This is a genomic window from Paenibacillus sp. JT22N1 (assembly GCF_059692155.1).
In genome coordinates this window covers 461371-519041 of the sequence record NZ_JCAUAW010000001.1, presented here as the reverse complement: position 1 = coordinate 519041, position 57671 = coordinate 461371, and the positions used below count along the sequence as shown (strand labels likewise).

The 57671-nt window shown below is 44.9% G+C and carries 56 protein-coding genes and 1 tRNA gene (2 of these 57 only partly in view); 20 read left to right on the top strand and 37 right to left on the bottom strand.

The features are described 5' to 3' along the window. From AC58UU_RS02425 to AC58UU_RS02415, 3 genes are all read left to right on the top strand, one after another. Positions 1-831 carry the 3' end of a DEAD/DEAH box helicase gene (locus AC58UU_RS02425; protein ID WP_171691787.1) on the top strand. Its footprint begins 960 nt before the window's first position, so only the last 831 of its 1791 coding nucleotides appear in the window; its start codon lies beyond the left edge, outside the window; it ends in the stop codon at positions 829-831. After that, positions 828-1832 (top strand): YqhG family protein, encoded by a 1005-nt coding sequence (locus AC58UU_RS02420; protein ID WP_497312619.1) that lies wholly within the window; start codon positions 828-830, stop codon positions 1830-1832. The genes AC58UU_RS02425 and AC58UU_RS02420 overlap by 4 nt, the downstream gene beginning before the upstream one ends. A gap of 124 nt (positions 1833-1956) precedes the next feature. Then, positions 1957-2907: a hypothetical protein gene (locus tag AC58UU_RS02415; RefSeq protein ID WP_497312617.1), complete on the top strand. Its 951-nt coding sequence runs from the start codon at positions 1957-1959 to the stop codon at positions 2905-2907. 44 nt (positions 2908-2951) lie between these two features. On the opposite strand, the gene AC58UU_RS02410 is transcribed toward AC58UU_RS02415, so the two are convergent. The 3 genes from AC58UU_RS02410 to AC58UU_RS02400 form a co-directional block, all read right to left on the bottom strand. Beyond that, entirely contained in the window at positions 2952-3602 is a 651-nt protein-coding gene (locus AC58UU_RS02410) for an SGNH/GDSL hydrolase family protein (RefSeq protein WP_497312615.1), read from the bottom strand. Between the two features lie 130 nt (positions 3603-3732). Then, positions 3733-3930: a YqzE family protein gene (locus AC58UU_RS02405; RefSeq protein WP_497312613.1), complete on the bottom strand. Its 198-nt coding sequence runs from the start codon at positions 3928-3930 to the stop codon at positions 3733-3735. Between the two features lie 78 nt (positions 3931-4008). Beyond that, a complete protein-coding gene (locus AC58UU_RS02400) occupies positions 4009-4290 on the bottom strand; it encodes a hypothetical protein (RefSeq protein WP_497312611.1) in 282 nt (93 codons plus the stop codon). A gap of 166 nt (positions 4291-4456) precedes the next feature. Between AC58UU_RS02400 and AC58UU_RS02395 the strand changes: the two genes are divergently transcribed. Then, positions 4457-4681 (top strand): hypothetical protein, encoded by a 225-nt coding sequence (locus tag AC58UU_RS02395; protein ID WP_497312609.1) that lies wholly within the window; start codon positions 4457-4459, stop codon positions 4679-4681. Positions 4682-4777: 96 nt separating this feature from the next. Here the strand turns inward: AC58UU_RS02395 and AC58UU_RS02390 are convergent, their stop codons facing one another. Then, complete coding sequence (locus AC58UU_RS02390; RefSeq protein ID WP_171691792.1) at positions 4778-5431, bottom strand: Bax inhibitor-1/YccA family protein; 654 nt, start codon at positions 5429-5431, stop codon at positions 4778-4780. A 195-nt stretch (positions 5432-5626) separates the two neighbouring features. After that, positions 5627-5710: transfer RNA gene (locus AC58UU_RS02385), tRNA-Leu, on the bottom strand. A 149-nt stretch (positions 5711-5859) separates the two neighbouring features. Between AC58UU_RS02385 and AC58UU_RS02380 the strand changes: the two genes are divergently transcribed. Continuing rightward, positions 5860-6039 (top strand): hypothetical protein, encoded by a 180-nt coding sequence (locus tag AC58UU_RS02380; RefSeq protein ID WP_497312607.1) that lies wholly within the window; start codon positions 5860-5862, stop codon positions 6037-6039. A gap of 28 nt (positions 6040-6067) precedes the next feature. Here the strand turns inward: AC58UU_RS02380 and AC58UU_RS02375 are convergent, their stop codons facing one another. Then, complete coding sequence (locus AC58UU_RS02375; protein WP_497312605.1) at positions 6068-6838, bottom strand: adenosylcobinamide amidohydrolase; 771 nt, start codon at positions 6836-6838, stop codon at positions 6068-6070. Beyond that, positions 6828-7088: a hypothetical protein gene (locus AC58UU_RS02370; RefSeq protein WP_497313140.1), complete on the bottom strand. Its 261-nt coding sequence runs from the start codon at positions 7086-7088 to the stop codon at positions 6828-6830. Before AC58UU_RS02370 ends, AC58UU_RS02375 begins: the two co-directional genes overlap by 11 nt. A gap of 156 nt (positions 7089-7244) precedes the next feature. Here AC58UU_RS02370 and AC58UU_RS02365 point away from each other — a divergent pair, with 156 nt between their 5' ends. Further along, complete coding sequence (locus AC58UU_RS02365) at positions 7245-7562, top strand: hypothetical protein (protein ID WP_497312603.1); 318 nt, start codon at positions 7245-7247, stop codon at positions 7560-7562. 518 nt (positions 7563-8080) lie between these two features. Here the strand turns inward: AC58UU_RS02365 and AC58UU_RS02360 are convergent. Both AC58UU_RS02360 and AC58UU_RS02355 read right to left on the bottom strand, forming a co-directional pair. Next, positions 8081-8407, bottom strand: coding sequence for a hypothetical protein (locus tag AC58UU_RS02360; RefSeq protein ID WP_057306882.1), 327 nt, complete (start codon positions 8405-8407; stop codon positions 8081-8083). Between the two features lie 80 nt (positions 8408-8487). After that, complete coding sequence (locus tag AC58UU_RS02355; protein WP_497312601.1) at positions 8488-9057, bottom strand: xanthine phosphoribosyltransferase; 570 nt, start codon at positions 9055-9057, stop codon at positions 8488-8490. A 269-nt stretch (positions 9058-9326) separates the two neighbouring features. On the opposite strand from AC58UU_RS02355, the gene AC58UU_RS02350 reads away from it, so the two are divergent. Then, on the top strand, positions 9327-10043 hold the full coding sequence (locus AC58UU_RS02350) for a hypothetical protein (protein ID WP_497312599.1): 717 nt from the start codon (positions 9327-9329) through the stop codon (positions 10041-10043). Positions 10044-10124: 81 nt separating this feature from the next. Here AC58UU_RS02350 and AC58UU_RS02345 read toward each other — a convergent pair whose 3' ends face one another. Next, entirely contained in the window at positions 10125-10730 is a 606-nt protein-coding gene (locus AC58UU_RS02345) for a DedA family protein (protein ID WP_497312597.1), read from the bottom strand. Between the two features lie 141 nt (positions 10731-10871). On the opposite strand from AC58UU_RS02345, the gene AC58UU_RS02340 reads away from it, so the two are divergent. After that, on the top strand, positions 10872-11912 hold the full coding sequence (locus AC58UU_RS02340; RefSeq protein WP_497312595.1) for a YkvI family membrane protein: 1041 nt from the start codon (positions 10872-10874) through the stop codon (positions 11910-11912). Here AC58UU_RS02340 and AC58UU_RS02335 read toward each other — a convergent pair. The 5 genes from AC58UU_RS02335 to AC58UU_RS02315 are packed head-to-tail and all read right to left on the bottom strand — an operon-like array spanning position 11844 to position 18320. Further along, positions 11844-12281, bottom strand: a complete 438-nt coding sequence (locus AC58UU_RS02335) for a hypothetical protein (RefSeq protein ID WP_497312593.1) — start codon at positions 12279-12281, stop codon at positions 11844-11846. The genes AC58UU_RS02340 and AC58UU_RS02335 overlap by 69 nt on opposite strands. A 37-nt stretch (positions 12282-12318) precedes the next feature. After that, a complete protein-coding gene (locus tag AC58UU_RS02330) occupies positions 12319-12597 on the bottom strand; it encodes a hypothetical protein (protein WP_497312591.1) in 279 nt (92 codons plus the stop codon). A gap of 26 nt (positions 12598-12623) precedes the next feature. Beyond that, positions 12624-15857 carry an AAA family ATPase gene (locus AC58UU_RS02325; RefSeq protein ID WP_497312589.1) on the bottom strand — a complete coding sequence of 1078 codons (3234 nt, stop codon included), beginning with the start codon at positions 15855-15857 and terminating at the stop codon, positions 12624-12626. Beyond that, positions 15854-17131, bottom strand: a complete 1278-nt coding sequence (locus tag AC58UU_RS02320; protein ID WP_497312587.1) for a metallophosphoesterase family protein — start codon at positions 17129-17131, stop codon at positions 15854-15856. Before AC58UU_RS02320 ends, AC58UU_RS02325 begins: the two co-directional genes overlap by 4 nt. A gap of 19 nt (positions 17132-17150) precedes the next feature. After that, positions 17151-18320 (bottom strand): glycosyltransferase family 4 protein, encoded by a 1170-nt coding sequence (locus AC58UU_RS02315; protein WP_497312585.1) that lies wholly within the window; start codon positions 18318-18320, stop codon positions 17151-17153. Between the two features lie 173 nt (positions 18321-18493). Here AC58UU_RS02315 and AC58UU_RS02310 point away from each other — a divergent pair, with 173 nt between their 5' ends. Continuing rightward, complete coding sequence (locus tag AC58UU_RS02310; RefSeq protein ID WP_497312583.1) at positions 18494-19630, top strand: GGDEF domain-containing protein; 1137 nt, start codon at positions 18494-18496, stop codon at positions 19628-19630. Positions 19631-19749: 119 nt separating this feature from the next. Here the strand turns inward: AC58UU_RS02310 and AC58UU_RS02305 are convergent, their stop codons facing one another. Continuing rightward, entirely contained in the window at positions 19750-20103 is a 354-nt protein-coding gene (locus AC58UU_RS02305) for a DUF1304 domain-containing protein (RefSeq protein WP_497312581.1), read from the bottom strand. A gap of 228 nt (positions 20104-20331) precedes the next feature. Between AC58UU_RS02305 and AC58UU_RS02300 the strand changes: the two genes are divergently transcribed. Further along, positions 20332-21273, top strand: a complete 942-nt coding sequence (locus tag AC58UU_RS02300; protein WP_497312579.1) for an aldo/keto reductase family protein — start codon at positions 20332-20334, stop codon at positions 21271-21273. Positions 21274-21521: 248 nt separating this feature from the next. Here the strand turns inward: AC58UU_RS02300 and AC58UU_RS02295 are convergent, their stop codons facing one another. The 6 genes from AC58UU_RS02295 to AC58UU_RS02270 all read right to left on the bottom strand — a co-directional run bounded on the left by AC58UU_RS02295 (position 21522) and on the right by AC58UU_RS02270 (position 30940). Further along, positions 21522-21818, bottom strand: coding sequence for a DUF6509 family protein (locus AC58UU_RS02295; protein WP_307440635.1), 297 nt, complete (start codon positions 21816-21818; stop codon positions 21522-21524). 82 nt (positions 21819-21900) lie between these two features. Then, on the bottom strand, positions 21901-22152 hold the full coding sequence (locus tag AC58UU_RS02290) for a transporter suffix domain-containing protein (protein ID WP_497312577.1): 252 nt from the start codon (positions 22150-22152) through the stop codon (positions 21901-21903). Between the two features lie 1314 nt (positions 22153-23466). Continuing rightward, positions 23467-25755, bottom strand: a complete 2289-nt coding sequence (locus AC58UU_RS02285) for a chondroitinase-B domain-containing protein (protein WP_497312575.1) — start codon at positions 25753-25755, stop codon at positions 23467-23469. Between the two features lie 261 nt (positions 25756-26016). Further along, positions 26017-27138, bottom strand: a complete 1122-nt coding sequence (locus AC58UU_RS02280; protein WP_497312573.1) for an alginate lyase family protein — start codon at positions 27136-27138, stop codon at positions 26017-26019. 111 nt (positions 27139-27249) lie between these two features. Then, the gene (locus AC58UU_RS02275; RefSeq protein WP_497313138.1) at positions 27250-28359 is read right to left on the bottom strand and encodes a glycoside hydrolase family 88 protein; all 1110 of its coding nucleotides are present in this window, start codon (positions 28357-28359) and stop codon (positions 27250-27252) included. 70 nt (positions 28360-28429) lie between these two features. After that, on the bottom strand, positions 28430-30940 hold the full coding sequence (locus tag AC58UU_RS02270; protein WP_497312571.1) for a glycoside hydrolase family 2 TIM barrel-domain containing protein: 2511 nt from the start codon (positions 30938-30940) through the stop codon (positions 28430-28432). Between the two features lie 131 nt (positions 30941-31071). Between AC58UU_RS02270 and AC58UU_RS02265 the strand changes: the two genes are divergently transcribed. Then, positions 31072-31950 (top strand): helix-turn-helix domain-containing protein, encoded by an 879-nt coding sequence (locus tag AC58UU_RS02265; protein WP_497312569.1) that lies wholly within the window; start codon positions 31072-31074, stop codon positions 31948-31950. 52 nt (positions 31951-32002) lie between these two features. On the opposite strand, the gene cdaS is transcribed toward AC58UU_RS02265, so the two are convergent. Both cdaS and AC58UU_RS02255 read right to left on the bottom strand, forming a co-directional pair. Next, entirely contained in the window at positions 32003-32626 is a 624-nt protein-coding gene (cdaS, locus tag AC58UU_RS02260) for a sporulation-specific diadenylate cyclase CdaS (RefSeq protein ID WP_497312567.1), read from the bottom strand. A gap of 153 nt (positions 32627-32779) precedes the next feature. Continuing rightward, on the bottom strand, positions 32780-35008 hold the full coding sequence (locus AC58UU_RS02255; RefSeq protein ID WP_497312565.1) for a helix-turn-helix domain-containing protein: 2229 nt from the start codon (positions 35006-35008) through the stop codon (positions 32780-32782). A gap of 251 nt (positions 35009-35259) precedes the next feature. Here AC58UU_RS02255 and AC58UU_RS02250 point away from each other — a divergent pair, with 251 nt between their 5' ends. From AC58UU_RS02250 to AC58UU_RS02240, 3 genes are read left to right on the top strand one after another with little or no spacing between them, the layout of a single operon-like run. Beyond that, entirely contained in the window at positions 35260-36225 is a 966-nt protein-coding gene (locus AC58UU_RS02250) for an ABC transporter permease (protein ID WP_497312563.1), read from the top strand. 12 nt (positions 36226-36237) lie between these two features. Beyond that, complete coding sequence (locus tag AC58UU_RS02245) at positions 36238-37119, top strand: carbohydrate ABC transporter permease (protein WP_497312561.1); 882 nt, start codon at positions 36238-36240, stop codon at positions 37117-37119. Positions 37120-37143: 24 nt separating this feature from the next. Then, positions 37144-38778, top strand: coding sequence for a type 2 periplasmic-binding domain-containing protein (locus AC58UU_RS02240; RefSeq protein WP_497312560.1), 1635 nt, complete (start codon positions 37144-37146; stop codon positions 38776-38778). 789 nt (positions 38779-39567) lie between these two features. On the opposite strand, the gene AC58UU_RS02235 is transcribed toward AC58UU_RS02240, so the two are convergent. Then, entirely contained in the window at positions 39568-39783 is a 216-nt protein-coding gene (locus AC58UU_RS02235) for a helix-turn-helix domain-containing protein (RefSeq protein ID WP_216625547.1), read from the bottom strand. Between the two features lie 232 nt (positions 39784-40015). On the opposite strand from AC58UU_RS02235, the gene AC58UU_RS02230 reads away from it, so the two are divergent. Beyond that, on the top strand, positions 40016-40378 hold the full coding sequence (locus tag AC58UU_RS02230) for a helix-turn-helix domain-containing protein (protein ID WP_497312558.1): 363 nt from the start codon (positions 40016-40018) through the stop codon (positions 40376-40378). A 7-nt stretch (positions 40379-40385) separates the two neighbouring features. Here the strand turns inward: AC58UU_RS02230 and AC58UU_RS02225 are convergent, their stop codons facing one another. The 5 genes from AC58UU_RS02225 to AC58UU_RS02205 all read right to left on the bottom strand — a co-directional run bounded on the left by AC58UU_RS02225 (position 40386) and on the right by AC58UU_RS02205 (position 44292). After that, the gene (locus AC58UU_RS02225) at positions 40386-41108 is read right to left on the bottom strand and encodes a metallophosphoesterase family protein (protein ID WP_497312556.1); all 723 of its coding nucleotides are present in this window, start codon (positions 41106-41108) and stop codon (positions 40386-40388) included. 23 nt (positions 41109-41131) lie between these two features. Further along, on the bottom strand, positions 41132-41440 hold the full coding sequence (locus AC58UU_RS02220) for a Dabb family protein (protein WP_497312554.1): 309 nt from the start codon (positions 41438-41440) through the stop codon (positions 41132-41134). 28 nt (positions 41441-41468) lie between these two features. After that, the gene (locus AC58UU_RS02215; RefSeq protein ID WP_497312552.1) at positions 41469-42158 is read right to left on the bottom strand and encodes a metal-dependent hydrolase; all 690 of its coding nucleotides are present in this window, start codon (positions 42156-42158) and stop codon (positions 41469-41471) included. Positions 42159-42250: 92 nt separating this feature from the next. Beyond that, positions 42251-43132, bottom strand: a complete 882-nt coding sequence (locus AC58UU_RS02210; protein WP_497312550.1) for an ATP-dependent DNA ligase — start codon at positions 43130-43132, stop codon at positions 42251-42253. A gap of 68 nt (positions 43133-43200) precedes the next feature. After that, positions 43201-44292 (bottom strand): threonine aldolase family protein, encoded by a 1092-nt coding sequence (locus AC58UU_RS02205; protein WP_497312548.1) that lies wholly within the window; start codon positions 44290-44292, stop codon positions 43201-43203. A gap of 90 nt (positions 44293-44382) precedes the next feature. Here AC58UU_RS02205 and AC58UU_RS02200 point away from each other — a divergent pair, with 90 nt between their 5' ends. Together AC58UU_RS02200 and AC58UU_RS02195 are read left to right on the top strand one after the other, a co-directional pair. Then, a complete protein-coding gene (locus AC58UU_RS02200) occupies positions 44383-44676 on the top strand; it encodes a Rieske (2Fe-2S) protein (RefSeq protein WP_497312546.1) in 294 nt (97 codons plus the stop codon). Between the two features lie 76 nt (positions 44677-44752). Continuing rightward, complete coding sequence (locus AC58UU_RS02195; RefSeq protein ID WP_497312544.1) at positions 44753-46150, top strand: amino acid permease; 1398 nt, start codon at positions 44753-44755, stop codon at positions 46148-46150. Between the two features lie 2 nt (positions 46151-46152). Here AC58UU_RS02195 and AC58UU_RS02190 read toward each other — a convergent pair whose 3' ends face one another. Then, the gene (locus AC58UU_RS02190) at positions 46153-46812 is read right to left on the bottom strand and encodes a LysE family transporter (protein WP_497312542.1); all 660 of its coding nucleotides are present in this window, start codon (positions 46810-46812) and stop codon (positions 46153-46155) included. Between the two features lie 127 nt (positions 46813-46939). Here AC58UU_RS02190 and AC58UU_RS02185 point away from each other — a divergent pair, with 127 nt between their 5' ends. Then, on the top strand, positions 46940-47704 hold the full coding sequence (locus AC58UU_RS02185) for a MerR family transcriptional regulator (protein ID WP_497312540.1): 765 nt from the start codon (positions 46940-46942) through the stop codon (positions 47702-47704). A gap of 179 nt (positions 47705-47883) precedes the next feature. Here the strand turns inward: AC58UU_RS02185 and AC58UU_RS02180 are convergent, their stop codons facing one another. Beyond that, the gene (locus tag AC58UU_RS02180) at positions 47884-49251 is read right to left on the bottom strand and encodes an MATE family efflux transporter (RefSeq protein WP_497312538.1); all 1368 of its coding nucleotides are present in this window, start codon (positions 49249-49251) and stop codon (positions 47884-47886) included. Between the two features lie 194 nt (positions 49252-49445). On the opposite strand from AC58UU_RS02180, the gene AC58UU_RS02175 reads away from it, so the two are divergent. After that, complete coding sequence (locus tag AC58UU_RS02175; protein WP_307440598.1) at positions 49446-49568, top strand: hypothetical protein; 123 nt, start codon at positions 49446-49448, stop codon at positions 49566-49568. A 60-nt stretch (positions 49569-49628) separates the two neighbouring features. Here AC58UU_RS02175 and AC58UU_RS02170 read toward each other — a convergent pair whose 3' ends face one another. Beyond that, on the bottom strand, positions 49629-50648 hold the full coding sequence (locus tag AC58UU_RS02170) for a Gfo/Idh/MocA family protein (protein ID WP_497312535.1): 1020 nt from the start codon (positions 50646-50648) through the stop codon (positions 49629-49631). A 5-nt stretch (positions 50649-50653) separates the two neighbouring features. Then, entirely contained in the window at positions 50654-51496 is an 843-nt protein-coding gene (locus tag AC58UU_RS02165; protein ID WP_497312533.1) for a sugar phosphate isomerase/epimerase family protein, read from the bottom strand. Positions 51497-51655: 159 nt separating this feature from the next. Here AC58UU_RS02165 and AC58UU_RS02160 point away from each other — a divergent pair, with 159 nt between their 5' ends. Further along, positions 51656-52555, top strand: a complete 900-nt coding sequence (locus AC58UU_RS02160) for an AraC family transcriptional regulator (protein WP_497312531.1) — start codon at positions 51656-51658, stop codon at positions 52553-52555. A gap of 59 nt (positions 52556-52614) precedes the next feature. Here AC58UU_RS02160 and AC58UU_RS02155 read toward each other — a convergent pair whose 3' ends face one another. The 3 genes in view from AC58UU_RS02155 to AC58UU_RS02145 are tightly spaced (at most 36 nt apart) and all read right to left on the bottom strand, a layout consistent with a single transcriptional unit that may run on beyond the window. Beyond that, on the bottom strand, positions 52615-54327 hold the full coding sequence (locus tag AC58UU_RS02155) for a hypothetical protein (RefSeq protein ID WP_497312529.1): 1713 nt from the start codon (positions 54325-54327) through the stop codon (positions 52615-52617). Positions 54328-54363: 36 nt separating this feature from the next. Then, positions 54364-55662 carry an efflux RND transporter periplasmic adaptor subunit gene (locus tag AC58UU_RS02150; RefSeq protein ID WP_497312527.1) on the bottom strand — a complete coding sequence of 433 codons (1299 nt, stop codon included), beginning with the start codon at positions 55660-55662 and terminating at the stop codon, positions 54364-54366. Between the two features lie 12 nt (positions 55663-55674). Then, on the bottom strand, positions 55675-57671 hold the 3' portion of the coding sequence (locus AC58UU_RS02145) for an efflux RND transporter permease subunit (RefSeq protein WP_497312525.1). Its footprint extends 1108 nt past the window's final position; the window shows 1997 of its 3105 coding nt (coding positions 1109-3105); its start codon lies beyond the right edge, outside the window; it ends in the stop codon at positions 55675-55677.

Below are 57671 nucleotides of genomic sequence, written 5' to 3'. Positions count from 1 at the left end.
CTCAGCAGTATGCTCTCGCTTATCACTCTGCAGCGCGAAGTCTGCAGTTCTCGGGACGCTGTATTCATTACGCTCGTCAATTTGTTCAAGAAAACAGCTGAGGACTCGCCGCAGCGCGCCAAAATATGGGAGCTTGTTGAGCTGATTCGCAGTATTAAAGCGAACACCAAAGCAGAGACCACGATGAAGCTCGTACAAGATATTAATGATAAAGTCATCATTTTCACCGAATACCGCGCCTCCCAAGAGTATCTTCTCAATTATTTGAAGGAACATAAAATAACAGCTGTTCCTTATCGAGGCGGTATGAATCGCGGTAAAAAAGATTGGATGATGGATTTATTCCGTAATCGCGTACAAGTCCTTGTCGCAACAGAGGCCGGCGGCGAGGGGATTAATCTACAATTTTGCCATAACATGATTAATTTCGATCTGCCTTGGAATCCCATGCGTGTTGAACAGCGAATTGGCCGTGTACATCGACTCGGACAAACGCATGATGTCAACATCTATAACCTTTCCACGAGAAATACGATTGAAGAGCATATTCTTTCTTTGCTGCACGAGAAAATCAATATGTTTGAGCTGGTTATCGGTCAACTCGATACGATCCTCGAGAAAATCGAGAAGAAAGGCTCACTCGAAACATCGTTGTTCCGCATGGTCATGGAGGCAGGCTCAAGTGAAGATATACGTAGAAAGATCGATGAGCTAGGTCATTCGTTTACCGAGGTCAAATCGGAAATTGAACAAAATCCGGTATACGGGGCGGCCTTCCAAGGCATTCTTGATGCTGTTGGCGGCACGCAAAACATTGAGGTAAGGCCATGAATAAACGCAACATTCACACGTTCGTCATGCGTTTTCTTGAAGCTTATAACTGCACGATTTTAGAGAAATCACCAGCTTACGTCACCGCAAAGCTTTCTCCTGAAGCAGACAGAGAGATGACAGGCCGCCCTTATTATTGGAGCTTCGTAGAACGAACAGGTGCTGCAGCCGAAACGATGACCTATAAGTTCATCTTCGATCCGGAACAGATGAAGCTAGAGACTAAAGCGAAGACCACCGCAACAGCTGTCAAAAGCCCACCTAGTGTGGGGGCGCCCAGTCAGGGTCAGGGCCAGAGTCAAGCTCCCCAACCACCTGACGGAAACTCAGACAGCATTCTCGGCCGCTATTTCGGCTTCGTACCTACGACAGTCATCTCCCAGCGGCTCCCGCAGGACGAAGTGACCTTCGGCAGTAGGCGTCTGGAACAAATGTTCACTATTGTCCGTGAACGCGGACGATTCGTTCATTTGTTCGAGGAACCATTCCCGATGAGTGCTACCTATCACGCCCCACTTGTCTATGACACCTGGTTCTGCGTGAATTACAAAGTGGAGCTTGCTTGCGACCGCAAACGAAGCGAGATTCATTCTCTCGCTATTCATCTGAATAGCGGTGAAGTTCGGGAACATTTTCATAAACATATGCTTACCAAGAGCCTCTCTCCTAAGCTTCCTGCGAATAGTCACATTTTACCTGACACGATTTCACTGCCCAAAGCCATTAATGCCCTTGAAATGATGCTCGAACGTAAGATCAGTGCATATGATCATTCTTGGGCCGATGAAGCTAACGAGCAGCACCGCAGCGAAATCGATCGTGTGGAAGCTTATTACAACGGTCTCCTTCTGAGCGCTGAGCCTGACAAAAGAAACGAAATCGAAACCCAATGCCGCAACCGTCTGCAAGAAATCGACTGGCAGCATAAGCCTCGTATTGTCGTATCTGTCATCAATTGCGGATTGTTTCATTTGAACGCTGGGCGAATACCCAGGAACTGACTTCAGTCGCTAAAACATCGCAAAATTAACACTACAGGTTCTAACAATCTTTTTAAGGCATAAGAATTACAATAGATTAATAGGTTCATACCACTAGAGGTTAACGATAGGTAGGTGAACAAGGATGAAGCTGTGGACAACATGGAAGGCGGCCTGCATCATTAGTGTGGGCAGTTTATTATTCATACCGCTCCAAACCTCTGCAGGCGACCCCATAGAACGGACAAGCTATACGCAAACGGCAAGGGAAACGATAGCTAGTAACACAGAGACGAAGCCAATACCAGATTTGCGGAGCGAATCCTCTTTGACCGCTACGATCAACACTTGGCGAACAACTCTCGCTCGGGAATCGGGTTTTGAAAGCTGGCAGACGGCAGTATGGAACAGTTATCCACTCGGGCCAGGCACACATGGCTGGGTGGTTATCCTTACCGATCATGGACAGGATGTTGGCTACATGATCATACATGCCACTGACAACGGCTCTTTCCGATTAACCGAATACGGAACTGGTAACAATCCGCTATTCAGCTTGACTACGCTGTATCGTTCTTTGGTACAGCAGGAACTCATTCCAACTACTACTTCTTACTCTGATTTTGTTCAAAATGAAACGATTATATTAGACCGACTTTACATGGACCAGCTAACCGCTGTGTGGAAAATAATTCTCCAAGACCAAACGTATTATTTGGATGCCAAATCCGGAGAGCTGCTCCCGCTCAAAGAGGACCCTATGCCGAGGATAAAAGAGGATCAACCAGAAGCAACCAATCTGTCGAGCAAAGCTCAAACGGCGTTATATCCCACCTTTGATCCTTATGATCGACTCCCATGGGTCCAAGGAAAACCGCTTCCAGTGACCAAACTAAGTGAACTCCAAAAGGCTTTAAACCCTCAAGCAAAGTTAACTTATGTCACAGAGCTCTATGATGGTCAAGTCACGCTGCCGCTGGCCATTCTGGGTTATCAACAATGGGTAGCTGGGGATACCTACCTGACTTTAGATCATGTTGGACCCCGCTACGTGCTGCTGGAGAATGCTTTAAAGCTAGGACATATTTTTCCATGAAAAAAGCCTTAGACCGCTATATCCAGAGGTCTAAGGCTTTCGCGTTACTTCCAAGTAAAATCAATAGCTTTAAGAAAGGCTTTAGCTAAAATGGTATGCCCTACGTTGCTCGGATGTACACGATCCCAAGCGATATATGCAGGGTAGTAAGCCTGAAGAACAGGATTAAAAGCAGCTTGCGTATCCACGAAAATGGAACCCGTTTCTTCAGCTATCTGTTTCACAACTGCCCCGTATTGATCCATTTTGGAACGCATGGCATCTTGCGGATTCGGCTCTATGTAAAAAGGTGTCATCAATACAAGCCCTTTGACAAGAGGACGTGTCTGTTCGACTAGCTCTCTTAACGTCTTTTCATAAGCCTCAATGCCCACATGCCTTTCCTTTTGATGCGGTACGTCAAAGTGCCTCCATACGTCATTAATACCGATCATGATCGATAACCAGTCCGGCTTCAAATCGATGACATCCGTTTGCCATCTGGCTTGGAGATCAAGTACTGTATTGCCGCTGGTACCCACATTAACGGTACGAATTTGAAGCTCTGGATACGTTGCATTGATCAGCCCGTCCACGATAGAAACATAGCCTTTACCTAAAGCACCGAATAATCCTTCGCCAATCGGTCTTGATCGTTCACAATCCGTAACGGAATCACCAATCATGACAAGCTTATTGTTTTTTTCAAGTTTCATTATGACTTCTTCCCCCAATTTTTGGTAGTACGTTCGCTCCCCTGACTATATTCGATATGTAAACTAAAAAACCTCTCGCACCAATCATCAGGATGAAGTAAATCTCCCGATTATAGGTGAAGAGGCCTTGTCATTTTACCTTTTTGGGTTTTGCCTGATCAATTAGCATCCGTGTGGCCAGCGGCAGCATACCGAACCAGCGTGTTTGCCAGCTTTCACGCTGTTCCTTGCTCATGGCTTTAACCTGCTGACGAACTTCCCTTGGTGTTTCTATATACGTGACGACTTGCTGCGTTATGTACTTAACCAGATCATCGCTTTTTGCCATATGTCCACCTGCCTTCTATCCCTATTTTAACCACAGAGACAGTAGCTTAAACTTGCTAAAGACAGGTGGATATAGGGATTAACCGACTTTGCCGCCACTCTCCACAATGATTTTATCTGCAAAAGATTTAATCGTGCTGCAGCCGAGCAGCATCGGTTTATTATCACACTGCAATAACAAAGTATGAGCGCTTGTATCCCACGCATATTGGAATCCGACATTCATGCCAACCACCGTAATCATGAACTTGCCTTGTGCTGCATTAGGAATCGTAAAGCCCTGCTTTCTGCCGACTTGTTGTAAGGCTTTGAATACCGAAGACGAAATCCCTTTATACGTCCATGTGCTGCAAGCCGCCATAGGTTACATCTCCTCTCTCCCTTTATAGGATCATTAAATTGTATGAACAGAGAATACAAATCGTGCTTGTTTCATTAAAATCCATTGACCATAGCTTAGTCTTACACTTCTATTCATGTAATCCAAGCATACACTAGAGCAAGTAGAGAGAGAGGTGTTGGCTTGGATGTGGAAACAGATGCTGCTTACGGAGCAGCTAGAGATTCAAATGGATGAATCCAATCATCTACTCGAGGTCAAATTGAGCAGAACCGAGCAGGAGGAAACAGCTAGCGTTCGATTGAACCATGCTGAACTCATCCAAATCATGCATACCCTGCTCGAAATTAATCGAAGCTTCCGTGGAGATATCTCCTATTTTCATTCCGTTCAAGTTCAGGTCAAGCCTTAGCTCGATCTCCTAAGATAGCTTTCAAGCAAAAAAGCACCTTCGATTCCCACCCTACGGTGAGATACGAAAGTGCTTTTCGATGTTCTGACGATCTGTTTAATCCCTGTTTAACCCAACAATTGATGCTAGGAACTTCAGGATATACAAGAAGAGATTAATGAAATCGAGATAAATATTTAATGCTGCGAGTGGAACCTCTTCTGCGGATACACCGTTTCGGTATTGAGCCACATCGTAGAGAACCCAACCACTGAATATCAAGATGCCGATCATCGACCATACTAGATTCATCGCGGAACCAAAGTTAACGAACATACCGACCACACTCATGAGCACAAGCCCAATCGTTCCTGCAAACAAGAAGCCGCCTAGGAAGCTGAAGTCACGCTGCGAACGATGAGCATAGAAGGCAAGTCCGCCGAAAATTGCTGCAGTAGCGAAGAACGCACCAGATACAACGTTTGCCCCCAGCATACCGCCATACGCCATAATGACTGGGTACAGGGTAACCCCTGAAATCGCAGTAAATGCATAAAGAAAGCCGTACCCGATATGTTTGCCGCGAACACGAATGATGATTGCTGCCACCAGCATGACTACCTCAGCAATGATGAAAAGCATAATCATCGACGGTGGAACGACAATTGCACCGATCAATGTCCCTAGGAAGGAAACCAGCAAGGAAATTGCAAACGTTTGAAGCACATGAGCAAAACTACCAGAATGTGTAACCGTAATCGTTCTATCCATGAAACATCAGCCCCTTTGTAATGATGTACAATCTATACTATGTATTATACCTAGTTTTCATGAAAGCCGCTATACACCTATGCGTTTAAAACATTAGGCTCAATACACATCCCAAATTTATGGAAAAAGGCGAACATGGTTTAATAAAAACAAAACAACCCCTTCAGACGTATCTGAAGGGGTTGTTACTTGGTATGCGATCAAGAGGACTCGAACCTCCACGGGGGTAAGCCCACACGGACCTGAACCGTGCGCGTCTGCCAATTCCGCCATGATCGCGTATACGGCTGCTCTATGAACAAAGTCATACTAGCTGCGACAAAACTTAATATAACATGGGAAATGAGAGCTAGTCAACGGTACTTTTTACAATTCGTGAATAATTCCTCCCTTCACTCCTAACCCTATTCGCAAAGGAGGAATGACCTATGAATGAGGAAGAAATCAACGCCTTGGAACCGAAATATACAGGCAATCAAAGGGATCTCACAGAAGGTGAAGCTGAAGCCATTGTGCATGATCCTAATTTCAAAAGTGAAGATGAGGATGAATCTGGACTAGGCGCGATTGCAACCGCTGCTGCCTACGGAGTTTTCCGTAGAACTTAACTAAAATTGCCCTACTTATCCACACGGATTAGTAGGGCGTTTGTTCATACAATTGACCGGAATGCATGATGGCTTCGTATACCGTTCTTCCGATCAAGTAACCTAAAGCAGTCGCTGTACCCGCGTAACGATAGGTCTGGCCTCGGCAAGTTGCAGCAATAAGTACAGCATCGGTTGTCGTTCCTGTCGCAGGCTGATCCTCAACGAGGACACCTAATGCTTGAAGAGCCGCAGCTTTGGCCTCAGTTGCCGTAATAACAGCATTAACCATAGCCGCATCGGTTAAGCAACCGTTGATAACGACAATCGTGTTAATCGTTCCAGGGTAAAGGGAAGCGGCAGGGAGTTCAGCTCCTGCTCTTGCTTTATTCCCCAGCCCCACCGTAACCCAAGAACAAACATGAAGGGCCTCATGCTCTGGCTTCATCGCAAGTTTCTGACCGAATTCGCTGATATCACCGTCTTCGCCCGTTTCCCAGGTAAAGCTGCTGTAGCCAACGTCCTTTACCTTCGCCGCGGTCAGCATACCCGCTGTTTCTTGGGGATTCAAACCCTCACGCTGGATGAATTCGTCCATCTCACGAAGCGGATCAGCCTCATTATACAGCTTGTCCACTTGCCGATTCATCATCACCTTATGCGTGCCGAATCCACCGCCCCACGGTGAAGAGTTCAGCGTTCGCAGCGGATTTTCGCTGCAAATTCGCATGTACGTACCTTGGTGAGAACTAACCAAGTCCATTCGAATACCAGAGATAGGAACCTTCATGGATCCCATCCATGCATCCTTATTCGTCATCAGAAACGCCATCTGGTTCGATGGGATCCTGTGGAAGCATGAATTCAGGAGGTCTTTCGTTCTCGTATGGTTGATAGATATAATTGCGTGCGAGCTTGACTACCTTGCGGTTTTTTTTGCGAATTAACACGCTTTCATCATCCCAAGCAACTACGATTCCACGCACATCATTGGTTGGGCTAACGTCACGAATAACACGCAATAATGTGCTATCAACTCTATATTGATCAAGCTGTTCTTCAGATATCATCATCTTACCTCCAACAATTCATATGTACTTCTTTAGCATACACCAATTCGCATTTAGATCAAACTTTACATAAAACCGCTTTACTGAGGTTAACTTAACTAATGACGAATCAAAGCTAACACAAAAAAGCAAATTTACTCCATGGGAGGTTCTATAGTGGATAAAAAAACGTACTACATTAACGTAGGCACGGGGGAAGTTTTGGAAGACAAAGGAGCACTTAATTTCGAATTCGAGATCTCGGCAACCGAAGAAGAAATTGATAAGCTTCAAGAGCTTTTCGAGGAAACCGATAACTCCTCACAAGGCAGCTACGCAACTTCATGGCTTCCTTGGAAAGTTTATTACTCCAATGAGGTCAACCAGGAATACGATTATTATTTAACTGAAGTATATCGAACCCTGCACAAGCTCGGTTCTGAACAAACGAAAAAGCATATAGAAAGCATGAACGTTCTAGAGAATGGCGTCTAAGACGGAGTTTGGGTTTGGGTTTGGGTTTGGGTCTGGGTTTGGGGCTGGGTTTGGGGTCTGGGTCTGGGTCTGAGTTTGAGTTTGAGTTTGAGTTTGAGTCTGGGTCTGGGTCTGAGTTTGAGTTTGAGTTTGAGTTTGAGTTTGAGTTTGAGTTTGAGTCTGGGTCTGAGTCTGAATCTGAGTCTGTGCCCAGTTCTCAAATCCAAAGAGCGCTGCCTCCGTTCCTTGAGGGAACGTAGATACGCTATTTGTGCGAAATACACCCGAATTCACGTTTAGGCGGAACGACGATTCGTTATTTCACTGTTTTGGTCCCTTAATCGTTCAATTTTCATCAAATAACGTCTTCTCGTTCCGCTAATCCAATTTTTAGCTCATATTTCCAAAAATAGCGAATCGTAGTTCCTCAACTCAATAAAACTAAGCATAAACCAAGAAACCAACACCATTTTAAATCATAGAAAAAGGCCAACGAATCCTCTTCGGATCCATTGGCCTCTTCCTTATATGGGCATTAATTAACTAACATGTTCCTTTGAATCATTCGTTTCGTACCAGAAATCAAGGACTTTGCTAGACATTACGCGCTTCTGAATATACTCCACTTGTGCGGCGGAGAAATGTTGTTCCCATTCGATTGTCAGTTCTGTGCAGAGCTTTACGATCGTTAACAACTCGGACCATGCTACATATCGTTTGTACCAGAAAAATTGAGGGTGTTCGATCATATACGGATACAGATCATCAAACTCTGTATGCTTACAATCAAGCGCACGTTCAAAATGTGTTTTGGCTTCCCCAAGCTTTGTCATAAAATATTCAATGGAACCATTTTCGATACCCATAGATGTCAGCCTCCTCTCATACCATGTAATCATTATAAAGGATAAATCGGTTTGAGGGAAGACATGAACAAATTGTAAAATCAGTTAAAAGTGATTTGGCCATTCGCCAGTGAGGAAATACGAGCTAAAGATTCCACACGAATTCCACGCTCTCTGATCGAGCTTCCACCGGCTTGGAATGACTTTTCTACCGCAATTCCTACACCAACAAGCTCAGCTTCCGCTTTTTCAATGATACGAATTAATCCGCGTGCTGCGTCTCCATTAGCGATAAAATCATCGATCAGCAGAACTCGCTCGCCTTTGTGAAGCAAATGAGAGGATACCATAATGTCCGTAACAATCCCTTTGGTAAAGGAAGGCACACGTTCACTATATGTATCTTGATCCATGGTCAACGTCTTCTTCCGACGTGCAAATATCATGGGAACCTCAAGATGTAAAGCTGTCGTATAGGCAAGCGGAATACCGGACGATTCTACGGTAAGCACCTTATCAGGCTTCGTTTCTCTAAACAATCTTGCAAATTCTTTCCCCATCTCCATGATGAGCACGGGATCAACCTGATGATTCAGTATGGCATCCAGCTTTAGCACTTGATCCGATACGACTACACCGACCTCTAGGATCCGCTGTTTTAACAATTCCATGATTCTAGCCCCCTAAACCTGTCTATTATGAGTAAGTTACCATATTGATGAAGTAGGTTTCAAGTCCCAATTTATGATTATCCCTCTTTTGAAGTGAAACTTTTACTCTGTATAAGGTGTCTATATGTATATAGGCTTCAGCATTTTGAAATTTGTCTACAATTGCTCACATTTGGGTAACTTGATGCATTGAAATAGAACCAGAAAACAGTATGATTAGTAATGTTGCATTTTTCACACCAATTATTCGGCAGAAAGGATAGATGACGATGAACAACCTGCTTAGACCTATCATGCTTGGCATTGTGCCTGTAGCATTGGCTTCATTACTGTTAGCTGGATGCCAAGAGTCATCTGCTCCTTCCGGACAGCCTACTATAAATCCAACTAACCATGTACAAAATAGCTTGAGTCCAGTTAGCACACCCCCTGCGATCATAGTATCAACTGCGACGGCAGCACCTTCACCAACACCGGAAGACACGGCCAAGCACGAGGCACAAGTCGCTGGCACGTCCAAAACGGATTTAACCGACATCCCGCAATTATCTGCGAGTGCGAAGCCAACGGCTAAGCCGAAGATTAAAGCAGAGGATGCGTATCAACAGGAGAAACCCACGTTGATGGGCTTGAAGCTCGGAACGAGTAAGGACGTTGTGCTCGAACGTTTTGGGAAGGCGAAGAAACAATTCGTTATGGATGCAGATGAAGACGCCATTCAAGTCTATGACTTCACGGATTTCTCCGTAGGCTTTAATAAGAAGGATGTTCTTGAGTTCGTTGACGTACATTCCACGGAGATTGATCCTGGTCTTCGCGGATTGCGCCTCGGTCAGAAAGTGCAAGATGCAATTGCAATTTTAGGCAAACCGGACACTAACTCAACCTATGTTCTCTCCTACAAGTCGCAAGGAACACTGCTCAAGCTCGATATTGATCCGAATGAGAGCACCATCCAATCGATTAAGCTTTTCGCTAACCATTAATTCACAAAGGATACAAAAATAAGACCATGAATGCTCCTCTTATAGGATGACACTCATGGTCTTATTTCATGTGTCTGGGAATCAGACCACTCTCCGCTTCCGGAATCGGAAGTAAAGGGCTGTTCCAATAATGGCTATAACCGCTATTGTCACTAAGCTTATTCCCATGTATTTATGTATTAATTGGAATAAACCCTCCAAGTTACTGCCAATAAAATGCCCTAATGTTAAAAAGGTTGTACACCACAGCAGTGCTCCTGTACCCGCAAAAAACAAATACTTATAAAACTTGACCCCGCTTACGCCTGACAAATAACAGGTGAAATGACGAACCCCCGGCACGAAATACCCAAAGAAAACAGTCCAGAGCCCATACTTCTTAAACCAGCCTTCAGCCCGCTCAATCCGGTTCGGTGTTAGTTTGAACCATTTGCCATACCGGTAAAGAAAGGGTTTTCCCACACGATGACCGATTAAATAACTAACAACCATCCCTGTCATCGTGCCTGCGTAAATCACCATTAACGTTGTTCCAAAATCAAAGGGACCTCCAAGTGCCGTTAACGAACCCACAAAAGCCATTAGGGTTTCATCTGGTACGGGTACCCCAACGATTCCGGCAGATAGCAAAATATATAAAGCAATATATCCATAATGACTTATAAAATCATATAGAAATTCCTTCACAAAAAACTCACTCCCGCATTGTACTTCGTCTTATTCATTCCCATTTTACCAGAAACGATAGCTTGCCCCAAGTTCCAGTCATGTGCATGGGATCACGAACATACCTTGTACTATATCAAACGAAAGAAAGCGGGGCAATCTATGCGAACAGGTTCACAGATCGTCCGTGTTGCCTTTACCTACATTGGAACGGTTGTTGGAGCAGGGTTCGCTTCTGGACAGGAGATCCTGCAATTTTTCACACGTTACGGCTGGCTCGCCACGTTGACGATTGCTTTATCCAGCATCCTTTTCATATGGATTGGTATTAAACTCATGCTGATGGCTCATGATCTGAAAGCCGCATCTTATGAGGATTTGAATCGGGCCATTTTTGGCAAAAGAATCGGTAACGCCATTAGCTTGTTTATGATGATCGTTCTATTTGGGATTACAACCGTCATGCTCGCCGGAGGCGGAACGGTATTTGAAGAACAGCTGCACCTCTCTTACCAAACAGGACTCTTCGTGACATTGGTGCTCGCTTATTTCGTATTGTCCCGCGGAATTGGCGCCATTATGACCGTGAATTCAATCGTCGTTCCCATCATGCTGCTCTTCAGCCTCGTCATCGTCGTTTATACTTGGCATTCGCCTTCTTCAGGAAACTGGCTGCGCATTACAAGCGATGATCCATTAGAAAAAATATGGTTCGCACCTTTCCTCTATACCGCCTTTAACTTAGCGATGGCCCAAGCCGTGCTCGTTCCAATGGGAGCGTCGATTCGCAATCGATCCGTTCTTTACTGGGGCGGACTGCTTGGCGGTGCAGGCATTGGTCTGCTTCTATTATCAGCACATTACGCACTCTCTGCGCAAATGCCAGGTATCGCACAATTCGAAATCCCAATGGGAAATATTATTACCCGACTAGGGTCCGTACCGCAAGTTGCTTATTTGCTAGTTATATACGGTGAAATTTTCACAACCTTTATTGCTGACGCCTACGGCTTGTCCCAACAGCTTCAGCAGCGCATGAAACTAAACCCTAAGGTTATCCTGATCAGTATCCTGGGGCTAAGCTACGTGATAAGTCAAATTGGTTTCAAAATACTGCTTTCCGCTTTGTATCCCTTATTCGGCTTTATCAGTGTTATCTGGCTCGTTCTGATGATCTGGCGCAACCGTAACCGTGCGATGTAAGGCACCTGACTGAATAAAACCAAGAACAACAACCAATCGCACAAACAACAGAAGCATGCCCATAGCAGAAATAATGATTCCTGTGAGCAGGTAGGAGAAATGGAAATTGGCAATAACCGTTTGATCTCGCCAAACAGCAAATAACTCGGCTACCAATAGTAAAAGACCGATGATAAATAATAAGATGACCGCGTAATCAATGACCGTCCATTTTGAAAAGTATTTTACGGCAATTTCCACCTGACCTGCTGGTTTTGGTGCTGCTGCCTGCTGCTTCCAAAGCTGATGAACCATCCAAGCTGTATATATGGCAACCCCTGTTACAAAGAGGCCCAGCAGGCCACCTATTATGGCTAATAGCATGTTCATAAAGCTGATCCCCCCTTCATTCAATCCTTACTTGCTGCTAGCCATGACGCAACCCATAAATGAGAACAAGCGTTAATAGAAAACAGAAGAGAGGAAGCGAATAAAGTAAGGGGAGAAGCAGCCAACTTGGAAGACTCATGGCTGGAAGCCAAAACAGCTGGAGACGCTTTTCTCCAACATGCCCCTCATCTTCCATAGATGATTTGACCGCTAAAGCTTCCGATGCCCCTTCATTCCATTCGATCTTCCCCTTCTTCCATCCGACCTGATAAGTAATTTCCCGATGGTCTTTCTTCTTATCGTTTCCTGATTCCACTTCCGATTCCTCCATTGTTAACGCTTCTACAAACGAATTAAGCGATTTCCAGGAATAACTCTCGCTGCAGCATCTCGCACGTGGCCGTGACAGGTAAAGAGCAGAACTTGATGCCTGCTGCTTAAGTCTGCAAGAACACGCAAACAGCTCTCCATCCGTTCCTCATCGAAATTGACGAGAATATCGTCCATCACCAGCGGTAAAATAGCCTTGCCAGCATACTCCTCGACGAGTGCAAAGCGCATGGATAAGTAGAGCTGCTCTGCCGTTCCCCGACTAAGCTGACTCGTATCAAGCGACTCCCCATTCGCTCTTATTGCTACTAAACGCTGCTCTCCGAATGGCGCTTTGACATGGGTGAAGGCACCGTTCGTCATCTTCGCAAAGTAATCCGATGCTCGCAGAAGCACGCCTGGCTGCCGTTCATGCTCGTAAACATCGCGGGCTTTCTTCATCAGCAGTGAAGCGAAGGAAGCTACAGCGTAATGATCAACTTGCTGTCGAATGGTCGCTCGATAAGCTTCAGCTTGAAGAAGATGATCGGCATGTTCTGAGCCTGTCTCCAGCTTCTCAATTTGTCCCGTCAGTTTGCCAACAACCTCTCGAAGTTCATTCGTTTCATTTGCGGTATCGGTTAATTCACCTTGGAGGGATCTCATTTGAAGTGCGATATCCTCTTCCCCATGGGTTTCCAAAAGCTCGGTGTAGCTGGCAAGTAAGGAGCGGCTAAGTAACGTTTCGAGCGAGGATTCCAGCAATGTTTGTTCTTCTGTCAGTTTTCTGCGATCTTCCTGCTCTCTCTGATGAATACGCAATTCTTCACCGTCACATGCAGACGCTTCCTGTAAAAGCTGGTCCAGCCGGCCTTGTGTACGCTGCTCGTTGGTCTGTAGAAGCTGCAGCTCTTGCTCAGTTTCCGAATGCAGCTGCTCCCCATGCTTCTTCTCCCCAAGCAGCTTCACCTGTTCTTGCTCCTGTTCTTTCCAGCGTTTGAGCGCGAATACGGGCTCTTGACGTACCGCTGGTGAAAGCCTAAGGAGTAAACCGACTGTTTTTTCGTAGTGATCAATGCTCGATACTAATGTCTCAAGTTTGGACTCCAGCTTATGAAGCTGACGAAGACTTTCCTGCCCTTGCTCAATCGTCTGGATGGTTTCTAGCAGGGCGTCTGCTGATAACTGTGTACTTAGTCCCAGCGATTGCAGCAAATGACTCCAATCCAACTGGAGTTGATCTGACTCCAACACAAGCTGCTCGAAATATCTATTGCGCTGATCTTCTTGCTGCCGAAGAGATTGCAGCATCTCCTTCGTATCCTGCAGCTTCTCTAGCTTACGAAGCAGCTCGCTGCGTTGTTGTTTATTTTGCTCAGCTTCACGCATCCATGCATCCAGTTGAGGCTGGAGCACCTCAAGAGAAATTGAAGCGGAACGGCCCGGCTTCAAAGAATCGATAGCAGATGCTGCTGCAGCTTGACCATAACCCAGTTGCTGCTGGGCAAAAGGTTGGATTTGTTCTTGCAGGCGGCGCTCCAGTAAGTGAAGTTCATCGCTTAGACTTTCATCCCTGATCGAGGATGAAGTCATCGCTCGGGAGGAGCGATTCTCTGTCGCTACACGATCAGAAACAAGCATATAGAGTGCAGCACCAGCAAATAAAAGAAAGGCACAGAGAGCTACCACCCAGCTGCCCTGCCATAACAGCAATAATGGAGCCAAGACGGCCAAAAGGCTGGTTATGACAATGATGCGTTGACGTAGTCTCCGCGAGGCTGTTTTGCCAGCTTTCGCTGCTTCTTCGAGACTAAGCTGGAACTGGTTTTCCACAGCATCGCGTTCTTTTTGATGTGCAAGCTCTTTCACAAGCAGCTGCCACCCGGCATAATCTCTCGCTATTTGGTGCAAGGTGGAAGATGGGTCTGTTCCCCCCCAACCGGGAGAGGTAGAACCATCAGTACTTACCCCGCTTTTATGTAAATCGGATTCCAAGCTCCTTACCGTGTCTTGAACTCGAATGACCTGCTGCTGCAGACTCTCCAGCTCTGTTCTGACGCGCAGCTCACTCTCCTTGGACTTATGAAACCGATCTTTGTAAGCTCGTACTTGTTCACGCAGGGAAATCGTTACCGAGAAAGAGGCTAAATCTGTCTCCTCCCAGTGAACATCTATCTGTTTAAGCAGCCTGTCTACCTGCGCGCGTTGGTGCTCCTGCTCCACGCGCATTTGATCCACGCTGCGTTTATTCTCTTCATATGTGGCTGCTTGCTCCAGCCAATGATTCAGCTCGATCTGATACTCGAGCAGATCAGGCACAAGCACTATGGTGCGCAGCTGGCTCGTCAGGCTCTCCTGCCGCAGCAAGAGCCGAGCACGCTCCGCATTGATGCGCTCCAGCTCTGCCTCGAGCGCGTCAAGCCTCGCCGAAGCATGCTCGGGGAAGCCCGCCAGCGCAGGCAGCTCCGCAAGCTTCTGGCCGATCTGCCGCAAGCGGATCCATCCGCTGCGCGCCTTGCCGGCCAGGCCAAGCTTGTGCAGCTCCGCGCGCAGCGACTCCTGCTGCCCCTCCAGGGCAGCAATGCGCTCCTCCGCGGAGCGGCGCTCCGCCAGCAGCCGATCGTAGTCGGCTGCTGGGTCCCGGCTGCGGCGCAGCGACTGCTCCAGACCCTCAAGCTCCTTCAGGAGACGGTTCATCTCCTGATTGCGCCCGCGGGGTCTGTACAGGCCGTCGGCCTGCGCCGTCAGCTTGCGCTCGGCCTCCATGATGGCCGAGCCGCTCACACCAAGCCCAGCGCTATACAGATAGCCGCTGAGCTCGTCCGTCTGCAGGGTGCGCAGCTCCTGCAGCTCGGTTAAACCGAAAGCGAACAAGCTGCGGAAGAGGTCGGCCGATAGGCCGCCCAGCAGCGTGTTCAGCAGGTCTTCACCCCCGGTGGTGCCATCACCGAGGGTAACCTTGACGAGCCCCGCAGAGGCTCGTTTGCCGCCGGCGGCGGGTGCGTCGTAGCGCTCGACGCTAATGAGCTGACCCTGCTCATTGAGCAGGGTTAGCGCTCCTCCATGGGCGCCGCCGCCCAGCGGCTCGTATCGTTCCAACCGGCTCTGACGAGTCGGAAAGCCGAACAGCACCGCGCGGACGAAGCCCATGAGCGTGCTCTTGCCCGCTTCGTTGGCGCCGTAGAACAGCACCAGCGGGCTATCGGTATCAAGCTGCCGCTCGCGCAGGCTGCCGAAGCCTTGAACCTGCATGGATACGATTCTCATCCATGTCCCCCCCCATCCGCGGACAGCAGGTCCGCGGCTAATTCTTGTGCGACGCGCAGCCACTCGCGCAGCCGTTCAGGCTCCGCCGCAGCCGGATTGCCGGCTGCTTGCGGCAAGCTTTGCAGCGCGGCCAATGCCTCGCTTGCAAACAAAGCGAGCGCTTCGTCGTCGACTTGCAGCGCAGCCGAATACCGCAGGAGGTCGCCAAGGAAGCTCTTCTCCTGCTGCAAGGCCTCGAGGTCGAGCTCACTTGCCGTTCGGTCCTCGATCAATTCCAACCAGACGAAGCGGCTCCGCTCATCTTCGTCCTCACGCAGTTCGGCGGTCAGCTCCTGCAGTGCCCGCCCTTTGCGCAGCAAGCCATGCACCGCGCTGCGCCCTTCCAGAACAAGACGGACGACGGCATCTCTGTTGTCCACCTCTGTCCGAATCCGCTCAAGCTGCTCACCGAGCCGGTCTTTCAATTCCTGCTCGGTCTGTATGCCTGCCACAGACAGCCGCTCTAGGAACCAACGAACCTGATCCAACGCATGAAAGGTTAGCTCAGCTCGTCCATCCTCAGACATATCGACGATGTAACACCCACGTGGTCCTGTTTCCCGAATACTTCGGCCCTGTAGGTTCCCTGGGTAAACAATCGCTGGCTGCTGATGAAGTACATTCCTCGTATGTACATGGCCTAACGCCCAGTAATTCATACCCGCTTCAAGCAAATCCTGCTTGCTGCAAGGGGCATAATTGTCATGACCGGGATCACCGTCGACATTCGTATGTAATAGGCCGATCTGACAGACGTTTTCTCGGCCTACTCTAAATTTAACAGCTAAATTATCCGTTACCGCCGAGCTTCGATACGAAATGCCATGAATCTGGGCAATGACGCCGCGATTCGGCTTTTCCACGCTAATCGTCTCCACTTGATCGCACGCAAAAAAATGGACTGCTGCCGGCCAATCCAGTTTCGCGGCACGTCCATCCTCCGGGTCATGATTTCCATGAATAATGTAAGTTGGAATTCCCTGCTCAGCTAATTGCTCCAGTGCTTTCTGGAAGCGAATTTGAGCACGCAAGGAACGATCGGATAAATCATAAACATCCCCACTAATGAGTACAAAATCTACCTGCTCCTGTATCGCTAAAGCCACGAGTTCCTTGAGCGCTTCAAACGTCGATTCTCGTATTCGCTCACGAACCCGTTCAGGCAGCGCCGACATGCCTTTGAACGGACTGTCCAGATGCAGGTCGGCGGCATGCATAAACCGCAGTCGTTTCATCGCTCTAACGCCTTCCTATTCAGCTTTTTTCACTATCCGCACTATCATCGTCATTTGGTTGTACAGCAATTTGATAACTTTCATACACACTTTTCAGCTGCCGCAGCACACGGTTCAATGAGTAGGTTTTCTTCGCCTTTTCCCAAGCAGTTCGTGCCAAATTGTAGCGGAAAGTCGGATCAATGACAACTTTTTCCAAAGCATGGCTAAGCGCCATCGCATCACCAACCGGCACAAGCAAGCCGTTATGTCCATGTTCGATTTGCTCAGCAATTCCTCCGACGTCGGTTCCGATTAGCGCTAACCAGCATAGTGCTGCCTCAGCAAATACAGACCCGAACGCCTCTGCGCGCGATGGCAGAACGAATACATCAAAGAACGGCATAAACTCTTCAGGATGCAGCATATAGCCGTAGAAAATCGTTTCTTCGTAAATATTATGCTGAATCGCCAGCTTCTCAAGTTCTTCTCGGCTTGGTCCATCACCTATAATATGTAAAACGAAGGGATGACCGCGTTTTTTCAGCTCTCCGCAAGCAATCAGCAGCGTATCGAGCCCTTTGGCAGGCACTAAACGGCAAACGGTTATGAACTGCGTAACTGGATTTTCATGTGAAATCGGACGAAAACGCTTTTCATCAAAACCATTTGGAATAACGCCAATCCGTTCACTATCCTGTACATATTCCGCCATATATTGCTTGAACGAGTTAGAGACCGTGATCATCTGATCGACTCTCGCTTCAAGCTCCCCGTAAATTTGAGTTAGGAATTGATGCTCCACGCCATTCGCCTGAATGCGTCCATTCAAAATAAGCTCTCTCTCAAAACTGGAGTGAATGGTCAAGATGACAGGTGTTTCCGGATAAATCTGCTTCATGGCAAGTGCCGCAATCGGATGGTGGGCATGGATGATATCATACTTTTTAGAAATTCTCAGCTTCGTCCACCAAACATAATCCTTGTACGTCTGAATGTATTTATCAACGATCGGGTTTCCGGCATACTTCCGCCAATCAAAAGTGACGAACTCCACTTCCTCAGTACCCTTGCCACGAATCCGCTTAGGTAGCGAAAATAATTCCATTTCCCAGCCTTTTTTATTAAAACGGTCCAATATATAGGGAACCATGGATGACACCCCACCCGGCTGTTCCGGTGGGAAAAACAATGCTTGCAATATGTTCATTGCATGAGCCCCTCTCCCAAATCCTTGAGCTTACCTTCTTATTGTAACTTGTGTGCACCGAATAGAAAAGAGAACACCTTCGAAGCCCTTACAATCGATTCTATCCCTCACTCGCATTTTCCTTTATAATAGAGTCACTACATGTCGAAAAACAGGGTATTTTGGAGGAAAGTATGAACGTTGTTGATCTGCTTTTCGGTGATTTAGCTTCATTATTATCGAATGCCATTATCGTTGTCATTGTTGCCCTTATGTTCGTGATCTCTCTTCGATTATTTCTAGACCGTCGCAAAAAAGGCTACATGTCGATGACCATTTCACTAGTTATTGTAGGCATTCATTACCTATTACAATTATATTTATCACTCAGCGCAATTGATACAAGTTTAACCGCCTACATGCTGCTAATGCTTAAAATAATATCCTTCATCCTTATTAATATGGGGATCTATCAATTATACAATCGCACGAATCGTAAACAGTACATATTCTTCTATGGCTTAATGATTATGGGTTTTGTCGTCTCTATTCTTCATTTCAGTGTGCCAAATATGTATAGCGGGACGCATGAGCAAGTTAGATTGCTTCAGGATATTGGTCTTGAGCTCTATGTTTTTGTACTAATCTTTCTTTGTTTCTACACGATCCCACCGTACATCGGCCAACAGATCAAATATCAAATGGCACTGACGGTTTACTTTTTCATCCAATCAGTCCACCTTGTAAATGCCTATATGTATGGGAACGTTCAGCCTTTGTTATCTATTGCAGCCAATGTCTTACCGATTATTTATTATTTTCTATTGTTTATGCTGCTCTTTGAACGTGTTGTAGAGCTTATGCAGGCCATTTATAATTCATCCATAACAGACGGGCTTACACGTCTATATAATCGCAAATTTTTCTATAACCGTGTTACCCAATATGTTGGACGGCATTTGCCTGTGTACATTTTGTTTAGCGACATTGATAACTTCAAGAAGTTAAATGATACCCAAGGTCATCAGATGGGAGACGATGTGCTCAAGCAGGTTGCCTTGATTATGAAAGAAGAAGCCGAAGAATGCGGCATTGCCGGCCGATACGGTGGCGAAGAGATGGTAGTCATGGTGACCGATCCTAGTGTCAAAATGGATGCCTTTGCGGAACGTGTTCGCAGTCGAATCGAAAAGGAAACGATTGTAACCGCTAGTATCGGTTACAGCAAGTACAAGAATGGCCTAAGCGCCGAAGAGCTCATAAAGCAAGCGGATGAAGCCATGTATCGAGCAAAAACAAGCGGCAAAAATAAGGTAGTGAAGTATGCCTAAATTGGCAAAATAAATAAGGGAAGTTCCCAGTAGCTATAGGGACTTCCCTTATTTATTGCGATAAAACCTTACTTATGTAAGTCTTGTGAATGACTGTTTACTTATGTCGTGTTGTGATCTTACAGAATGACAAAAAGAAGAGCGATAACAGCAGGCAACCCCTGTACCAGTAAAATTGACTTTTTCGCTGTTGCCCCGCCATACAAGGCAGCAATAATGACACAGATTAAGAAGAAGATCTCGATGGAACGACCAATAGATGCATCAGGATGAACGAGCCCCCAAACAAGACCAGCCGTAAGAAATCCATTGTATAAGCCTTGATTAGCAGCAAGTGATTTGGTTTCCTGGGCTTGTTCCTTCGTTAAGCCGAAGGCTTTCAAACCACGAGGTGTCGTCCATAAAAACATTTCCAAAATTAGAATGTAGATATGCTCTAGAGCTACGATGCCAACAAATAGGGAAGTTAACATAATTACCTCCTCCTTTCACAGTCATTTTACGTTAAAAGATGTCTCTTGGCTACACAGCAGATTGCCTTCATCTCACTTCATTTCCCGATCACATATGTACTTACCTTGAAGTAAGCGTCGCACCTCCAGGTAACTTAATCACCTATTTGTCAGTTCTTACATTAACCGGGGAATATCTTTATACTATAGATAGTTCTTATCCCACATTGCACTAGGAGGTTAACAATCATGCAATATCGCAAACTCGGTAACAGCGGTCTCAAAGTCAGTGAAATCAGTCTTGGCAGTTGGCTCACATATGGCGGTTATGTCGGGGATGATCCTGCCGTCCGTTCTATTGAACAAGCTTATGATTTGGGTGTTAATTTCTTTGATACAGCTAACGTATACGAGCGTGGTGAAGCAGAAAAAGTGATGGGCAAAGCACTCTCTTCCTATCCAAGGGAATCCTATGTTCTAGCCACAAAAGTTTTTAATACGATGGGCGATGGTCCTAATGATCGCGGTTTATCCCGCAAGCATATTAAAGAACAGGCCGAAGCCAGTCTACGTCGACTGAATGCGGATTACATTGATATTTACTATTGCCACCGTTATGACCCTGAAACTCCGCTAGAAGAAACTTTGCGTGCATTGGACGATTTGGTCACACAAGGCAAGGTACTCTACATTGGTGTCAGCGAATGGACGCCAGCTCAGATTGTCGAAGCATATGCCATTGCAGACAAGCTTCTGTTAGATAAGCTCATTGTCAATCAACCGATCTACAACCTATTCAATCGCTACATCGAAAAAGAAATTATCCCCCTTGGCGAGGCTAAGGGATTCGGTCAAGTTGTCTTCTCACCGCTTGCGCAGGGGCTTCTTACAGGTAAATATCGTGCAGGACAACCCATCGCAGCTGATAGCCGAGCAAGCAGTAAGAATTGGAGCGATAAGCAATTAAACGAAGCTTCTTTGAATAAAGTGGCACAATTATCTGGAATTGCTGATGAACTTGGCATCAAAGTCTCTCAGTTGGCCATTGCTTGGATTCTCAGACAAAACAATGTGGCAAGTGCCCTCGTTGGCGCTAGCCGCCCTGAGCAAGTCGTTGAAAATTGCACAGCTAGCGGCATCCGCTTGACGGAAGATGTGCTACAAAAGGTGGAAGACATCCTTCAAGGATAAGAAGTACACCGATTAAATTGATGAAAATCCCTTACTACGTGAGGGGTTTTTCTTTTTATGTTCGGATGCTATTTTGGAAACAATGAGCCCTAAAGATTTGAACGGTGCCATACACACGGCGCTCAATAATAGTTGAACCATTGGGAAAATCTGTTTGAAGAGGTGAAGTTGCCCATGTTGATACTTGATTCAATAAGATGAAAAACAGCCATTCGAGATGCATGCATCTCGAATGGCTGTTCACTTACTTATTCATTTCCTTCATGAACGTGCTCTTTGCAAAACGCTTCTACTGCGGCAACTTCATCATCCTCTAGATCAAAATCCAAATAGAGTTGTGTCGTTTTCTCGTAAAGCTCGTATTTCATAATTCCAGACTTTTCCTCTTCCACGCTATAGATCGCTCTGATATATAATCCGCTTTCCGAGTATAATTCGTCATCTTCCTCAACTTCAATATCAATGAGAAACTCATATCGCTGCCCCGTCAAAATCCCAAATGGATCTTTCACCAATTCCACGGTATAACTTGTCATTGTAAACATTGGACCACCCCTTTTCATCTGCAGGTTATAGTATACCTGAAAATAAGAAAAAAACTAAACTTTCGCGGAAGTATCTTTTCTTTTATTCTCCATCGTTACTCGACTTATTCTGTTTTCGCGACCAGTTTTTAGGATTTAAATACCGTCTATATTTTCTCGCAACTTCTTTACCTAGAATTATGCCGCCTGTCCAGAACGCAATCTCGCTAACGATAAGAAGACCGGCGATCCAACCAGCCATCCCACTTCCGGTATGAACGAAGAATGGAATCGTAAATGCCGACAAAAGTGCAATCCCAGAGACGATCAGCAGCGCAATGCCCAGTTTTTTCAAATCAAACAACCCCCTACTTTCAACTTCTACCTTTCAACTCTACTTGCCTTTTCCAACATTATCAAGTTTTATAGAAAAAACAGTTTACTCCCACAGATCAGAAAACAAACGGGTGCGAGTTAAATTTGGAAAACGGATAGAAAAAATATGGGTGCGGCTTGCCTGTGATTGGGCCATGACATGGATGTGAGTATCAGGTAGATAATCAAGAATATGTTCACTTGTGGGTGAATTGTTTGACCTGTCGTAAACCATGTGACGTGCACCGTTATTGGAGGGTATAGTGAAAAGTTTGGTGCGAAGGCAGGTAATAAGAAATCTGTTCAAATCCAACTCTGTGGAGTGATTTCGGACATATAAGCTGCTAATCTGAGGATCGCAGGGAACGAGGAGACGCTATTTCGGTGATTATGCCGACTATGAGCCGGTAAGCGGAACGTGGGGGCGCTATTTTGGCGTTTTACCGGTTCTTACGCCTCGAAAGTTGGAAATAGAGGCTCCTCGTTCCGCTAAAACGTGATATACGCGTTTTTGTGCAAAATAAGGCTTCTACGTTCCGCGAAAACTTGGTGATGCCAGGTGCCGGTTGAATTTGGGAAACGGATAGAAGAACTGTGAGTGCGGCTTGCCTATACTTGGGAATGTGACATGCACCTTTATCGGAGTGTATAGCAGAAAGTTTGGTGCGAGGGCAGGTAAATAGAAATCTGTTCAAATACTGATAAACAGCTGGTCGAATCCAACTCTGTGGAGTGATTTCAACATATAAGCTGCTAATCTGAGGATCGCAGGGAACGAGGAGACGCTATTTCGGTGATTATGCCGACTATGAGCCGGTAAGCGGAACGTGGGGGCGCTATTTTGGCGTTTTACCGGTTCTTACGCCTCGAAAGTTGGAAATAGAGGCTCCTCGTTCCGCTAAAACGTGATATACGCGTTTTTGTGCAAAATAAGGCTTCTACGTTCCGCGAAAACTTGGTGATGCCAGGTGCCGGTTGAATTTGGGAAACGGATAGAAGAACTGTGAGTGCGGCTTGCCTGTGATTGGGCCATGAAATGGATGTGCTCCTTTATTGGAGTATATAGTAGAAAGTTGAATGCGAGGGCAGGTAGAAAATCAAGAATATGTTCACAGGTGGGTGAACATTAATTGTTTGGCTACTTGCTAAGGAGCGGCTATATGGGAAAATCGACACGAAATGGACGGTTGAGGTTTACGGTTAGGGGACTGTTTATGCGAAAAAAAGACCGCACAGCCATAAGCTGTTTGCGATCTTCATTTTAAGCCATCTCGGTAATCTATCTGTTCGTTACTTAAGGCGCATTCGGTCCTACCTCTGTTACCACCAATGGATGTTTCCCAAAAGATGTGCTTGAAGACCGCTCATCTGCTCCAATATCAGTAGTGGAGCGTGTTTCTCCATCCATATCCTCTGTCACATAGGTGTAGGTTCCCAATGCAGCGTTTATCGCTGGACTGCCAGAAGACAATTTTTGCAACCCGTTAACGGTTGTAAACAACGGATTTATACCCCAAATTTGGGCAGCCGTCCTCGAACTATTATTGCTTACTGTGCTGCCGTACCCAATATTCCCTTCGAAGATGGTGTTCGTAGTCACAACTTCATCATAAAGGGTGCCCGTGGAATTTCTCACGATATTATTAGCCACTCTGCTGTCCTGAGTAGCATACGTTTTACCGGAACCAACAACAATTCCCGTCGTGCTGTTAACAATCGTATTGTTGACGACTTGCGCTCTGTAAATTTTCCACTGCGCTCTCAAGTCATCAGCCGTTGGATTTGGGGGATACCCACTCGTACCACCATCGTAATTACCATTGTCAAGAATAATGGCGTTAGCAGTAAGATTCTCCATGTAATTGTTGTATATCTTATGGTCGTTTCCATAAATACGGATTCCCGCTTCTTCCGTCTCTACACCATCGCCAAGGAAAAAGTTTCCGTAAAATGAGTTGTTATGCCCATGTCTGGAGGTGAGACCTCCTTTGGATGTCTTGAAGGTATTGTAGCGCACTGTGTTATTGCTGCTTTTCACAGAAACGATTTCGGGTTCGCCGTCACAGTTCTCAAATAGATTGTACTGGATGGTATTAAACCCATTGGACAAGGAGATACCCGATAATCCAAGGCGTATCGTTTCTTTGCCATTAGCAACCCATGGACCCACATCATGAAAATAATTATATTCGATGACGTCATACTGAGAGATGTTTCCGTTACCATCGCCTTGATAGGCAATTAGTGGATCCGTATCGCTCTTGGGACCGAAGTCATTATGGTCGATTCGATTATGATGACTATTGACTCCGCTAACCTGAAGCCAGATTAGGGTTCCTCCGGTTGCTTGTAGTGCAAATTGATTTCGAGTAACTCGAATATTATTCGATCCATCTAAGAGAAGAGCTGTATTTCCTAAGTTTGTAAATTTAAGCCCCTCGATAACGACATTGGACGAGTTTTGAATTTGGAGAGACGCCCCGCCAGAAATAATCGCCTGCCCTTGATTAGCTGCCTTGATCGTGATGGGGCTGCTCGCTGTGCCGTTTTTGTTGCTCAAGACGAAGGGGCCTGTTTGTGAGTAGGTCCCATTGGCGAGTATAATCGTCGTACCCGCACTCGCATTGATTAAGGCCGAAGCTAACTCTCCGGATGTGGAAACAGGAACACCAGGAGTAACTGGAACAACGCCATAGATTTCTACCTCATTGTAACTGTTCCATGCGTTGACGGAGTTGCCATGTCCAACAACTCGCACATAACGGACTGGAGTTACATCAGGGAAGTCAAAAGTCTGCAAGCTGGTATTCAAACTGCTGGTCACGTTGGACTGAACCGTTGTGAAATTCACGTTATCGGTTGAAGTTTGAATATCAAAACTGGATGTTCTTGTATCCCCGCTTAAAAATGCGATCTTAATGAAGGCAACTTTGACACTCGAACCCAAATCGTAATTGATCCATTGCCCATTGCCGTTAGCAGACCAGCGAGTGGTTAGGCTTCCATCAACCGTGTTAGCAGGCACATTCCCATCATTCGCACTAGCGGTCACGGAAGACCCAGGGACGGAGAACTTCGCATCAATGGAAGCGCTTACAGATGTGTCTCCGTAAATTTCAACCTCTGTGTAACTATTCCATGCGTTTACAGAGTTTCCATGTCCAACAATCCGCACATAACGGGCGGGGTCTACATCGGGAAAATCAAAAATCTGCAGGCTTGTATTCAAACTGCTTGTCACGTTAGCCTGAATCGTTGTAAAAGTAACATTATCTGTAGATACTTGAATATCAAAATTGGATGTTCTCGTATCACCACTTAGAAAAGCGATTTTAAGGAAAGATACTTTTTTAACGGAGCCCAAATCGAAATTGATCCATTGCCCGTCACCACTTGCAGACCAACGGGTCGTTAAGTTTCCATCCACCGTATTGGCAGGTACGTTCCCATCATCCGCACTCGCGGTCACGCCAGATGTCGCGACCGACAATTTAGCGTCCGCAGCATAACCTGAAAAAGGGATCATGGCAAGAAACAAACTAACCAATAACATTACAATGCCTGCTTTTTTTCTTTTTCCCATTCATACATCTCCTTTGATTTCATTTTCTCATCAACCAATCGCTTTAACCTTTGAACTCCTTTCATTGTCGTCGAGTGCGCACTCTCCCTCAATTTTAAATAAATCATGGAGATAATAAATCTTCATAATCGTAAATTCATCTTTAAAATCGAAACTCCACACCCTCATTACCTAATCTGGATATTCAAATATGGAAGTAAACAAAAAAAGGGAGTGTCCTTGGTTACCAGACATCCCTTTCGCGGCCTTGCCCCCACATTCTTATAACCAAAGCAGCGGTTGTCGGATGGCCATATTTCGACGCACCTCTGAACTCGTCGGGCTTTTATCCAGCTCGTGCCACAGCTTCAGCAAATCATCAGATTCGTAAGCAAGCCCCGCGAATAATAGAAATGATATCCCGACAGGCCACTCTTCAAAGAATTCCACATCATGTCTATAAGGCCATGCAGCTTTATTCATCAAATAGGGTGTCAGAAACTCGATTCCCCTCCGAATTCCCCTTCCATCGGGTAATTGATAATCCCATAGATTATCGTTCGGAGTCGATAGGATATGGCAGAGAGTGACCAGATTATCCAATGCGAAGATGGAATATGCGTAAGGCTTAGTTCGCGCCAATTCCTTAGGGAAACTGCCGTTCTGATCCATTTGTTCAGTCAGCAGACGTGTCTTGAATTGTTCCCGGCAATAGGCAAGCATTTGTTGATTCCCGGTCATCCGTCCAAATGCGGCTGCTTGCACGAACCAGCAGATCCCATGATTGTTGGACTCGTCCCTTTCCTCAATACCTTGATGGTGCGTGCTCATCCAATTCAAGTAACTGGAGAACCAATCCACGAGGCCCATCCTTGAAGATTCCTCCATACTCAATGCCTTTTGCAGAGCTTCTACGGCAACCGTAACGTCGATCAAGTGGAGCGTATCGATAATCCCGATTCCCCTTCCCTCACATATGCCGGGAATCGCTTGAGCATACAACAGATGCGGATTCATTCGGGTCTGTTCATCCAAGAAAAACCCCTTCAAAAGCTGTATCGCTTTGGCCGCATATCGTTCGTCTTCAGTGACCTGATAGGCCGAAGCCAATTTGACCACATGCGACCGCATAAGCCGTAGCATGCTTCGGTGATGATCGAAATTACCTGGATTACTTTCGCCATCGCGACGAATATACGGCAGTCCGTCTTCCGTATCCGGATTCGGCCACCAGTAGTCACCGTTCGAATAATAATCATGCAGGCCTCCAGGACTTCCAGGAGCAATATGCTCTGTTATATGTATCATCGGAGCGTGAAGCGATTCCTCCGCATCATGGAGAATTCTGTCCGTATCAAAGTAATCTTTCCATTGTTCCTTGTTTAACTTTAAGATCCCCATCATCAGGCCCCTCCCTGCAAACGAATATCCTTCTAAGATGCAACATTTGTAAAAGCAATTGGCCTATGACCTACTAATTCCATAATGAAATTAGCTAATCACAGGCCAGTTTTGCTAGAAAATACGATTTTTCCAGCCTAGCAGCTTCGCAATGGCTTCAACGTAATAATAGTCTCCATATATCAAGGAAACATCGATGTTCTGTCCGGCGGGGAAGTTGCCCGTTCCGCCAAGCAGGATTGCCTCATGCTCCGGTTGATCCCATGTCGCATAGTTCTGGGTCAAGGATAGCAGGATCCTTTCTGCTGCCCTCCGATAAAGTGCGCCCTCTACGGGTGGAAGTGCATCAGCCAGCTCAAGTAGACCTGACGCAGCGCAGGTTGCTGCAGACGTGTCGCGCGGGAGGCCATTCAATGATTCGTCTGCGCGGAAATCCCAATGAGCTACATAATCCTCTGGCAAGCAAGCTAGAAAATAGTGCGCTACGCGTCTAGCCGCATGGAGATATTTGGCATCCCCTGTGTAGCGATACGTGTTAGCCATGCCATGCAGCGCCCATGCTTGCCCACGGCTCCAGGAAGATTGAGGTCCTGCACCTTGCCCACCAAGAGATTCGATGAGTTCACCTGACCTTGGGTCAAAGCTAAGAATGTGATTCACAGATCCGTCTTCTCGGATAAAGTGTTTCACCACCGTATCAGCATGTGCCTTCCCTATATGCTCAAACCTTGGATCAGCAGACTCTTGTGCAGCCCAAAACAATATGGACAAATTCATAGACGAATCGACGATAGACCAACCGATTTTTTCTTGATTCCATGCTCTCAGAAACTGACCAGCCAGATTGAAGCGTCCAGTTAAGAAGTTTGCCGCGAACAGCCCCCGGCGCTTGCCGTCCTGATCGCCTGTCAGCTTGTATTTGATAATCGCCGTCGGCAGGAATTGAAAGCCTACATCATGATGGTAGTTGTTAGCCTCGATCATCTTCTTTTCAAACTTCTCGTCCCAGCTCCAAGCCGCTTTTTTGTAATGCTCCTTGCCGGTCATTTCGTGCATAATCCACAGGATGCCTGGCCAAAAACCGGATGTCCACCAATCGTGCCGCATATCATCGTAGATACCGTCTTCCTTAGCCACATGCGGAGATTTATCCCCAAGCTGTTCGATCATTCTATCTACTTTAACCTGCAGCGCCTCCCATACGAGGGGCAGTGCTTCCTTCATGCTTGCCGCGTTCTTCCACTTGTCTGCTTGAATCGTTGTCTTGTTCTCCATTCGATTCACTCCTTTGGTTTTATTGTAAAGTGATAAAAGCAGTAGCCAACCCTTCACACTTCGCGCTAACTACCGAAGTCGGTAGGTGAGCTACTTTGCCTGCTTTGAAAGCAGCCATGGCTGGTCCACCCGCAGAGATGAACGCGGTCTCACCGATGGCAGCTGCACTTCCACCCTGCGGATCGATATAAATCCCCGCACGTCCAGTTGCCAGCTGTACAAGCCGCGAACCATGGATCGTGCCAAGACCATCAAGCAGCTTGCCATCGCCGCTAAGTCCGAAACGAATGAAATGAGAAGCATCTGGACAAAAAACACCCTTCTCGTCAAATATACGCGCTTCCACATAGATACGACCATCGTCCTGCTTCACTGCCGTAAGCTGAAGCTCCGTCGGCTCACCCCATGTCTCTGTCTGGTAGTTGAAAGTCAGCTCATCCTTCACAATGATGCCTTCCTTCTCAGCGATGACCTGCACATGGTTCATGCCAGGATTGAAGGCAGTGTTCCAACGTAGACCCGCACATGGAAAGTCTTTGGAATCTCGCTGTTTTACCCCTAAACTAACTCCGTTAAGAAAAAGCTCCGCCTTAGAGCAGTTGGAATAAACCTTTAGGCACTTCTGCTCATCCTCAGCACCCCAACGGACTGGCATCGTGTGACCGTAGATACGCACCATGGGTTCCTTAGACCAGTAGGATTGAAATACATAAAAGGCTTCTTTCTTCGTCAAATCACGTTCAACGATTCCCTTCATATTCAAATACGGAATCGGTGAATCCGGGCGGACTGGCGTGGCGAAATCCTTGAAGGACCATTGTGCTGCACCTGTCAGCCAATCCATCCCCTCTTGGCATTTTAAATACCAATCGATCATTTCACAGAAGTACGTCTCTGACCAATCCCCATCCCGAGAAACTCGCGTTTCGCCTCCAGTCAGTAAATAATCCCCATCTCGCTCTTCGGTAGCTCCGTTTCCGCGAGGGATATACTCGAAACCGGTGTATGTTTTCTCCACATGCCGAGTTGGCAAATTATCAGCCCCCCATTCCATATGGAAAAAGGAGTCTACCTGTTCAAAGGCCATCCTGGAGCTTTTCTCATAGTCTGTGTATATGCCTCGATACCACCCTGCCCAAATGGATGGCGAGTAGACATCAATAATATCTTTGCAAAACTCACATCGCCGTATCGCAGTCAGTCGCCCTGCATCCAACTGGTGTGACAGGTCATGAAGCTCTTTCATAAAGCCACGGATTTCTTCCTGATCAAAATAATCAAAATCGCATTCCCAATCATTTTCATTGCCAAGCCCCCAAAGAATCACCGACGGATGATTGTAATGCTGAGAGATCATGGCACTTAGCATATCGCGACATTGCTCCCGGTAAGCTTCGCCCCCTAACCCTCCACGACACCAAGGGATTTCCTCCCAAACCAATATGCCGAGCTCATCGCAAAGATTCAGTACAATTCTCGATTGCTGGTAATGCCCCAGCCGAATAAAGTTAGCACCCATGCTCTTAATCAATCGCATTTCTTCACAAATCATCTCTTCGGCCATCGCAGGCCCAACACCGGCATGATCCTCATGTCGATGTGTACCGCGAAGCAATAACCGCTCACCATTAAGCTTGAAAGGGCCTTGCTTCATGAACTCAAAGAAACGAACCCCGAATTTCTCGTTAACCGTAGTCTCTCCATGGACACTCGAAAGAGTCACATGACAACCATACAAGACTGGTTGATCGGTCGACCAAAGCTCAGGGGTATCAAGCTCAAACACTGTTAGCTCCTTATCGCCTTCCCATGGCATTGAACTCACACTTGAAACCGCTATCACTTTGCCCGTTGGGTCCGTTAATTGGATCGTCAATTGCAGGTTTTCGTTCAAGCCCTTCGGATTATATAACGTAGCGCGAACTTTCACCGTACAGGAGGATATCGAATCCGAGCCGGATACCATCGACTTTTGCAAGGCTTGTGTGTCTGTCTCGATATGTACTTTCTCCAGCGACATCGTTGGCACATAGACCAGATTCAGATAGCGATACACACCGCCATATAGATGGAAATCACTAGCATCTGACGGAATCGTCTCAAGCTCACGGCTGTTATCGCACATGACGGCTACGGCGACTTTACCCTCATAGCGTTCAATTTCCCGCGCTCGTGCAGCAGCTTCCGTAATATCAACCGTAAATTCATCATAACCACCAAGGTGTTCGCCCACCTGCTCGGTATAAACAAATACGCTAGAACGCTGTCCAGCTCCTTCGAAGTGCAAAAGCGTTCGGCCGTTAGGATACGGATTGTTCACCTCCAGCTTTGTGCGATACCAGCCTTGACCTTGATAGTACTTACTGTCTGGGTCCATCGTATCCAAAGCATTGTAAGAATGCGGAAGCTCTACTTGCTTCCATGGGACATTATAGTGATTTTGGAGCTTATCGCCTCGCCATACCTCCCACACGCCTCCTAGACTACCACAATAATGCTCCCAATTCTGATTCAACCGTTGACCAAGCAATGTCTATCACTCCCACCGAAATTCTTGCCCTCAGTATAGCAAAAATCAATCGAACAGAGTGTAGTGCTCTTATGATAAAATGTTGTTGTATTATGATTTAACAGATTAGAGAAGAGGGGAGTCATTCGTCCATGAAGGTAATGAATTACTTGAACCTTAATCAACACCCTGCACATCTTCAATTTTACCGAAATCGTACAAATGCATTTGCTGAAATCTATCACGCACATCAAGGTATGGAAATCCTTATCGTCCACGAAGGCACCGGTACAGTCATTGTGGAACAACAAATTTTCGACCTGGCTCCTGGTATGCTCTTTTACTTCAGACCTTTCCAGCTTCATCGGATTCGTATGAACGAACTAGCCCAGCAAACGTACATCCGATCTTTTTTCCTATTCGAACCTGCACTGCTTGATAGCTGTTTGGCGGCGTTCGCTTCCACACGTGAATTTTTCCAGAAGCTTTGGAAGGACCCCCTGTCTATTCAAAAGATAAGCGGACTAGACACGGAGGCTCTGCATAACTTGCTTCAAGCGCACCATCATACAATTGAGCATGCCAAACCGGAACATTTGCTGGAAGAGCAATTGTTCTTCTTGACCAACTTGATGCATCATTTGAAAACTTCCTATCCATTAACCGGGTACAACCTATCCACTGAACTCAGTTCCAAAGTAAAGTCCTCATCCATTGCTGAAAAGGTCATGGAATGGATCGAAGTCCATTACATGGAGCCATTTGAGCTTAATCAACTCGCACAGGCCATTCATTTATCGCCAAATCACATATCAGCTGTCTTTAAGCAAATCGTAGGCAGCAGCATTACCGAATATTTGACCGCTAGACGTATTCGTCAAGCTTGCTTATTGCTTAAAACAAGTGACATCTCTATTCAGGGAATCGGGCAGGCTGTAGGTCTGGGGAACTTCTCTTATTTTTGCCAAATGTTCAAGAAACACGTGGGATTGACCCCCTATCAGTTTAAACAGGCGTCAGACCAACCATAAATCCTTTAAATGTGGAGCGTTGGCAGATTTGAATCTAACATCCTATTATCTGCTAGATCATTGGATCCAAAGAATTAATGGGGTGCAGGATTCCCTTATAGGCAAAGGATGCATTGCCGGTTTCCTCTGAAACGACGAGCACAAGAGCATCAGTTTGCTCTGTCAAACCTATCGCAGCACGGTGCCGTGTCCCCATTTTTTTTTCAACTGTAATATTAGATACTGGCAAAACGTTCGCAGCCGAAACGATTCGATCGGATTGAATCAATAGGGCTCCATCATGCAGCGGGTTGCCAGGGTAAAAAATGGCTTCCAATAACGAGTAAGTCAACGTCGCTTCCAACCTAATGCCAGAGTGCATAAACATATCCAGCAGATCGTTCCTCTGGATCACGATCAAAGCACCATGTCGGCGTTCCGACAGATGCTGAATGCAAATGGACAAGTCTAAATAATGGGTCGTGAAAGAGGATAAATAACATTGCAAATAGAAGGAAGCAGCTATGGATTCAACTTGTTTAAAGGCTTCGCGAATGTCGTCAAACCGACTTAAAAGACAGTTATTTTCATCATTATCTAAGGTATCCAAACTGCATTGAATTTCAGCGGAAATGTGTCGCAATTGTTGCTTCAACTGTTCTTTCATCGGGGATATGTCACAATTTTCTTGCTGCACCTCGTCACACCTCAGAACTTCATTATTATATTCACAAATAAATTGATCAACCTTCCGTATACCTATGAATTAATATGTACATTCTTCCTTATATGTATTACTTTAAATGTAATCGTAAACTGCTTAGATATCGGAAACATTCATCTACCAAATTTAAACCGTCTGGCAGCGCCGGAACTCTCCTGGCGTTTCTCCGGTTATTTTCTTGAACATCCTTATGAACGAGGTGCCGTTGCGGTAGCCGATTTGTTCCCCGATGTTCTGAATGCTGAGACTGGAGCCGACAAGCAACTCCTTTGCCTTCTGAATCCGCATCCGATTCATATGTTCGCTGAAATTCGCCCCCGTCTTCTCTTTTATGTATACAGACAAGTAAGCACTGGACATGTCCAGTTTCTCCGCGATCAGATCTAGTGAAATGTCATCCGAATATTGTGTCTCCATGGTTTTCATCACAAATTCGATCACTTCATCTTTCTCCGCCTTCTTCACGCGCACCCAATCTGCAAATATAGGAACAAGCGTGTCAAAGATTTGCTTAAACTCCGTCAAGGTAAAACTGATATCCAATTCGTTACGCAGTCTTACGGCCTGGTTTCTTACTGCGTTATCCGCTTCATTCTGCTCCAATGTTTTCACGATACGGGAAGCCAATGCCTCACTGAATTGACGAAACTGAGCCAATGTCGCCTGGCTTCGCTCCATCGCTTCAAGCATACGATGTACGGCATGGAGGCACAATTTTTCATTGCCGGCTTGAAGATGAGCGTACAATTCCTGCTCCTGTTCCGTGGTAAAAACATATAAGAATGCAGTTGGCTCCTGCTTGACGATAATTTGTGTTTCTTCCAGCGGACGGGCCTGCTTAAGCATTCCCGACACCTGCTCATAGGCCGTGTTCAGCTCGGCGCTCTGTTCGAAAACAGAGCTGACTGCCATCATAATCAGACAGGTTTGACGGTCTTTATCCAGTGTTTCCTTAACCTGCTGAAGTGCTTCCGTCATCCGGTCCGTTTTATCCTGCCGGAAAACGACGGAGATGATCTGATCGTTCTCGATTTGGAACGTATAGGCATTCAGCTCATACTCGGAGAGTACGATTTCAATGTATTCCCCGATATAACGTTTGATATCCTCGCTTAGCCTTTCCATACTTCTTGCATTCAGCTGATACAGAATCAGAGAGAAGGGGCCCTCCGCCTGGGCAAATTCGCGCCACTCCGAGATACCTACATGAAGCGATTTAAGCTTAGCGATATAACCATAATTGGTCAGCAGCGAGTTACTACTCTTCAGCTCGTCATGAATCCTTGTCCGTTCTTCCGACAGCTTATCAATGTGCTTGCTGATCGTTTCAAACTCATGAATGGCGGATTCCATCCGCAGATGTTGTCCTTCCGGATGCTGCAGGGAGGCGATAATACGTTTCACCGGTGACTGAAGTCGACGGCTGAACCAGTAAGACATGCCCAGAGCGATTGCTATGGAAGTAAACAAAACGACGATCTGAGTGACCCTAAGCTTTGAGATTTGTGCTGCGATGTTAGCATAAGGTACAGCTGTCACGTAACGAAGGTGATTTTCCGAATCCTCATGGATAAAGAAATATTGGTTTTGGAATAGTTTGTACGATTCACCTGCAGCGAAGACGGGAATTTCTTCTATGGATGCAGAGGAATTTGAACGATAGACATTCTCTCCCTCCTCGGTTTGAATGATAAACGGTACATCGCCGAGCAGTGTCTGGTTCAGCTTGTCTGCGTCCAGCATAGCGATTAATTCGTAATTAGCATTGGGCAGCTTAAAGGAGAATGGAATGTAAGTTTTGTTCTCCTTACTAAAGTGATCGAGTGGGTAATCCTGCGCTGGATGTATGTAATAGTTCCTTGGACTCTCAAATTCCTTCTCCCAATAAGACAGGTCGTATGGCGGATGAAAGTTCGTTAGGGAATCCAGGGCGACTTCCGTGCTGCTGCCTTCCTTGTCCGCCATAAACAGATTCGAGCGGTACAGCACCATAAGATTATCTAAGTAGAATAACGGATTATTGGCAGTTTCCCTCAGCCTTCGCACCATATCGACTACAAGAAAATAATTGGCGTTTCCGTATTCGCCCGAAATCAACTGCCCGTTAAATTTGGTAATCGTATTGTCGTGATACATCTGGAACAGTACGGTTCTCAGACGGTTAAAATGAGTGTTGTAATGCTCCGCAGCCTGACTCAGCATACGCTCATTGGAACGAATGATCTCCTGCTTGATATTCTGTTGAAAAAAAGAAAATAGTACAAAATTAAAGACGGATAACAGCATAATGATGGTCAAAAAGCTGATAAATATTCGGACAAGAAATGATTTGCTCTTCTGATTCAAGAGTTCCATGATGCCCCTCCCTATCCTCTAAATCTCTTATACTCATGCTAGCAGGTCATAAAAGCAACAATCAACACATTTACAAAACCTTATCATCCTCCGGTAAAACCTCATCATAACCATGTACCATAAGGACTTAGCCCATTTCTCCCACTGCGGAAATCAAAGAACCTGTCTATTGTCTAAAAAAGAGTCAATTTCTTTTCTACCGGCCACCAACTATGATCAACCTTGAAAACGAAGAAAGGAGGTGTAACTTCTTGGAGCAAATAGTACCGGGCGGCAAGACGTATCCGGAAAAAAAGCTTAGCGGACAGTATTGGAGAAATCGCTGGAAGGGAATTAAGCGGAACTGGGATTTATATGTGCTAATCTTTCCGGTGATTGTCTTCTTCATCCTATTTGAATATGTGCCCATGTACGGATTACAGATTGCTTTCAAACAGTTTTTCGTGACCAAAGGAATTTGGGGGAGCCCGTGGATCGGCTTCGATCATTTCACGCGCTTTTTTGAAAGCTTCTATTTTTGGAGAATTCTTACCAATACCTTGTCCATCGGGGTTTATCAGATAGCCGCAGGATTCCCTGTACCTATATTATTGGCGCTGATGGTAAATGAGATCGGGCGGAAAAAATTCCAGAAATGGATTCAAACCATCCTGTATGCCCCTCATTTTCTCTCTACCGTAATCGTAGTTGGATTAATGATGATCTTCCTTTCGCAGGAAAACGGTCTCGTCAATCATGTTCTTGTTTGGATGGGCTTTAAACCGATTGCCTTTTTGACTAATCCGGGTTGGTTCAAAAGCATGTACGTTACTTCCGGCGTATGGCAGCAAATGGGCTGGAATTCCATCATATATCTCGCTGCCTTGGCCGGCATCGATCCCCATCTGCACGAGTCCGCTCAAATGGACGGTGCCAGCAGACTTCGGCGTATTTGGCACATTAATTTGCCGGGGCTGAGGCCCACCATCATTATTTTACTCATCCTGAATATGGGTACGGTGCTCGGCATCGGATTCGAAAAAATTTATTTGCTGCAAAACTCGCTGAATATGCAGGCTTCCGACGTGATTTCCACGCATGTATACCGGAGCGGGATTCTCGGAGCGGAATATGGTTTCTCTGCGGCAGTCGGCCTGTTTAACTCGTTGATAAATTTTGTGATGCTAGTTGTGGTTAACGCCATCGCCCGCAAAGTAAGCGAGACCAGCCTATGGTAAGGGAGACAATCGATGAAACAAAGCTTGATGGACCGAATTTTTATCATTTTGGTATATAGCCTTTTAATCATTATAATGTTGATGGTGCTGTACCCTTTGTATTTTGTGCTGATTGCCTCCTTCAGCAACCCACAGCTGGTACTGAACGGAGACGTCTGGCTTTGGCCGAAGGAACTATCCTGGAGGGGCTATGAGAAGCTGTTTCAGAATAAGGAGATCATGCAGGGTTACGGCAATACGATTCTGTATACGGTGAGCGGAACGGCCATCAATGTTGCGCTTACTGTAGCAGCTGCTTTTCCTCTGTCACGGCGGAATTTCTTGGGCAGACATTGGATCTCGGGCTTCATGGTGTTTACAATGTTCTTCAGCGGCGGACTGATCCCGACCTATCTGTTAATCAAACAGCTCGGATTGTTGAATACCTACTGGGTCATGGTTCTTCCAGGCGCAGTTTCTGTATGGAACATTATGCTGATGCGAACTTTTTTTCAAAGCGGGCTGCCCTTTGAGCTGCAGGAGGCTGCTGCCATCGACGGCTGCTCGAATCTAAGAATTTTATGGAGAGTTGTGCTTCCCCTTTCGGCGCCCATCTTGGCCGTTATGGTACTCTTTTATAGTGTGGGGCACTGGAATGCTTACTTCAATGCGCTGATCTATTTGTCGGATCGGGATAAGTACCCGCTGCAGCTCATTTTACGAGAGATTCTCGTACAGGGGGAAACCAAGGATATGGTTGACGTATCTGAAGGGTCTCTGTCCAGTTCCGTGCTCGACGTGGAATCCATCAAGTATGCTATTGTAATTGTAGCGAATCTGCCCATTCTCATTTTATATCCGTTCCTGCAAAAATATTTTAACAAAGGCGTGATGGTCGGCGCCCTCAAAGGATAAAATTATAACGGAGGTAAATTTATTATGAAAACAACCAAAACGACAGCCTTAGCAATGTCCGCCTTACTTACTCTTGGATTAATGAGCGGCTGCGGAGGTGTGGAGGATAAAGGAAATACCACCAAATCGGATGAAAAAGCATCGCAGAATCTTAATGCCACCGGTTTTCCTATTGTGAATGAGAAGCTTAAGCTCAAATTGTTTACGGGCAAATCACCGCAAAACGGCAACAAATTTGAGGATACGACAGTTTGGAAAGAGTATGCCAAGATGTCCAACATTGACGCAGAGTTCCAACTGGTTCCTTTTGAAAGTCTTACAGAGAAACGAAATCTGGCGCTGGCAAGCGGAGATTATCCCGATGCCTTCTATTCAGCAAGGGTACCTGTCGCGGACCTGATGAAGTACGGCAGCCAAGGCGTCTTCCTTAAGCTGAATGATCTGATCGAGAAGAATGCCCCTAACTTTAAGAAGCTTTTGGACAAGTATCCTGATCTAAAAAAGGGTTTGACGATGCCGGACGGCGGCATCTACTCCCTTCCTTCCATATATAGTCCCGAATATTTGCCTATGCTGATCGGCACGCCGCTATGGATCAACAAGAACTGGCTGGATAAGCTTAATATGAAAGAACCTGAAACCACAGAGGAATTTTACAATTATTTGAAGGCTGTAAAAGATTCGGACATGAACGGCAACGGTCAGAAGGACGAGGTCCCGTTAAGTGGTATGTCCGGCATTGGAACGATACAACGCTATATCGGCGGTGGCTGGGGATTCGGTAACAGGGGAGCCGTCGCCCATCAGTACGTGGACATGGATCCGTCTTCCAACAATCTGAGGTTCTACCGGACCGATCCAAAGTATAAAGAAGTGCTGCAGTATATGAACAAGTTATATTCAGAGGGACTAATTGATAAAGAGATCTTCACGTTGAAGGATACGGCGCTTTATGCCAAAGGCGAGAAAGGTCTGCTGGGAGCGGCATTCGTCCCTCATCCCCAAGCGGTCATGAACCAGAAGGGCTATGTAGGACTTGGTGCGCTTAAAGGTCCTCACGGGGATCAGTTATTTGTATCTGTGAAAAATCCTATCGCATGGCCAGGGGCCTTCGTCATTACGGATAAAAACAAAAATCCGGAAGCTACACTCCGCTGGATGGATTATTTCTATGGAGATGAAGGGGCTACCTTCTACTTTATGGGACAAAAGGATGTCACTTATACGCAAAAGCCAGACGGTAAGCTGGAGTTTACAGACGAAGTGAAAAATAATCCAAACGGACTAACCCTAGATCAGGCGGTAGCCAAATTCACAACATGGCCTGGAGGCAGTTATCCGGGATATGTACAGGAGAAATATTTCAAAGGCTCTGAAAGCCTGCCGGAATCCGTCGATGCGGGTAAGAAAGCGTCCAAGAACCTCATTAAAGAGATGTGGTACAGCTTTAACTATACGGAATCGGAAACGGCATTTATGAGCTCCAAGGGTGCCGACATTCACAAGTTCATCACCGAGACCGAGGCTAACCTTATCAACGGCACAGCATCCTTCGACGACTGGGACAAGTATGTGGCGAATGTACAAAAAATGGGCTTAGACCAATACTTGTCCGTCTATAAAGCTGCATACGAAAGATATTCCGGCGGTACCCGTTAGAGGAAGCCGATCTGGAAGAGATTAAGAACAATCGGGGCACCCTGCGCTTTCGTTCCCGCCACATTCTCGAATGCGTACCGCTTGGATGAAAGTTCCAAAATTCATGCTAACCACTCCCTCCTCCCTACTATATGATGTATCGACAACAAGTATAATTATTGATCTAATTAAGCATTCGATTCAGTACGACTGCCGCCTGAGCTTGATTAACAGTTCTTTGAGCGGGGTTACTATTCGATTAGCATTCCTTTCAGCTTATGGGGCTTTGTCAAGAATGTACCACCAGTAACCTCTTCGGAAACGAGAATAGACGTTTAAAGTAACATTGTCCTTTTCGTAGATGATATGGTCGCCAAGTGTTTCCTTATGCCTCCAGCCCCGTTGAGCCAGATAAGCAGTGAGTTGTTGTTCGGATGGCCCTCGTCTCCCAATTAATTTACTGGCATCTGATGTAAGGGGTACTAAACGTGCATTACCAGTCTCTATGGAAAGTATTGCCTTTGGTATAGAGAAGGGGTACTCCTTTGCCAGTGCAAGTAATGTCCCCCCTTCTTCATGTACCTGTATTCACCTTTAGTTTTTACGTTCCTAAGTTGATAGAAAACGTCATAATACCTGTTGGAGAGCGTAACGAGAATCATCACGTCCTTTAGCCCCATGCCTGTTGTGATGTTGCCGTCGTAAACTGCTTAGATCGGAAACAATCCTAAAAAAAGAGGACCCACAGCAACCTGCTGCGGGTCTTAGTTTACATTTATTTTTCTTCATTACCATTTCATTTAAACTACACTACATCTCAATTAGAAACAATTCTTCCAAATCCTTATCTAGCAAATCACTCAATTTCTTAGCTGTGGATGGGCCCACTGATTTAATTGATCGTTCAAGCAGACTGATATAAGCATGACTTAAACCCGAGTGCTTCGCCAACTCTCTCTGGGAGTAACCTTTAATGACTCTCGCTTTAATAAAAACATCGGTCTTCGCCAAGATCTTGATATTCATTCTGCCATAGACCCCCGTTCTCATTTTGTTCCCCTCACAAACATTATACCATTGGAATTTTACTTATGCAACCAATTTTGTTTACATAAGTAACCAAATGTGGATCAATTTTATCCATTGCTCCAATTGTAATTACATTAGTAAACTGCTACTATTATATCGTTTACTAATGTTTACTTTTGTTAGTGAGGGTGAGTGAGAGTCTATGTATTTCTACGATAAATTAAAAGATATGCGCAAATTAAAAGGCTTCACCATCCGCGAGCTTGCCGACCGTTCAGGAGTCTCAGCAGCTTATATTTCCCAACTAGAGAACGGGAATCGCGGCATACCTTCACCGGAAGTATTAATGAAGCTGTCTGAAGGGCTTAACACTTCCTATTCCGAACTGATGGATATCGCTGGATATCTGGAGTCCTCTCCGTCTGAACAGCAATATCAAAGTAATCCCGTTAATTTGCGACGTTTTCTCCGTGAGAATGAGCTTATGTTTGATGGTTTTGTACTTACGTCTGAAGATAAGGAATGGGTCGAGCGTATGCTGACTGTCTTATTTTGGAAAGACCGTCAAACGAATACATCCGACGGTCAATGATTCAATCTTATTTCACAAGACCGTTTCGAACAATTCTTGTCATCATTTCTGCGTTCGGGTACTGAACTTCTTCATATTGCTTGACTACGTCATCAATCCGATACGGAACACGTTCAATCGAGGTTCGGATTTGTCCATTTTCAATTTCTACAACGGCATAGGCTGCTTTAGGCATACCGTCAAAAGGCAGACCTACGCTTCCAATATTCAACAGTATTTTGCCATCCATATAACGGATAAATGGCCTGTGGATATGAGCATAAATGAAGATATCCGCATCCGATGCGGACATTAACTTCGACTTTAGCAGCTCATCGTCAGCACCTGGAAGAACAATTTCGAACAAGCTATCTGGCGTCGCATGGAACGCATGAATACAGATATCTTCAATATCAAGCTTCATTTCAGTCGGCAGACTCGCCAAGTATTCGATATCCTGCTTGTCCAATTGCGCAACCGTCCACTCCCGTTCCATCTTCATCATTTCAATGACCTGTTCCGGGACTTCTCCTTGATTTACACCGCGCACAACCCATTCATCTGCGTTTCCCTTAATGACCTGAGTGTTTAAAGATCGGACCAATGCAAGAGATCGTTTGGGATCCGGTCCACGGTAGCAAAGATCGCCAAGTACATAAATACGGTCTATCTCTTTCTTTGCTATATCTTCCAAGACAGCTTCGAGAGCGATTGAATTCCCATGTATATCCGATATAAAGGCTAATTTCACTCGGTTTTCCCCCTGTTTACCACTCATTTCATGATTGGGTAGTCAATCACTATGACATTCTCTATAATTCCCTCTAATGATTTCACGAATTGCTGGTGCGCAGGATGGGGTCCGTATTGCTGTAAAGATTCTTGATCTTGAAAAGTCACACGAAGCCCTAACGTGTATCCTTGCACATTATCTGTTTCTTCTGTCACATTTACGCCGGCCGTTAAATCGACGATCCCAGGGACCTTATTTTTTAATGACAATAAGGTTTCAAGTAATTCCTTTTCCTTCTGTGGATCTAAATGCTCTTTAAATTTGAACGAAACCAGGTGTTCAAACATCATGGTTGAAAAAGCCTCCTTTAGGTTTAATTTAGAATGTTAGACTTTGACCAGGTTCCATGACAACACCTTTAATTCCCTCAGAAGCCAGACTATCAACAAAAGCACTTGGATCCTGCTTAATGAGCGGAAATGTATTGTAGTGCATCGGAACGACCATTTTTGCTTGTAAAAATTGTGCAGCGATAACAGCGTCGCGGGGGCCCATGGTATAGTTGTCACCAATTGGAAGGAAGGCAAGATCAATCTCATTTAATTTGCCTAGCAATTGCATATCTCCAAAAAGGCCTGTGTCCCCTGCATGGTATATCGTTTTCCCTTCTGCTGTAATAAGGAAACCACTAGCCATCCCTGTATAAATATTTTCTTTGGTTCCAGGAGGGTTATAGGAAGAATCGTGCAGTGCCATTGTCATTTTCACTTTACCAAAAGGAAACTGATATTCTCCGCCGATCCCCATTCCGTGGGTTTTTGCCCCTTGGAAAGACAAGTACCTCCCTAAATCATTGGGTGCAATAATAGTGGCTTCGTTGCGCTTTGCAATTTCTAGTGAATCACCTAAATGATCAGCATGTCCATGTGTGACGAGTATGTAATCAGCCTTAATATCATCCGGCTTCGTAATGGCTAGAGGGTTATGGTTCAAGAAGGGATCAATAATGAGCGTATGCTCCTTTAATCGAATCTCAACACAGCTTTGTCCATGAAAAATAATGTTCATAAAATCGCTCCTTTGTAATTAGCTGATTTCAATTAAGTGTTCTTGGTTGGGCCTGAGCCTATTTTAGCATACTTTATTTACCACTTGCTTCTTTAAGATTCCCATTTACATTCCTCAGGCTTCTTATCCGGCAAAAAACCACGAAACACCGTAGTCCTTAATTGATGCGTGTCGGTTCGCTCCAAATATTCTATCCGGCAGCACAAGCGTGGTTCGATCCACTGCGTTTTGTCTTCCATGAACGTGTTCAATTGCTTAGCTATCACCAAAAACATTTGCTTATCCTCTTGCAGAAAACCAAACTCAACCACACCAACAGGCTTATTTTTCACCGTTCTGAAATTCAAGCCGATTACAAGGCCAAACGGATTCGTTCGGTACCCCAAAATAACAACGTCAATCGATTTAAAATATTTCATTTTCAGCCAATCGTCACTCTTGGTATCCAGTTGATATTTGGAATCCTTCCGCTTCGCTACAATGCCTTCCATATTCCGTTCTTTCATTAACTCAAATAGCGCCTTACCTTGTCCTACTACGAACATGGTAGGCATGATAACGGATGTAGAATCGACGATGTCGCCAAGCCGCTGTTTTCTCTGCGTCAACGATTCAGCCAAATGATCTCTATCTGTGTAAAGGACATCAAATACAACAAACGTTACGGGATGTGTGTTTACAGCGCGATTAATCCTTGCAGAATTACTCAACCGGCCACGATAAGAAAAATCATCAAATACCGGTCTGCCACCACGTAAAACAATTCCCTCACAGTCAAAAATCGCCGTATCAACCTTGATTGCCGATGCTGCTTCCTTTAATTCCGGAAATTTACTGGAAATTAGCACTCCGTTACGTGTAAAAGCTTCAATGCGATTCCCCTGCTTATGTATGAGGATTCGCCATCCGTCCCATTTGGGTTCAAATATAAAATTCTCGTCATCAAAAGCTTCTTTACCTATACTGACAATCATTGGTTTTATTGGCTCAAAGAGCATTTCTAACCACCCCATAACACCAGTGTGGCACTTTCGTATCCGATCTAAACAGCTCTCATTTTCACATCCAGCCACTGAAATGCTTTCGTAAGCTCATCTTTGGGTATATTCGCAAAGCGATCACCGATATTTACTTCATAACAACAAGTTGTCTCGCTGCTCTCTCTTACATAGTGGGTTAAGCCTATACCCGTCTCCTCATACAAGGCTACTAATATAGGTTCAAGCTTCTCTTTCGGCAGATCAACATGCACATGAAACATGTTAGTCATAGGTTCTAATGGTTTTGTTACAACGCCATGGCATTGATTATAGTATTCAGCAAGCACTTTGGCTTCTTCATAATATTGATTCATTTTAGGCAATCTCTGTTTGAAATAATAGCTGGCACTGAGGATATATGGATAAAGGCTAATTAAATCGCCTCCGTATCGTCTTTTCCATACTTTAGACTCTTTTGTAAAAGCTTCATTACCTGCAAGTATGGCTCCTGCGATCCCCCCAATCCCTTTGTAAAAAGAAATATATACACTATCAAAAAGCTCACAAATTTCTGCTGCTGTTCTTTGATAGTAAGGTAGGATCTCGTACAATCTAGCTCCGTCAAGATGCAGTTTAATCCCTTTTTCACGACAATAGGTACAAATGGCAACAAGCTCCTCGTAGTCCGGCAACTGTCCGCCAATTTCACGTTGAGGTAATTCTATCAATAGGCAAGCTATATCGTCCTTCATATGAAGAACATCTTCCAGTCGGATCAATCTGTCCTTATCCCCAAGCAAAATAGTTTCAATATGATGCAATTCTTTTAAGCCATCTTCTTCATGTATTTCCAAGTGACTCAGCGGATGATAAGCCACTTTCTTAATACCTTTCCTGTCACACCAGATTCTTAAGGCAATTTGTTGTGCCATGGTCCCACTAGGGAAAAATACGGCTGTTTCTTTACCCAAGAAAGTAGCCATTTCTTCTTGAAAATTTTCGATAAGTTTACCTGAACCATAAACATCACTGTCCAGATTCCCATCACTATCATTCAATACCTCTTTCAAAACCTGAATGTTTCTTTTACTATGGCTACCTACTGGATAAATAGCTTTATTAAACGCTTCTAATAATAGGTTATTCTTGCTCATTTGTATGATCCTCCATTGTCATTTTTTCACTTGGTGAAACAACAGCCGTGGCTTATAATCAAACTAACCTGGTTGAATAGGAGAATAACGATGAAAGAAATCATTATCGGAACAAAGGATCAATTCACATCATTTCCGGCAGAGGTTCAAGTAGAGGATAACCTGTACTTCCTTACGGAGATGGAAGGTATTTATACCCTACTGTCTAGTGTTTGCCCTCATGCCGGTTACACCGTGGACATTGAAGATGGAGAGCTCGTGTGTCCACTGCATGGATGGACGTTTGAAGTACATACTGGTCGTTGCCATAATGTTCCAAGTGCTAGACTCCACTCGTATGAAGTCATACTAAGAAACGGCACTCTATTAGCTCAGATGGGTTAATCTCTAAGTATATTTTACCAATGGACAAGCTATACTAACAGCTGTTATTTCTAGACGAACGGCATTAGGAGGCTATATGTCCACAAAAGCAAAGAGTGATAAGTCCGGAACTATGAAATGGTGGCAGCTGTCCTTGCTTGGAGTTGCTTGCACGATTGGTACTGGTTACTTCTTAGGCTCTGGGATTGGTATCAAAATGGGCGGTGGATCCGTCATCTTCATGTTCATTCTCGCAGCCTTGGGCACTTATATTGTTTTTGATGTTTTGGCCCGAATGACGGGAGCGGATCCACAGCAAGGATCTTTTAGGGCATATGCCAAAAAAGCATTTGGACGCTGGGCAGGCTTCAGCAGCGGATGGGTTTATTGGAGCTCAGAACTTTTAATTATGGGGAGTCAATTAACAGCTTTGTCTCTCTTTACACGATTCTGGTTTCCAGCGATACCCATGTGGATTTTTGCAACAGTTTACGCCTTCATTGGATTGGGTGTTATCTTGCTCGGGACTAAAGTATTCGAGCGCACAGAGCATATTTTTGCCATTATCAAAGTTTCCGCTATCGTTATATTTCTCGTTATTGCAGGCGCCGCAGTCTTAGGATTTATCACGGGGGGAGCTTATCAACTTAGATTTCCAACGACTAAAGAAACCTTTTTGCCAGCTGGGTTAATGGGCTCTTGGTCCTCTTTTATTTATGCTTTTTACGCCTTTGGCGGTATTGAAATTATGGGCTTAATGGCTACACGATTGAAGCGGCCCAAAGAGGCACCTAAAGCAGGGAACATCATGATCCTACTTTTAACGACGATCTATGTCGCATCTCTTATTCTTGTATTAACCTTGATCCCCTTGAATGCCTTACAAGGGAAGGAAAGCCCGTTTCAGGTTGCTTTGGGAAGTTATAATCTGCCTTTTGTCCCTCATGCGTTTAACGCTATCCTCATTATTGCTGGATTTTCTACGATGGTTGCTTCTTTATTTGCGGTGACAACTATCCTTATCACGTTAGCCCAAGATCACGATGCCCCCTCTATTTTTGCAAAAAAAACAACAGGGAAAAGACAAATACCTTTATTCGCCATCGGTTTTACGACTGGAGGTATAACTGTAGCGGTGCTGATGGCACTCTTGTTGCCTGAGGAATTCTATGAGTATGTAACAACAGCCGCAGGGATTATGCTGCTCTTGAACTGGCTCTTCATCCTACTATCATCAGGCCGTTTATTACAACTATCCGCATGGGGAAAGATCAAACGATATCTGGGCATGGCTCTAATCCTTACCGCTATCACAGGTACAGTCTTTCATGAAACAAGCCGACAAGGATTCTGGATAAGCCTCCTATTTGTCGTGATTATAGGCTTGGTTACATTGGGCATGAGTTTCAAATGGAAAAAGAACGCCCAAGCTACATCTTACAAGGCGAAAGAACTGCCAAATCCCAAATATGATAATCGTGAAGGAGCGACCTAGCGTTATCCAAATAGGGCATGGAAGGCTTTTATCCCAAAATGTAATCCAAAGCCAATCAGGGATAATCCTGATGCGATGGATATGAACGAGAGAGCGCGAGTCGTGAGAAATCTTCGAAACGTACTAGCTAACGACGCCATAAAAACATCCCACATACAAATACCAGTGAACATAACCCCCGTATACAATAATACGTGGTTTCTATCGAAATCAGCAATTGTTTCAGCTAAAACCGACCCATAGATACCAAGCCAAAAGAGAATGGACAAGGGACTAGTTATAGCCATAAGAAAACCATAGAAAAACGAGTTCGAAAGCGGAGCTTGGTTTCTATAACCTTCTCCCTTTATTTTCCCCGCATCAATCAAACTTTCGATACCCGAGTAGAGCAAAATAAAACAACCAAATAACCATAGGAACGTTTTCATAAAGGGTGTTGTCAGAAAATGAACAAGTCCGTAATAAATGAGTATCATTAACAGAGCATCAGCAATCATCGCTCCAATACCTACTACCCAAGCATGAAGAAAGCCTTGCTTAATCCCTTTGTCGAGCATTGCTGCATTTATGGGACCAATAGGTGCTGACAACGATAATCCCAAGAGAAAAAAACTAAGAATCGTATACACTTTCCTCACCCATTCCTTGGTTTGTATATACATGCTTCAAGGCTTGTATCATCCTATTCCTAGAAAAAGACTTGTATTACCTGCAGAATTAAATTTCAAAAAAGCATTTGACATTCACGCTACGTAAAGCAGTACAGTTATGTTGTCAGGAGGTGAACAGATGGAATACACCGTGCAGCATCTGGGGAAATTGGCTGGGGTCAGTACCAGAACGCTTCGATATTATGATGAGATTGAACTTCTTAAGCCGGCAAGAATCAATTCGTCAGGATACCGAATCTATGGTCAAGCGGAAGTGGATAGATTACAACAAATACTGTTCTACAGAGAACTAGGAGTCAGTCTGGACAGTATTAAAGAAATTGTCACCGCCCCTTCCTTCAACGGAGCCAATGCCCTGAAAGAACACCATGAACAGCTCCTAGACAAAAGAAAACAATTAGATTTACTAATTTCAAATGTAGAAAAAACGATTGCCTTGACCGAAGGGAGAATAACCATGACCGATAAAGAGAAATTTGAAGGCTTCAAGCAGAAGATGATCGATGATAACGAGGAAAAATACGGGAAAGAAATTCGCGAGAAGTATGGCGATGAAACCGTTGATAAGTCCAACCAAAAAATCAAAAACATGACACAAGAACAGCAGGACGAGGTAACGCGATTGGAGAATGAAGTACTAGCTACATTGGCGGAAGCTTTCAAAAATGGGGACCCTGCCAGCGATCTGGCTCAAGCAGCCGCGGATTTGCATAAGATGTGGTTAAGTTATTACTGGAACGAGTATAGTAAAGAGGCGCATGCTGGCCTAGCCCAAATGTATGTGGATGACGAACGGTTTAAGGCTTACTATGATGAAAAACAGCCCGGTACGGCTGAGTTTCTGAGAGATGCCATCCAGATCTACACAGGTTTAAAGAAGTAATTCTATTGATCGGGACACTAGCACTAATTCTATTACCTCCGATAAATATCCAGTTCTTTTACAAGAAACTGAATATACTAGTATTGCACCAGTCACCAGCAGCGACCTTGCATGTCACTACAACGAAAGAAGCACAGAACCCTCAAGGGGCCTGTGCTTCTTTCCATTCTTTTCGCATTCTACTTGGCGACTGTTCCAACAGCTGGCTTCACGAGCGCTTTAGTTTGCCATACACGGCTCTTCCATCGTAGATACATGAATAGACCTCTCAGCCATTCATCCACGGCAAAAGCGACCCACACCCCAAGCAAGCCCATTTTCATCACAATACCGAGCCAATAGGCTAGCGGAACCGCGACCCCCCACATGGACAGAATCCCCATGAACACGGGAAATCTCGCATCTCCTGCAGCACGAAGAGAGTTAATGACAACTAGATTGAATGTCCGACCAGGCTCTAAGATAACGGAGAGTATTAATATACTAGAACCCATCGCAATAATTTCTGGATTGTCGGTGAATAGCCCTATCAAATCTTTGCGGAAAATAGAAGCAATTCCCACAACTACAAAGGTCACAAGAAAGCTAATCTTTAAGCTTCGAATTAACTTATGATAGGCCGCCTTGAATGCTCCAGCACCTACCATATGACCAACAATGATTTCTGTCCCCATGCCTATTGCCATAGCTAACGCCATGAAATAGTTGGTTATATTCATCATGTATACATGAGTGCTCAAAGCCGATTGGCCAATAATATTAATAAAACTGACGATCATCATATGCTGAGATTGCCAGGATAGATGCTCGCCGGCTGCTGGTATGCCAATGCTCATGATTTGCTTCACAATACGACTATCGAATGTGACATAGTGTTTGAGACGAATCGGTACGGGAATACGCCGATATAAGATAACAATCAGAACGATAAGCCCAATAAGACGACTTACGACAGTGGATACCGCGGCTCCAGTAACTCCCCACTCGGGAAAACCAAGGTTACCAAAGATAAGAAGGCTGTTACCGGCTACATGGATCAGGTTCACTCCCAACGTAACAAACATGACGTCTCTCGTTTGACCATTGGAACGAAGCACAGATGAGATCGCGTAGGACAACGCCTCAATCCAAATAAAAGCGCCAATGATGTTTAAATACCTTTTTGCGATCTCAATCTGCTCCGGAGCCAAATTCATTAGCCGCATCAGCGATTCACCAAAGACAACCAATAAAATGCTAATCAAAATTCCAAAGATCAAATTTATCGTAATCGCGAGAGCTGAAATGCGGCTGGCTTCTTTCGCCCTACCGGCACCAAGATTTTGTGCGACTGCTACACTCGTTCCAAGCCCTACGAAGCCAAACATCAGTATACAGAAAACAATGATTTCGTTTGCCAAGCCGACCGCTCCGGTCACTTGATCCGAAATACGACTGAGCATAAACACATCTGCCGTTCCCAGCATCATCCGCAGAACAGAATCAACGAATATCGGCCATGTGACCGCGAATAAACCAAGCTTTTTCCAAGATGCTGTTGACTCCATGTTTTTCAATCCCTGCACTTTCTCCGTTCAAATGCTATTAGTGTAGGATACGTAAGCGATTGCAGTCAAATGATATTAATATCCATTTAATAAAACATTGTCACGTGAGACCTTAAGTTGAACTAAACGTGAATAATAAGCCTTAGACTGCTCACAATAATGAAGGTTTGAAATATATCTAAGGATGTGGGCTAATGTCGAACAAACAAAAAAATCAATCCAATCAACAAAAAGGTCAAAAAGCAAGTGAAGACAACAAAAACAATAATAGTAGCAATAATGGCATTGATGATGCAAATAAACATCCAGGCAAATAATAAGTTACAAAAAAACCTTGGAAATCATAATGATTTCCAAGGTTTTTCATAAATACCAAGCTATTTCACCTTAACCCATGCACCACGGTTGTCCGCAGATTCGATTTCAGCCACAGCAATTTCAATGCTGCCCATCGTACTGGAGGGAGTCGCAATGGAAACACTTTCACCTGAAAGTAATGTTTCAATAAAATATTTAAGTTCGTTATAATAGCCCATTTCCGCGGAAAGTTCAGGACTGAAGCCTTTTCCTTCATTCACATTTACTTGTAAGGAATCACCTTTGAAAACGACATTACCTTTTTCAAAATTAACCCGGAACTGCATATCGAAGCCATAATCACCTTCAAGAGTCCAATCTGCTTGAGCATTGATGACTTTGCCATCGTCATACAGATAGTTGGCAGAAACCACATCATATCCGCTGCCCGGAACAACATTTCGTGCCAAACACGATACGGATTCAGGCTTACCGAACAACCAATGAATCATATCAATGTCATGAACATGCATATCTAGCAAGGCTCCGCCGCTTTTCTCCTTCTGTGTAAGCCATGGTCCCCAAGTTGGAGTTGCTCCCCCGCGGTAGAAATAGCCACCTAGTGCCTGACCAAACGTTTTCTCTTCAACCACCTGCTTCAGGTATACATAGGCCGGCCAGAATCTCAAGCATTGACCTATCATCAGCTGCTTTCCATTCGCTTCGGCTGCCTGAATCATATCTTTACACTCCGCAGCATTCAGCGCCATCGGTTTTTCACACAAAACATGAAGACCATGATTCAAACATTGAACCGCTATGTCTCTGTGTCGAAAAGTAGGCAGTGCAATATCCACGTAATCTAACTGTTCCTTCTCAAGCATTTCGGTCACACTTGTATATTTATTGTAGCGACCGAAGTCTATGCCAGATGAACCCGTATCGATGTTGCCTGCAGCCGCGCGACCTTCGAGCTTCTCATTGTCAATATCGCACAAAGCCACAACTTGAATGGGAACTCCTTCTGACTCTAGGCGAACGTAATTTTCCAGATGAGTCCTACCCATAAAGCCTAATCCAATTAATCCGATTCTTAGCATGTTGTTTACTTCCTCCCTAAGATGGCGTCCATTGCACCCGATGTATTATAAATAATCTGTTCGCCATGATACGTGTAACCCGGAATCATTTCGGCAATCACATAATCGTCATACCCGATCGTTTGAAGGGCTTTCATAACTTCTGGATAATTAACATCACCGGCTAGAAGATCAACAAAACCATGCAAGCCTCCTGCGGCGCGGCGGTAATCTTTGAAATGCACTTTTTTGATACGATTATTTAAAATGGAAATCCAATGCTCCGGATAACCGCTGTACAGGACATTTCCTACGTCAAAGTAAGAACCTACATAAGGGGAATTAACTTTATCGATAAAATCCCTCATTTCAAGCGGCGAAAGTAGAAACTTGTTCCATACATTTTCTATACCGATGGAAACTTTCAAGGATTCAGCTAATTTAGAAAGCTCACTTATAGCTTCCAAAGCGTAGTCATATGCTTGATCATATGGAACCACTTCAGAATCCGGAATGAAATCAACACCAACAGCACCTGGTACAACCAGAATTGTATCTACGCCAAGAATAGCAGCGCTCTCCAACTGTTTCTTAACGATATCCTTCGCCTTTTGACGCGTTTGTGCTTGTCCGCTTGTTAACGAATGACCCCAATATAAACCACTAGCAAGGCTCGATAGCGCAATGCCCTTGTCATCTGCAAACTGCTTGTATTGTTTGATTTCGCTTTCATTGCTTTCCAAACTTAATTGGCCAGTCTCGTTCAACGCCAGTTCGATACCGTCGAATCCAGCATCCTTCGCTACTGTGATACATTGCTCTACCTTCATGGAGCCTGGAAATGACCAAATATTAATCCCTTTTTTCATTGTTATCTCCTCCGTCTCTTCCCTTTATTATAAAAGAGCCACGCTAGATAAGATTTATCCAAAAAGCCGATTTATTTGCACTTTTGCAAAAACGGATATGGTAAAATGAGATTAAAAATGAGTTTGGAACAAGAACCACCCTGAGAGAGGACGAGCAGCATGGATTTCCCAAGTATACAACTACAGGAATCACTTACCATTCAAACCCTCTTTTCCTTTCATTACTTCGAGTATGCAAAGGGATTTGTATTTGACGGAGAACAGCATGACTTCTGGGAAATTCTTTACGTGGACAAAGGGGAAGTTGAGATTCGAGCCGATGATCACATTCATACCCTTCATCAAGGAAATATGATCTTTCATAAACCAGAGGAATTCCATACGGTTAGCGTTAAGCACGAGCATACACCGCCAAACCTTATTGTCATAAGCTTCGAATGCACGTCTCCTGCCATGACTATTTTCGAGAAAAAGATTCTGGCTTTAGGAGACCGGGAAAGAAATATCCTATCCCTCATTATCCAAGAAGGGTTTCAGGCGTTCCTGCCCCCTTTTGACAAACCAACTGTTCATCACTTGGAGAGAAACCCAAATGCGCCTTTTGCCAGCGAACAAATGATCAAATCCTATTTAGCGGTTTTGTTAATCACACTCATTCGGAATCAAGAACAAGCCTCCACTCCAGATTCTATGAAATACAAGCAATCATCCCTTCAAAAAGAAAAAGCCGAACAACGAATCGTTCAGCAAATCATGGAATATTTGAAAGCCAATCTCTCTCAATCCTTCACGCAAGACCATTTATGTCAAATGTTTCACTTGGGCAAAAGTCGATTAAAAGAGCTTTTCCAATCCCAGATGCAGACCGGCGTCTTGGAAGCCTTCAAGTCCCTCAAAATCGAACAAGCCAAAACTTATATTAGAGATGGCCGTTATAATTTTACAGAGATTGCAGCCATGTTGGGGTACGCCAGCATTCACTATTTTTCAAGAGATTTTAAGAAAACCGTTGGCATGCCGCCTTCTGACTATGCAAAGTCCGTTAAAGCTCGACTGTAGTGTTGAACAGAAAATAAGCACCCTACTGGGTGCTTATTTTCTTATTCAACTGGCTGCTTCTATTTGATTACTTTCAATAAGCGTTTAGCCGTTCCATTCTGCGTTTCGATTGTTTCATAAACATTCACAGTGAAAGGATAGCTGAATTGATCTGTTGTTATGTTCGTGGCATCCAGCAATTGTTTCCCACTGATTAATTTATTTACACCTGTGAAGGAAGCGTCCTTAGAACCGACAACACGTCCGGCGTTATCAACAATTTCAAATTTCAATTTCGAGAAGTTGTTGTCAACCACGACATTTTCTTTCTGTTTAATGTCCAGATCAAGTCGGAACTTATACGTATACGTCAATTGAGCAGTCGTCTGTGTACTCACTGTTACATCATTGAATGTCAGATCAAATGGATATAAGGAAATGGTAGAATCCGCTTCTTCCTTCTGTACATCCGTTTGCAGAGCGGCAATCGTAGTTGTAAAAGGTGCGGCAGCCACTGAATCAAGCAGCTTTAACGAGAAGCTGGTGCTCTCTTCGGTTTGCGGCACAATGTAGGAGTAGCTTACTACGTAGCTTAATCCAGGATTTAGCATCGTCGTTACATTCGTTTGACGGGAACCTTGATAAGTTACACCCTGTGCATTGACCAATTCCGATAGGAAAGCAGGAGTAGCTGTAGGCGTCGTACTCGTATTCGTTAATTTGAACTTAGCTACCGCAGTTTGGTAGCCTTCACCTGGATTCTCATGAAGATGAAGCTCCATAAGCGACACTTCTGTTGACTTATCAACAACTTTGGTCAAAGCATCAAATGTGATCGGCTGACCAATTGTGTAAGGCGCTGCAGTAGAATTCCCTTGCTCTTTCGGCCATGCGATAGCTAGTTTACCTGTTGCTAGCGTTGTGGCTTGACCTCCACCTTTGGGTAAAAATGAATCCGTCGATAGAACGAGAAGGTTGGACAACGTCACACCATTTTCCACTGGAATCGCAAAATGAATGTATTTCTTTTCGCCTGCCTCCAAGGTCACCGGATCTGCTTCGGAAAGTTTGCCCTCATAGCTCTTCTGCTCGGACTGTGCGTCCATTCGGAAAGCTGGCACTGTTTCTCGCCCCGCTCCAGGATTACTAGCCAATACCGTCACAACAGCCACGCGGCCTGATGCCGTATTTTGCATAGAAACTTCAACTGGTGAATACGTCAGTCCTGAATTAACCCCAGGTATGGTGAATGCTTGACCCCATGCTAAGTTTTCGAGGCTCTGCAAAGCCGTATTTCCCGTACCGCCATACCACACGGATTTAGTAGGCATAGCTAGTAGTGTAGTTTCCACCTTGGGATAAGAATAGATATCCACATTGACGAAAGATAACTGCTCAATTTGACCAATTTCCTTGCTATCTACAGAAGTCATGTATACAAGCTCGCCGATTTCTTTGGGCTGCAAGGCTTCTTTATTGCTAGCACTTGGTTTCAATGTATACGAAACACCACTAGCGGTTTGAACACGAAGCTCGTGTTCGGGAACTCTGTTCTGTACGGCGCCTCCGTTATATAAGCGAACAGTAACCGCAAGTTGTGAACCTGTCGCGGTTGGCGTCACGGCTGCACTTTTAATCGCGGCACGTATATCAGGTGTCAATCCGTAATTGACAGTAGGTGCAGAGACTACAGGTGTCGTTGAGTCGGCCGCCCATACGGCCGTGCCTCCTTGTACGATCATTGCTCCTAGCATGATGGCTGTCAGACTAGATTTCCATGGTTTGTTTTTCATGTAAGTACTCTCCTTATTGTGAAATTTCACTGATGTCTATTTGGCTGCTGGTGTTGTTGTCGGTTGCGGCCCAGCGCTAGCACTGTCTACTTTTTGTCCGTCTTTCAGCGTGTTCTGTCCGGAAGTAACCAATTTCTCGCCGTCTTTCACGCCTTCAATTACTTCTTGATACTCCCCGTTAATTCGTCCTAATTTCACTTTCCGTTTCTGATATTGGTCACCTTGCTGAACAAAGACAATGGTATCAGACTCTTCACGAATGATGCTTAGTGTAGGAATAGCAATTACTTGTTCTTCCGTTTCAGTCGTAAGCTGTACCATGAATCGATTCCCAGGCTGCAGCAGATGATCGCTATTTGGAACTTCCAGTTCTAACGTATACGTTTTTGTCGCAGCACTCATAATAGGTGCCAAGTAGCTAATTTTAGCTGTTCCTTTTTTATCAGGCGAATCCGGATTATAGTAAATAAGTTCTTGCTTTCCTTTAATAAGTAGGAAATTCGTCTCCGTAAGCTCGGTTTTGATTTTGATCGGATCAATTTGTTGGACTTGCCCAACTTTCCCTGCTGCTGCAGCTACCGTTTGTCCTACCACTACGTTGAAATCGGTAAGAATGCCGTTTCCAGGTGCCTTAACTTGATAGTTCTCTAAAGAACGAGTCGCATCTTCTAAACTTAGACTTGCGGACTCTGCCTGCGTTTGAATAGCCGAAATCGAATCGGAATTATCAAAAGCAGAAAGCTTGCTCTGTGCAGCATCTAGATTCATCTGAGCGCTATCCAGTGCTTGTTTGGATTGATCCACCTGATGCTGAACCGCAATGCCTGCGTCATATTCATTACGAACTTTGTTATATTCTTGCTCAGCATTCTTGAGTGCCGTTTGCGATCTAGTTACATTGTCCGCCAAGTCTTTGCGGTTATTAACTTTACTATCCTTTGCTTGCTGCAAGGATTCTTGGGCACTTCTTACAGAAAGCTCACTTTTCCTTTTGGCAGATAAGGCATCTTTATTATCAATAACGAAGAGGACATCACCCTTCTCAACATACTCTCCACGTTTTTTCAATACTTCCGTTACTTCACCGTTGGCTTTCGATACAACATCAAGCGTCGTTCCTGCCGCTACATCAGCAACTTGTTCGATGGGATTGCTAATTTTCTGCTTCTTTATGACATCCGTTTTAATTGCCTTTGGTGCTAACTGTACCGTTGCTGCCCCTTTTGCGCCTGGGGCGGAACATGCTGACGCCATGACCGCCGCTGCGGTCAATAACACGATCACCCCCATCGAACGGGATTTGAATTTACGTTTCCGCGAACTATCGTTAATCATCTATGTGCCTCCTTATACCTCTAACATCGTTTTTTCGTTTACATTCTTACGATTGAACATCCGACCTATACGGTTCTTTATACTTTCAATCAATTCGTACACAATCGGTACGACAACTAGTGTCAATAGCGTAGACGTAATCAAACCACCGATAACAACTACACCCAGTCCTTTACCGATTAATCCGCCTTCTCCAGAAATACCGAGCGCAAGAGGTACCAATGCCATAATTGTAGCTCCAGCAGTCATAATAATGGGACGTAGTCTTACTTTCCCCGCTTCAATTAGAGCATGACGTACCGTGTATCCTTCTTCACGCAGTTGTTGTGCACGATCAATTAGAACAATCGCGTTCGTCACTACGATCCCAATAAGCATGAGGAAACCAATCATAGAGGTTACGGTTAACGGCTCTCTTGCTATGACAAGTCCGAGAAGGCCCCCAATAACAGCCAGCGGTAGAGAGAACAAGATGGCGAATGGCGCACTTGCGTTTCCAAAGGCCAAAACCATAATCAAGTAAACCACGAATATGGCGGCAGCCATCGCGATGAACAACTGCATGAAGCTTTCATTCACATCATCCGAAACACCACTTATTTTTGGTGTCACGCCTTCAGGCAACTGAATATCTTTCAAAGCCGCGCTAAGCTTGGCGCTCACACCTGTCTTATCTGCAGAATTGATTTTTGCTGTTACTTTCACAAGCTGCTGCTGTTCCTCACGTGCAAGTGATGCAGCGCCTTTTGTTTCACTGACCTTAGCTACTTCCTTCAATAAGACCCTTGAACCATTCGCTCCGGTTAATGGAATATTTCCTAATTTTTCAAGAGTATCTTTGTCTGATTTGTCTAACGATACCGTTGTTGTATAAACGATATTATCGAATTTCATGTCTCCTAGATTTTGCTTTTGAATCCACGCACGTGCGGTATCACGAACGGTCGATGAGCTTAATCCGTATGCTCTCGCTTTTTTCTGATCTACAGCAATTTCTATTTCTGTTTTGGCATCACTCAGGTTATCTCCAATTTCACTAAGCTCAGTGAATGTATTTAGCTTCTCTTTAACCAAACCGGCTGCTTTCTCTAATTGAAGCTGATCCTCACCTTGCAAGGTATAGGCAAAATCAGTGGATGAAACACCGAAATCCCCTTCCATGGCTTTAGGCTGTACTTCAGATCCGCTTGGCAGCTCAGAGAGTATATAAGCTTTCATTTCATCTTTTACTTGATTCGGATCTACTTTATCATTCACTTGGACAAAAATCTGTGAAGCATAAGGCGTCCGTTCGTCATCTTTGCCTGCATAACCGACTAATGCTTCAACGAATTTGAAAACGGGCTCGCCATTAGAATCTTTCGTATCTAGCAAGACGGTTTCAATCTCTTTCGTTTTCGCATCTGTTGCTTCAAAAGATGTTGCATACGGCATCTTTATCTGAAAATACATTGTTTTCGCAGGCTTCGAGCTTGGCAAGAACGAAACCGATAGGAAAGGTACCGTTGCCGCAATTGTGACTACAAGCATAAGTCCTGAAATTAACAATGTTTTAATCCGATTTTTCAAACTCCACGTCAATGCTTTTTCGTAAAATGTTGTTAGTTTAGTTGGCTTTGATTCATCATGATGCCCTTTACCCGGCTTACTGCGAAGAACGAGCAATTTAGCGAGCATTGGAATAACCGTTAAAGCTACAATTAAGGAAGATAAAAGTGCACAAGCAATCGTTAAGGCAAAAGGTCTAAAGAACCCTCCCACAACACCCGTTACCAGAGCAAGTGGAGCAAAGACCCCTACGGTTGCCAAAGTTGAGGACGTAATAGCCATCGAAACCTGCTTTGTTGCCAAGGCGATGACGGATTCTTTACGTTCTTGCGCTTTTTCCAATGAGGCATATATATTTTCAATAACAACAATCGAATCATCGACTACACGACCTACTGCGATAAAAATACCGCCGAGTGTCATCGTATTAAGCGTTAAGTCTAATGTCGACATCAATAACA

What these genes read in the sequence shown, in the direction of transcription:
- AC58UU_RS02205 (WP_497312548.1), bottom strand. Translation starts at nt 44,292, where the DNA reads ATGAGCAAGAATAACCTATTATTAGAAGCGTTTAATAAAGCTATTTAT.
- AC58UU_RS02395 (WP_497312609.1), top strand. Translation starts at nt 4,457, where the DNA reads ATGTGGAAACAGATGCTGCTTACGGAGCAGCTAGAGATTCAAATGGAT.
- AC58UU_RS02275 (WP_497313138.1), bottom strand. Translation starts at nt 28,359, where the DNA reads ATGAAGGAAGCACTGCCCCTCGTATGGGAGGCGCTGCAGGTTAAAGTA.
- AC58UU_RS02175 (WP_307440598.1), top strand. Translation starts at nt 49,446, where the DNA reads ATGTCGAACAAACAAAAAAATCAATCCAATCAACAAAAAGGTCAAAAA.
- AC58UU_RS02255 (WP_497312565.1), bottom strand. Translation starts at nt 35,008, where the DNA reads ATGGAACTCTTGAATCAGAAGAGCAAATCATTTCTTGTCCGAATATTT.
- AC58UU_RS02315 (WP_497312585.1), bottom strand. Translation starts at nt 18,320, where the DNA reads ATGAACATATTGCAAGCATTGTTTTTCCCACCGGAACAGCCGGGTGGG.
- AC58UU_RS02300 (WP_497312579.1), top strand. Translation starts at nt 20,332, where the DNA reads ATGCAATATCGCAAACTCGGTAACAGCGGTCTCAAAGTCAGTGAAATC.
- AC58UU_RS02180 (WP_497312538.1), bottom strand. Translation starts at nt 49,251, where the DNA reads ATGGAGTCAACAGCATCTTGGAAAAAGCTTGGTTTATTCGCGGTCACA.
- AC58UU_RS02170 (WP_497312535.1), bottom strand. Translation starts at nt 50,648, where the DNA reads ATGCTAAGAATCGGATTAATTGGATTAGGCTTTATGGGTAGGACTCAT.
- AC58UU_RS02390 (WP_171691792.1), bottom strand. Translation starts at nt 5,431, where the DNA reads ATGGATAGAACGATTACGGTTACACATTCTGGTAGTTTTGCTCATGTG.
- AC58UU_RS02200 (WP_497312546.1), top strand. Translation starts at nt 44,383, where the DNA reads ATGAAAGAAATCATTATCGGAACAAAGGATCAATTCACATCATTTCCG.
- AC58UU_RS02210 (WP_497312550.1), bottom strand. Translation starts at nt 43,132, where the DNA reads ATGATTGTCAGTATAGGTAAAGAAGCTTTTGATGACGAGAATTTTATA.
- AC58UU_RS02320 (WP_497312587.1), bottom strand. Translation starts at nt 17,131, where the DNA reads ATGAAACGACTGCGGTTTATGCATGCCGCCGACCTGCATCTGGACAGT.
- AC58UU_RS02160 (WP_497312531.1), top strand. Translation starts at nt 51,656, where the DNA reads ATGGATTTCCCAAGTATACAACTACAGGAATCACTTACCATTCAAACC.
- AC58UU_RS02350 (WP_497312599.1), top strand. Translation starts at nt 9,327, where the DNA reads ATGAACAACCTGCTTAGACCTATCATGCTTGGCATTGTGCCTGTAGCA.
- AC58UU_RS02190 (WP_497312542.1), bottom strand. Translation starts at nt 46,812, where the DNA reads ATGTATATACAAACCAAGGAATGGGTGAGGAAAGTGTATACGATTCTT.
- AC58UU_RS02230 (WP_497312558.1), top strand. Translation starts at nt 40,016, where the DNA reads ATGCGCAAATTAAAAGGCTTCACCATCCGCGAGCTTGCCGACCGTTCA.
- AC58UU_RS02295 (WP_307440635.1), bottom strand. Translation starts at nt 21,818, where the DNA reads ATGTTTACAATGACAAGTTATACCGTGGAATTGGTGAAAGATCCATTT.
- AC58UU_RS02155 (WP_497312529.1), bottom strand. Translation starts at nt 54,327, where the DNA reads ATGAAAAACAAACCATGGAAATCTAGTCTGACAGCCATCATGCTAGGA.
- AC58UU_RS02410 (WP_497312615.1), bottom strand. Translation starts at nt 3,602, where the DNA reads ATGAAACTTGAAAAAAACAATAAGCTTGTCATGATTGGTGATTCCGTT.
- AC58UU_RS02325 (WP_497312589.1), bottom strand. Translation starts at nt 15,857, where the DNA reads ATGAGAATCGTATCCATGCAGGTTCAAGGCTTCGGCAGCCTGCGCGAG.
- AC58UU_RS02245 (WP_497312561.1), top strand. Translation starts at nt 36,238, where the DNA reads ATGAAACAAAGCTTGATGGACCGAATTTTTATCATTTTGGTATATAGC.
- AC58UU_RS02165 (WP_497312533.1), bottom strand. Translation starts at nt 51,496, where the DNA reads ATGAAAAAAGGGATTAATATTTGGTCATTTCCAGGCTCCATGAAGGTA.
- AC58UU_RS02420 (WP_497312619.1), top strand. Translation starts at nt 828, where the DNA reads ATGAATAAACGCAACATTCACACGTTCGTCATGCGTTTTCTTGAAGCT.
- AC58UU_RS02340 (WP_497312595.1), top strand. Translation starts at nt 10,872, where the DNA reads ATGCGAACAGGTTCACAGATCGTCCGTGTTGCCTTTACCTACATTGGA.
- AC58UU_RS02370 (WP_497313140.1), bottom strand. Translation starts at nt 7,088, where the DNA reads ATGATATCTGAAGAACAGCTTGATCAATATAGAGTTGATAGCACATTA.
- AC58UU_RS02240 (WP_497312560.1), top strand. Translation starts at nt 37,144, where the DNA reads ATGAAAACAACCAAAACGACAGCCTTAGCAATGTCCGCCTTACTTACT.
- AC58UU_RS02305 (WP_497312581.1), bottom strand. Translation starts at nt 20,103, where the DNA reads ATGTTAACTTCCCTATTTGTTGGCATCGTAGCTCTAGAGCATATCTAC.
- AC58UU_RS02355 (WP_497312601.1), bottom strand. Translation starts at nt 9,057, where the DNA reads ATGGAATTGTTAAAACAGCGGATCCTAGAGGTCGGTGTAGTCGTATCG.
- AC58UU_RS02235 (WP_216625547.1), bottom strand. Translation starts at nt 39,783, where the DNA reads ATGAATATCAAGATCTTGGCGAAGACCGATGTTTTTATTAAAGCGAGA.
- AC58UU_RS02285 (WP_497312575.1), bottom strand. Translation starts at nt 25,755, where the DNA reads ATGGGAAAAAGAAAAAAAGCAGGCATTGTAATGTTATTGGTTAGTTTG.
- AC58UU_RS02280 (WP_497312573.1), bottom strand. Translation starts at nt 27,138, where the DNA reads ATGATGGGGATCTTAAAGTTAAACAAGGAACAATGGAAAGATTACTTT.
- AC58UU_RS02310 (WP_497312583.1), top strand. Translation starts at nt 18,494, where the DNA reads ATGAACGTTGTTGATCTGCTTTTCGGTGATTTAGCTTCATTATTATCG.
- AC58UU_RS02380 (WP_497312607.1), top strand. Translation starts at nt 5,860, where the DNA reads ATGAATGAGGAAGAAATCAACGCCTTGGAACCGAAATATACAGGCAAT.
- AC58UU_RS02195 (WP_497312544.1), top strand. Translation starts at nt 44,753, where the DNA reads ATGTCCACAAAAGCAAAGAGTGATAAGTCCGGAACTATGAAATGGTGG.
- AC58UU_RS02215 (WP_497312552.1), bottom strand. Translation starts at nt 42,158, where the DNA reads ATGAACATTATTTTTCATGGACAAAGCTGTGTTGAGATTCGATTAAAG.
- AC58UU_RS02415 (WP_497312617.1), top strand. Translation starts at nt 1,957, where the DNA reads ATGAAGCTGTGGACAACATGGAAGGCGGCCTGCATCATTAGTGTGGGC.
- AC58UU_RS02150 (WP_497312527.1), bottom strand. Translation starts at nt 55,662, where the DNA reads ATGATTAACGATAGTTCGCGGAAACGTAAATTCAAATCCCGTTCGATG.
- AC58UU_RS02265 (WP_497312569.1), top strand. Translation starts at nt 31,072, where the DNA reads ATGAAGGTAATGAATTACTTGAACCTTAATCAACACCCTGCACATCTT.
- AC58UU_RS02405 (WP_497312613.1), bottom strand. Translation starts at nt 3,930, where the DNA reads ATGGCAAAAAGCGATGATCTGGTTAAGTACATAACGCAGCAAGTCGTC.
- AC58UU_RS02375 (WP_497312605.1), bottom strand. Translation starts at nt 6,838, where the DNA reads ATGACGAATAAGGATGCATGGATGGGATCCATGAAGGTTCCTATCTCT.
- AC58UU_RS02400 (WP_497312611.1), bottom strand. Translation starts at nt 4,290, where the DNA reads ATGGCGGCTTGCAGCACATGGACGTATAAAGGGATTTCGTCTTCGGTA.
- AC58UU_RS02360 (WP_057306882.1), bottom strand. Translation starts at nt 8,407, where the DNA reads ATGGGTATCGAAAATGGTTCCATTGAATATTTTATGACAAAGCTTGGG.
- AC58UU_RS02220 (WP_497312554.1), bottom strand. Translation starts at nt 41,440, where the DNA reads ATGATGTTTGAACACCTGGTTTCGTTCAAATTTAAAGAGCATTTAGAT.
- AC58UU_RS02335 (WP_497312593.1), bottom strand. Translation starts at nt 12,281, where the DNA reads ATGAACATGCTATTAGCCATAATAGGTGGCCTGCTGGGCCTCTTTGTA.
- AC58UU_RS02185 (WP_497312540.1), top strand. Translation starts at nt 46,940, where the DNA reads ATGGAATACACCGTGCAGCATCTGGGGAAATTGGCTGGGGTCAGTACC.